Raw genomic sequence first — 56,984 nt, 5'->3', positions numbered from 1 at the left:
CAAGATAACCGTGTTCGGCCGTAGATCTGATCGTTCCGGACAGGTCGAGCTCGTCCTCTGCGCCCTCGCGCACCCAGCGCCGCAATCGCTTCAGTGCCACCTTGATGTTGCGCGTGCCGAGCTCCACACTGTCATCGAAATTCTTGAATTCACGCTTGTCCCAGACCTTGACGGCGCGGCGATGGCGGCTCTCGTCCTGACCGACGCGCACCCCTTCCGGATTGTAGCCATAGGCACCGAAGGGCGATGTGCCGGCCGTACCGATCCATTTCGATCCGCCCTGGTGACGCCCCTTTTGTTCTTCCAGACGCTGCCGCAGGGTTTCCATCAACTTGTCGAAGCCGCCAAGGGCTTCGATCAGCTTTTTCTCTTCCTCGGTGAGGTGTTTTTCGGCCAGCCGCCGCAGCCACTCCTCGGGAAGATTGGCGACATCGATGCCACCTTCGCCGTGCAGCGCTTCGACACCCTTGAAGACATGACCAAAAACCTGGTCGAAGCGGTCCATGTGCCGCTCATCCTTTACCAGCGCAGATCGGGCCAGATAGTAGAACCCTTCGACATCGTAGGTTACGAGCCCCGCATCCATAGCCTCGAGCAGCGTCAGATACTCCCGCAAGGAGACAGGAATCTTTGCCGCTTTGAGTTCGAGGAAAAAGGGGATGAACATCGCTTCTAGACCAATTTCACATATTTGATGAAAGGTGTGACCTTGGCGATGCGGTCGTACAGCTGGCGTGCCGTGGCGTTATTCTGGTTGGTCGTCCAGTACACCGAGTGTGCACCGGCCTTTTTGGCCTCCGCATAAACAGCCTCGATGAGGGCGCGGCCGATACCTTTGCCTCGTACCTCGGGATCTGCAAAGAGATCCTGCAGATAGCACACATTCTCGATGCTCCAGCAATGACGATGGAACAGGTAATGGGTGAGCCCGACAGGCCTGCCTTCAAACTCGGCGATAAAACCGCGATACTCATGGTCTGCGCCGGAGGTCAATCGGGCGAATGTGGTCTGATAGACTTCTTCCGGGACGGTCGTCTCGTAGAAGGTCAAATAGCCGGTCCACAGACGGCGCCATTCGGCCTCGTCCGACTTCCTTAACGGGCGGATTTCAACGCTCATTTATCCCTGTCTCCTTGCCATGAATGCCAGTCGTTCGAACAGGTGGACGTCCTGCTCGTTCTTCAGAAGCGCCCCATGCAGTTTGGGCAGGGCATTCTTCGGGTCGGCGCGCAGGTCCTCCGGCGCAATATCGTCGGCCACGAGCAGCCGGATCCAGTCCAGCGCCTCTGAGGTTGAGGGCTTCTTCTTCAAGCCAGCAACCTCGCGAATTTCGTAGAACTGGGTGAGGGCGGCGCGAACGAGGTTTTTCTTGATGCCGGGATAATGCACCTCGACGATCCTGGTCAGCGTGTCGACATCGGGGAACTTGATGTAGTGGAAGAAACAGCGGCGCAGGAACGCGTCGGGCAGCTCCTTCTCATTGTTCGAAGTGATGATAACGATCGGCCTGTGCCTGGCACGAATTGTCTCGCCGGTCTCGTAGACAAAGAACTCGTTGCGATCCAGTTCCTGCAGGAGATCATTGGGGAACTCGATGTCGGCCTTGTCGATTTCATCGATGAGGAGCACGACCTTCTGATCGGCGGTGAAGGCATCCCATAGTTTGCCCGGCTTGATGTAGTTCCTGATGTCGTTGAAACGCGTGTCGCCGAGCTGCGAATCCCGCAAGCGGCTGACGGCGTCATATTCATAAAGCCCCTGCTGGGCCTTGGTGGTGGATTTGACGTTCCATTCAATCAGGTCGAGGTCGAGCGCCGAGGCAATCTGGCGCGCAAGTTCGGTCTTGCCGGTCCCAGGTTCGCCCTTGACGAGGAGCGGGCGTTCCAGCGCAATCGCCGCGTTTACGGCCACCATCAAATCCTTGTCGGCCACGTAGGCCGCTGTTCCTTCAAACCGCATCATAGGTCCTTTCACGATGAGGCGAGATTAGGGTTCGAAGAGAATGAGGGCAAGAGTGTGAAATTAGCCGACAACGCCACTGGTGCAATACAAGCATCCGTCCTATATTTGGCTTGGCGCTCTGCGCTTCTCGACAGGAGAGACATATTCCCCGGGGCCTTAATGATCCCTTAGGGAGCTGTCCCTGAGGAGGCCCGTGGGCTTCCTCACACGGCACCCACCTACTTTGTAGGTTCCCGGGATCGACTTCTCCATCGGTTGTGTGGACGCCGCTTTTGTATTCTGTGCTCATCCCGAGCTGGCCTTGCTGTCGGCGCCTCATGAGATTCACTGTGAAGCTTCTCTCTCCCACCAAAGAACTGAAGAAAAACCTGCGGCTCGACGCCTTGGGCCGCCGCGACATGCTTGAGGTTGAATACCGCATTGAAGCATCAATGCGGATCGCCGAGATCGGCCTCGCGTCGTTTGCGCTTGATCGAGGCACAATTGTCTCGGGGTTTTGGCCGATCCGCTCCGAGGTGGATCTGCGGCCGCTGCTCTTCGGGCTGCGCGAGCGCGGTGCTCAGCTTTGCCTGCCGGTGATTATCGACAAGCAGACGATCCTGTTCCGCGAGCTGGTCCGCGGAGCGCCGATGATCGAAACCGGTTTCGGCACGGCGGGACCGCCGGTGGATGCTCCCGTCCTTGAACCCACCTTCATGCTGGTGCCCCTCGCGGCCTTTGATGCGCGCGGCCACCGCATCGGCTATGGTGCGGGCTATTATGACCGGGCAATCGCGCGCCTGCAGGAGATTGGCGTCAATCCGCGGCTCATCGGGGTGGCTTTCGACTGCCAGGAGGTCGAAATCGTACCGGACGAGCCACATGACATGCCGCTGGAGGCCATCCTGACTGAAAGCGGGTTGCGCAGCTTTGGCCGTACCGATAAAGCCAGTTAACAATTACGAGCCTCGCAGAAACGAGAGCTCACTATCAGGATAGGCGCGTGAGATTACTTTTTCTTGGTGACATGGTGGGCCGCTCGGGCCGGACAGCAGTCTATGAGCAATTGCCAGGTCTGATATCCGACCTGAAGCTCGACTTCACGATTGTCAATGGTGAGAATGCAGCAGGTGGTTTCGGTATCACTGAGGAAATCTTTCACGATACAATCAATGCCGGTGCAGATGTGGTCACCACAGGCAATCACGTTTGGGACCAGCGCGAGGCTCTGATCTTTGCCGCACGGGAACAGCGCTTTCTGCGCCCGGCGAATTTTCCGATCGGAACGGCAGGAAAGGGCTCGGGCGTATTCCTTGCCAAGAATGGTGCCCGGGTTCTCGTTTCCAACATCATGGGCCGGGTTTTCATGCACCCGGATTTGCACGACCCTTTCACCATTGCCGAGGAAATACTGGCGGCATGTCCGCTTGGTGAGCAGGCGGACGCTGTTGTCTTCGATTTCCATGCTGAAGCAACCAGTGAGAAGCAATGTTTCGGACATTTTGTCGACGGCCGGGCTAGTTTCGTCGTTGGCACCCATACGCATGTGCCGACGGCGGATGCACAGATCCTGAATGGCGGCACCGCCTACATGTCCGATGCGGGCATGTGCGGAGACTATGATTCCTCTCTCGGCATGGACAAGGAAGAACCGCTCAATCGCTTCCTGTCCAAGGTGCCGAAGGGCCGGTTCGAAGCGGCGAGCGGCAAAGCGACCATCTGCGGTGTCGGTGTCGAGATTTCCGACCGCACCGGGCTCGCCGAAAGGATCGCACCTTTGCGGCTTGGTCCGAGACTTGAAGAAACTATCCCGTACTTCTGGAAATGAATTGACCGAGGGCAGTCGGCACCCTTAAGTCGTGCCATCGGTTTGCACCATCCGGGCCACTAGCAAAGCAGGAACGACCCCCATGGAAGCACTTCTCTCCCATTTTGATTTCATCTTTCAGCCATCCGGCCTGATCGCCCTCGTCACGCTGGTCGTGATGGAAGTCGTGCTTGGCATCGACAACCTCATTTTCATCTCGATTCTCACCAACAAGCTGCCCAAGGAACAACAGGCACGCGCCCGCCGCCTCGGCATCAGCGCTGCGCTCGTCCTGCGGTTGACCCTCTTGTTCACTATTTCAATCATCGTGCAGCTGACCGAACCGTTGTTCGAAGCGTTCGGCCACGGCTTCTCCTGGCGTGACCTGATCCTGATCGCCGGCGGGCTGTTCCTGGTATGGAAGGCAACGAAGGAAATCCATCATACGGTCGATCACGAGGATGCCAAGGACGATGTTATCGGCAAGGCTGTCACACTGACGATGGGCGCGGCGATTACGCAAATTCTCGTGCTGGACCTGGTGTTTTCTGTCGACTCGATCATCACGGCCGTCGGAATGACCGATGAAATCGCCATCATGGTGATTGCGGTCATTACGGCTGTGCTGGTCATGCTGCTCGCGGCTGAACCGTTGTCCAAGTTCATTGCTGCCAATCCGACCATCGTCATGCTTGCTCTGGGCTTCCTCCTGATGATCGGCATGACGCTCATTGCCGATGGCTTCGGCTTCCACGTACCCAAAGGCTATATCTACGCGGCGATGGGTTTCTCGGCTCTTGTCGAAGCGCTCAACATGCTGGCCCGGCGCAGGAAGAAGAAAGCCCAAGCCGCGGAATAATCCAACATTCGTACAAGGACCTCAATTCAATGAACCAAATGACACTCTCCGACGCTTTCGTTCCGCTGAAACTGGCCAACCGATCCCTTGCCTATAAGGCGCTGGCCGTCCTCATCGGAACGGCATTTCTCGCTGTCAGTTCGTGGATAGCCGTGCCGATGGTTCCGGTGCCAGTGACCATGCAAACCTTTGCAGTTACCATGGTTGGAGCGCTCTATGGCTGGCGTCTCGGCGGCCTGACCGTAATCGCCTGGCTCCTCGAGTCTTTTGTGGGATTGCCCGTTCTTTCCAACGGCATGCCGGGCCAGATTGCATTTGCGGGCCCAACAGCTGGATATCTTGTTTCTTTCCCAGTCGTTGCTGCATTTGCTGGTTTTCTGGCTGAACGCGGGTTCACCCGCAACCCGATTTCTGCCTTTGGTGTCATGCTTCTCGGCAATGCACTCTGCCTCGTGCTCGGTGCATTCTGGCTGGCGAACATGATTGGGATCGATAAAGCCTGGGCCTTCGGTGTTGCGCCATTCATCGCTGGCGGCGTGCTCAAGTCGGCGCTGGCGGCGGCAACGATCGAACTGCTTCGCCGTTCGGGAATCATGGTCCGCCTCGCTTGACGGTAAGACTTCGCCCGCACCATCTGCTGTGCATGCTGACCTATGTCGGTAAGGGCTATAACCCGGCCTTTACCGACAACTACGACAAGGTCATTGCGCGGCTGGTGACAGGCGAAGATATTCTGATCCAGGAGGGGCCGGACGAAATCTGCCAGCCTCTCCTGGCAGCGAAGGAAGCGCATTGCTTTCGTGACAGTGTGCTGGAACGAGATGCCAAAGCCGCTCAAGATATCGGACAGTTGCTTGGCCGGCCGCTGCAAGCCGGCGATGTAATCGCACTGCAGGGCGTGATACTCGATCAGTTCCGCAAGGCCTTCCGGAGCGGCTTGACGCGCTCTGGCTGCACTGGGTGCGAATGGTTTGATCTCTGCTCGGCCGTCTCGCAAATGGGATACTCTGGGACCCGCTTGAAGCTTTCCTGAAAACATTGCGACAGCCAAGCACGCTTGTGCGCTGGACGGGCGGCCGGTTTTTACCTATAAGGGCGCCATTCCAGAAGCATGTTTCCGCCAGGAGCTGCCCGCAGCCAAATCTTGCTGGGCCCCGGACGTGAACATCAGCAACCGTAATAAGCACGCAGGGGTGCCATGGCAGGCCATTCACAGTTCAAGAACATCATGCACCGCAAAGGGCGCCAGGACGCCGTGCGGTCGAAAATCTTTTCCAAGCTGGGGCGCGAAATTACGGTCGCGGCCAAGCAGGGTCTGCCGGACCCGGCGATGAACCCGCGCTTGCGGCTGGCCGTGCAGAATGCCAGGGCGCAGTCAATGCCAAAGGACAATATCGAGCGCGCCATCAAGAAGGCCGCCGGTGGCGATGCCGACAATTACGAAGAAGTGCGCTACGAGGGTTATGGCCTAGGCGGCGTCGCCGTTATCGTCGAGGCTTTGACTGATAACCGTAATCGCACGGCTTCCAATGTGCGTGCTGCCTTTACCAAGGCCGGCGGTGCAATGGGCGAAACCGGGTCGGTTGGCTTCATGTTCAACCGCGTCGGTGAAATAGCCTACAAGCTGGACGCAGGCAGCGCCGACAAGGTCATGGAAGCTGCGATCGAGGCCGGTGCCGAAGACGTTGCGAGCGATGAAGATGGCCACGTGATTCTTTGCGCCTTTGAAGACATCGGCGAGGTGTCGAAAGCGCTGGAAGGCGCACTTGGCGAAGCAGAGTCGATCAAGGCAATCTGGAAGCCACAGACAACTGCGCCTGTCGATGAGGAAAAGGCGCAATCGGTGCTTCGACTGATCGCGACGCTAGACGACGATGACGACGTCCAGAATGTCTATGCGAATTTCGAAGTAAGCGACGAAGTTCTGGCCAAGCTCAGCGCGGCCTGATCCCTGCACCTCTTGTGAGTTCAAATCCCGCCGGTGGAAAGACCGGCGGGATTTTGTTTTGGATATTCAGTTAACGGGGCCGTCGCCACCCAGGGTTTCCATATCCGGTTCGGCAGGCATCACACCCGTGGCGCGATTAATCAGAATGGTGATCACCCAGAGTACGACGCCGATTCCAATCAAAATTCCGGCAATCCTGTATTGCACAGGATCGCGCCCGGTCCAGGGGCCGGCAAAGAAAGCGCAGGAGATTGCGCCCAAAACCGGCAGGAAAGTCGGTGTGCGAAAATGCGCGTGATCCACGTTTTCGCGCCTTAGCACCAGAACGGCAATATTGACGACGGTGAAGACGAACAGCAACAACAGCGCTGTCGTCCCGCCAAGCGCCGGAACTTCGCCAACGAACATGATCAGCGCAAATGCCAGGAGGGTGGTGAACGCGATCGCCAGATAAGGGGTGCGGCGCGTCGGATGTACCTTGCCGAATAAAGGTGGAAGCACGTGTTCCCGGCTCATGCCATAGACCAGACGGCTCGCCATCAACATGTTGATCAAAGCGCTGTTTGCGACGGCGAACATGGTGATGAAGCCGAAAATCCAAAGCGGGAAATTAGGTGCACCCGCCTGAACCACCTTGAGCAAAGGTGTTTCGCCTTGGCCAAGATCTGCCGGTGCAACGAGGGTGATCGCTGAGATGGACACCAGTACATAGATAGCGCCGGTGATGAAAAGGCCCGCCAGGAGAACCCTTGGAAAGATCCCCGAGGGATTTTTGCACTCTTCGGCCATGTTGACCGAATCTTCGAACCCGACCATTGCGAAGAATGCAAGGGTGGTCGCTGCCATGACCGACCAGAAAACGCTGGAATCAGGTGATGTAGCAAATTGCGTGACGCGTGATACATCGCCTTGGCCGCCTGCAATCGCCCAGAGCCCGATGAAGATAATGATCAGCAGACCGGTGAGCTCCACCATCGTGAGAACCACATTGGCTTTCACGCTCTCGCCGACGCCGCGGAAATTTACGGCAGCGACGACCGCCATGAACGCCAAGGCAACGAGCGAGATGCCGATTCCGGTTTCCAGATTGAGCTGGAAGGCGCCGGAAAGATTGGCTGCGAAAGCCCGGGACGCCGTCGATGCGGACGTGATGCCCGAACACATGACAGTGAATGCGACAATGAAGGTGATGAAATGGATGCCGAATGCCTTGTGCGTATAAAGCGCAGCGCCTGCCGCCTTCGGATATTTCGTTACCAGTTCGAGATAGCTGAAGGCGGTGACGACAGCGACGACGAACGCCACGAGAAAAGGCAACCAGACAACGCCGCCGACCTGTTTTGCCACCTGTCCGGTGAGTGCATAAATTCCTGTGCCGAGAATGTCACCGACAATGAAGAGAAGCAGAAGCCAGGGGCCCATGACCCTGTGAAGACTTGGCTCTATGGCTGTTCCCGAAGCCGCGTTGCTACCTGTAGTCATGTCGGTCATCGGGTTTTCCCTTCCCTTGAATGCAGATAAGCTTGGGGAAAAGCTATTGGCGAATCAGCAACTTGTCAAACAACTTGGCAAACAGCAGCCCAACGACTGCGCGTTGCAATCAAGTTGCGGCCTATTCTGACCTTGTTCGATCGGAACTACTTCATGGAGAAAGGATGCTGCCTGGTGAGTGCAGCTCAAACGAAGTGGTACCTGACCCAAAGATCAGGAACGCATCGACAGCAGCTCGACTGCCGCGGCCAGCCCAGCGGTTGGACTGCTGAGCGGCTTGGGCCCGTTTGCCACCAGGTCCGCTGCGCCGGCCATGGACGCCTGAGCGAGAGCAACGATGGTTGCGCCATCGTCATAGGCGGCTTCAGCGGCTTCTGCAATTGCAGCCAGATACCCGGCGCGGTCGCCGGTCTTGAACAGTTCCCATGCGCCCGGGACAAGGCGGATTTCGACCTGCGCGCCGGTTGACTGTGCAGCTTCCGTGAACAGCCGTGTTGTCGGCGCGCGCGTCGTTTCGACGGCGCAGATAGCGACAACGAGGCCGCCAGATTTTACCGCTTTTTTTGCCAGCGCGGCGTCTACCCTCAGGACCGGAACTTCGATTGCGTTTTCGACTTCTGCGATTGCGGGGCCCAGCGTTGAGCATGCCAGAACGACCGCATCGGCATTTCGGGCGAGCTCCAGCAGAGCAGCCCCGGTCTCCCTGGCGATTTCCTGTGTGAGGCCACCTGCTTTCTCGGCGGCAGCGAGGAGATCGGCACGGACCTCATGATGAAGTGCGCCTTGAGGCAGTCCAATTTCACTGGCCGCCTTCTGGAAAATGCTGATGTTGCTTTCGGCGGTGTGCAGCAGGGCTATTTTCATCATGCAATACCCATTTCAAAACTGCCTCGAAACAAAAAACGGCCCCGAATGAACGGAGCCGTTTTCAAATCCAGTTTGCCAGACGGTCTTATATACCGAGATTGGCGAAACGGCTCTTGAACTTCGATACGCGGCCGCCACGATCGGTAAGCTGCTGCGAACCGCCGGTCCATGCCGGATGCGTGGACGGATCGATATCGAGGTTCATCGTATCGCCTTCCTTGCCCCAGGTGGAGCGGGTCAGATATTCGGTGCCATCGGTCATGACGACCTTGATGGTGTGGTAATCGGGATGAATCTTGGCTTTCATCTGTATTGTCCTAAACTAGAGGGCACAAAACCAGAGCCACTGACGATGTGGGATGCCGGTCGGGAGCCGATTGGTAGAGATGAAGCCAAACGTCACAGGGGCGTGGGCTTCCAAAACTGTTGGCGAGCCTATACATCAGCCTTTAAGCAATAACAAGGCCGTCTGGCCGCAAAGTCGCAAAGCGATGTGAGGAAGACAGATAGAATGGCCGATATGGCTAGATCTCGCTCCGAAGAGATGGAAAGGAAGCGTCGCTCATTGAAGCCGCTACGGCGCATCTTCCCTTATATGTCCCGCTACAAGGGCATGATGGCCGGCGCCATCGTCTCGCTGATCCTCGCAGCTGGAACGACATTGACGCTTCCTTTGGCCGTTCGCCGTATGATCGATCACGGATTCACCGGCGCCAATGGGGCGTTCATCAACAACTACTTCGGCATGCTGGTCCTGCTTGCTGCCCTTCTCGCCATCGCTTCGGCAGGACGCTACTATTTCGTGATCACGCTGGGCGAGCGGATAGTTTCCGACCTGCGCCACGATGTGTTTGCACATCTGACGAAGCTTTCACCAGGGTTTTTTGACAGCACGCAATCCGGCGAGATCGTCTCGAGGCTGACCGCGGATACGACGCAGATCAAATCTGCAGTCGGCGCAACTGCCTCCGTTGCCCTGCGCAATCTCATTCTCGCCTTTGGCGCTATCGTGATGATGATCATCACCAGCCCCAAACTGTCCGGCCTGGTGATCGCCGCCATTCCATTGATCATCATCCCCTTGGTTGCTTTCGGCAGATCGGTGCGGCGCCGCTCGCGTGCGGCCCAGGACACGCTGGCGGACGCCACGGCCTATGCAAGCGAGTCGATCGTCTCCGTGCGAACGCTGCAGGCCTTTACCAACGAGAAACTGGCAACCCTGCGGTTTGGTGCCTCGGTGGAAGACGCCTTTCTTGCTGCGCGATCCTCCGTAAAGGCCAGGGCGATCCTTACTGCCTTTGCGATCTTCATGATTTTTTCCAGTGTCGTCGCCGTGCTTTGGTTCGGCTCGCGCGATGTTCTCTCCGGTGCAATCACGCCGGGAACGCTTGGACAGTTCCTGCTCTATTCCGTGTTTGCCGCAGGAGCGCTCGGTGCCCTGTCGGAGGTCTGGGGTGAGCTGAGCCAGGCCTCGGGTGCTGCGGAGCGACTGATGGAAATACTCGCCGAAGAGCCTGCGATCGCAGCGCCCCCCAATCCAGTCGCGATGCCTCAACCGCCGGTTGGCTCGGTCACTTTCGACGAGGTTCGGTTCAATTATCCGACGCGCCCCGATGCACCCGCCCTGAAGGGTCTAGATTTTACGATTCAACCGGGAGAGACCGTTGCAATCGTCGGTCCATCAGGCGCCGGCAAGAGCACCGTGTTTTCACTGCTGCTGCGCTATTACGATCCGGTTTCCGGCAGCATCCGCGTCGATGGTGTCGATTTGCGAGAGGCGGATCCCTCCGATCTGCGGTCACGCATCGCCATTGTCCCGCAGGATACGACGATTTTTGCCACCACGGCACGTGATAATATCGGCTTTGGCCGGCCGGGCGCCGGCCATGATGAGATCGAAGCTGCCGCCAAGGCCGCGCTCGCGCATGATTTTATCGTGGCGCTCGATCATGGCTATGACACGCAGGTCGGCGAGCGTGGTGTCACATTGTCTGGCGGCCAGCGCCAGCGTATCGCCATTGCCCGTGCCATCTTGCGCGACGCGCCTATTCTCCTGCTTGACGAAGCAACCTCTGCACTCGATGCAGAAAGTGAAATGCTGGTGCAGAAGGCGCTCGACCATCTGATGCAGGGCCGGACAACGCTGGTGATTGCGCACCGTCTTGCGACCGTGCTCAGGGCCGATCGCATTCTCGTCATGGAAGATGGCCGCATCGTCGAGGAAGGCACGCATCAGACACTGGTCAAAAAGGACGGAATCTATGCCAGCCTTGCCAAACTGCAGTTTGAGGCGGGCGCTGACGCGTTCAAGGGCGCTGCTGAGTAACTGTTGGTCACAAATCTGGCCATTGCCAATCCAGCACTCCAATGCTTTGGTTCGATCCATAGCAACGGGGAAGGCGGGATGTTTGCAAATCTTCTGACAGCGCTGGTGGCGCTTCTGCACGTCTATTTCATGTTTCTGGAAATGGTCGCGTGGGACAAGCCGCTAGGTTTGAAAACGTTCAGGCTGACGCAGGAGTTCGCGTCGGCCTCCAAGGCGCTTGCCATGAACCAGGGGCTCTATAATGGTTTTCTGGTTGCCGGGCTGGTCTGGGGCCTGTGGCTTGGCGATGCTGGCTTCGCAATCAAGACGTTTTTTCTGGGCTGCGTGATTGTCGCAGGCATCTTCGGTGCGCTGACTGTGAGCCGGAAAATTCTCTTCGTGCAAGCTGTGCCAGCGTTGCTGGCTCTCGGCGCTTTGTTGTACGGCTGATCCCTCAGCGTTCCGTCAATTTCAATTCGATACGGCGGTTGCGAGCACGAACTTCCGGTGTATCGCCGGGCTCAAGCGGCTGGAATTCGCCGAAACCTGCCGCTACGAGCCGGTTGGCCGGAACCCCGTTGGCGATCAGAAATTTGACCACGGAAATCGCACGTGCTGATGACAGCTCCCAATTGTCCTTGAACTGACCGGTTCCGGACAGTGCAATGTTGTCGGTATGCCCATCGACACGCAGAACCCAATTGATGTCTTCGGGAATTTCTTTTTGCAAATCGATCAAGGCGACTGCAAGCTTCTTCATTTCCTCAGAACCGGCCGGATTAAGGATCGCTGTGCCTGAGGGAAACAGCACTTCCGACTGGAAAACAAAGCGGTCGCCGACAATACGGATATTTTCGCGGTCGGATAGGATTTCGCGCAACCGGCCAAAAAAGTCGGAACGGTAGCGATTGAGCTCCTGAACGCGCTGCGCCAGCGCCACGTTCAACCGTTTTCCGAGATCGGCAATTTTGGCATTCGATTCCTTGTCACGCGATTCAGAAGCGTTGAGGGCGTCTTCGAGAGCGCCGATCTGCTTGCGCAGTGCCATGATCTGCTGGTTAAGAATTTCGACCTGCGACAGGGCCCGCGCGCTGATCTGCTTTTCGCTTTCAAGACCGCTGGAAAGTTCGTTGATCTTGCCCTCTGCCGCAGCACCCGCACCTGCTCCTTGCGAAAGCAGCGACTGGAGGCGTGATTGCTCGTTTTGGGCATTGGTGAGAGATGCCTGAAGATTGGCGATCGTGTCTTCCAGATCCTGCTTGTTACCTTGTTCCAAGGATAGGAGCTGGGTGAGTTCGTTGATCTGAGCGTTGAGGCGATTGAGAACGGCATCCTTGCCGGTGATTTCCTGGCTCAAAAGAAACTGGGCCAGAACGAATACCGACAGCAGGAACATGATCGACAGCAACAGGGTGGAAAGCGCGTCGACGAAACCGGGCCAGTAATCGACGTGGCGTAGAGCTTTGCGATTACGGATGAGAGCCATGCTAATCTACCTTGTTACGAGAAATGGCATCCCCGAGTTTGGCCAATGTCTGTCGTATGGATTTTTGTTCATCCGCCTGCTTTTCCACCCAATCGCGCATCATCTGCTGCTCGGATCGCATGTTTTTCACAAGCCCCTGAATGCCTTCGGCCAGGCTTGCCAGGGCGGCCGTGGTGCGCTGGCTTGAGCCGCCGGTTTCCTGAATGTTCTGCAGACGCTCCGACAGCGCGCGGAGCTCATCGGAGGTGCCGGTGCTTGCTGCATCGAACGCGTGCAGGTCGGAGCCGAGATCGGTGACACTGGAAAGCCAGTTTTCAAGTTCGGTGTAGAAACGGTTCTGCGCCCGGCCGGCCTGCAGATCAAGAAAGCCGAGAATGAGCGAGCCGGAGAGACCGAAGAGTGAGGACGAAAATGCGGTGCCCATGCCGCGAAGCGGTGATTGAAGACCGGCTTTCAGCGAGTCAAGAACGCTATTGGCATCGCCGGCCCGTGGATCGAGCGATTGGATCGTCTGGCCGATGGAGCCGATGGTTTCCAAAAGACCCCAGAATGTCCCGAGAAGACCGAGAAACACCAGAAGGCCGATCAAATAGCGGGAGATGTCGCGCGTTTCATCAAGGCGCGAGGCGATGGAGTCGAGCATCGACCGCATTGCACTGGTCGAGAGAGCCATTGATTGGCGGCGACCTATCAGGGCGCGCATTGGCGCAAGCATTACTGGCTTGGCATTCGGGTCATTGTTGCCTTGGCGGAAGGAATTGACCCAGCGTACCTCCGGGAACAACCGGATGACCTGGCCGAAGCCAAGTAATATACCGACAACGAGGACCCCGATGATCAGACTGTTGAGGCCGGGATTGGTGGCGAAGAAGACCGAGATCTGACGAAAGAGAATCGCAGCGAGGAAAGCGACGATTGCCAGAAAGATCGCCATGGATAAGAGGACGAATCGAGGGCTGGAGAGCCGGTAAGGATCATATTCGTCGCCGTCCATACCCTGGCGGGTCGAACTGAAATCAGCCATTGCATCGTCTCCGCATCGCCCAAATCGATTTGTGCGACCCTAACCGAATTTGCGGTGAAAATGGAAGGTACAATGACGCAACAGCTGAATTTGTTCTTTCTGAACAAGAATTGTGGTCAGACGAAACAGAATCCCTCCGGCAGAACGGCTCTATAGACAAACTTGCTCTAGATGGGCTTCTTGAGTGTCTTCAGAAGGGCACGCTGGATGGCTTCATTACCGGCGACGATGGATTTACTTTCGATGACATCCTGTCCGCCGTCGAAGTCGGTCACGAAGCCGCCAGCCTCACGGACCATGATGATACCGGCGCCGATATCCCAGGGGGAAAGACCATTCTCCCAGAAACCGTCCAGGCGGCCGGCCGCTACATAGGCAAGGTCCAGCGCAGCTGCACCCATGCGACGGACACCGGACACCTCACCCATGACATTGCGCAGTTCGACAAGGTAATTGCCATGGTGCCCGCGACCAAGATGGGGAACCCCGGTGCCAATTACCGCATCCACCAGTTTGGCACGGCCGGCAACGCGCAGCCGGCGATCGTTGAGAAACGCGCCGCCGCCCCGTTCAGCTGTATAGAGCTCGTCCATCGCCGGATTGAAGATCACGCCGGCTACGATCTGGCCCTGGCGCTCGAGTGCAATAGAGACGCCAAAAATCGGAATGCCATGCAGGAAATTGGTGGTTCCATCGAGCGGATCCACCAGCCAGCGATGCTGGGCGTCGCTGCCTTCAACCGCTCCGGATTCTTCCATCAGGAAACTATAGTCGGGGCGGGCACGGCGCAATTCCGTATAGATAATCTCTTCGGCCTTCTTGTCGGCCTGACTGACGTAATCACCCGGTCCTTTGAGTGAGACCTGCAGATTTTGCACTTCGCCAAAATCGCGCGCCAGGGACCGGCCCGCCTTCATGGCAGCCTGAACCATTACATTGAGTAGAGCTGAACGCGCCATTTCGAATTATTTCTCCATCAGATCAAAATCAACAGGCGCCGGGTCGACCGGCGCCAGACGCATACCCCCTAAAACCTGATTGGGCTTTGGAAAGGGCTTATGCGCCGAATAAGGTCTTACCGTGCCCTGAGGCACGGAACAGCCGGCTTAGTCAGCGCGGCGAACATAGGTCAGTTCGTTGGTATCGACGATAATGCGCTCACCGGACGAAATGAACGGCGGCACCAGAACGCGAATGCCGTTTTCGAGAACTGCCGGCTTGTAGGAAGATGCAGCCGTTTGACCCTTTACGACCGGATCGGCCTCGGTGATCTCCAGCGTCACATAATCCGGCAGTGAAATACCGATGGGACGCTCGTCATAAAGTTCAACCGTGACCATCATGCCGTCCTGAAGGAATGCGGCGCGGTCGCCGACAAAATCCTTCTGCAGCTCAAGCTGTTCGTAGCTGGCGGTATCCATGAAAATCAACGCATCGCCCTGCTCGTAGAGGAACGAAAAATCCTTTTGTTCAAGCCGAACCTTTTCAACGGTCTCAGCCGAGCGAAAGCGTTCATTCAGCTTGGTGCCATTGATGAGGTTTTTCAGCTCCACCTGATTGTAGGCACCGCCCTTGCCAGGCTTGACGTGATTTGTTCTGACAGCAACCCAAAGGCCGCCATCATGTTCGATCACATTGCCTGGACGGATTTCATTACCGTTGATTTTCATTTGTCTATCCGGATTGATGTTGGAAACTGGCGCCGATATTCGTAGCGGGGCCAATATTGGCGCTTCCAAGACCACAAATTTGCGCATTAGGCAAGAGAGCGCGCAGAATCAGGCGCCACGCACTCGTCATTGCAGGATGGCTGCGGCTCAGGCGGCCAGTGCGGTCTCCGCCAATGAAACCCAGTAGCTGATACCATAGGGAATGGCGTCATCATTGAAATCATAGGCTGAATTGTGCAGTCCCGGAGTATCGCCATTGCCAAGGAAAACAAAAGCGCCGGGGCGACTTTGCAGCATATAGGAAAAGTCTTCGGCGCCCATGACCGGCGGCATATTTGTATTGACCGCCGCTTCCCCCACGATTGTTTGCGCAATGCTGACCGCAAATTCCGTTTCGCGATCATGATTGAAAGTAACTGGATAGCCCTGATGGTAAGCGACTTTTGCCGTGCCGCCGAAGACGGCAGCAGTCGACTCGGCAATCTCCGTCACGCGCTTCTGCGCGAATTCGCGTATCTCCGGCACAAGAGTCCGCACCGTTCCGCTGAGCTTGATGACGTCAGGAATGACATTCGAAGCATCCCCGCCATTGAGCTGCGTCACCGACACGACAAGCGCTTTTAGCGGGTCGGTTTCGCGCGACACAATCGATTGCAGCGCAAGGATGATATGGGCCGAAATCACCACCGGGTCGATCGTGGTGTGTGGCTTGGCCGCATGTCCACTGCGCCCGGTCACAGTTATCTCGAATTCGTTGGTCGCAGCCATGATCGAACCCTTACGGGTAGCGAATTGGCCGACCGGGAGCCCCGGCGCATTATGCATGCCGTAGACTTCGCTGATCGCGAAGCGGTCCATCAAACCATCATCGATCATGGCGAGGGCGCCAGCGCCACCTTCTTCAGCCGGCTGAAAAATGACGGCGATCGTGCCTTTGAAATTACGCGTTTCGGCAAGGTATTGTGCCGCACCAAGCAGCATGGCGGTATGGCCGTCGTGACCGCATGCGTGCATTTTTCCGGCGACCTTCGAGGCCCAAGGCTTGCCACTGGCTTCGACTATCGGCAAGGCATCCATGTCGGCGCGAAAACCGATTACCGGCCCGTCGCCGTGACGGCCCCGAATGAGTCCGACGACTCCCGTTTGTCCAATACCGGTCTCGACCGTGTCACAGCCGAATTCCTGCAACTTCTCTGCGGCAAAGCGCGAGGTCTCATGCACGTCGTATAGAATTTCCGGATTTTCATGCAGATGATGGCGCCATCCGGCGACATGTTGTTGCATTTCATGAGCACGGTTGATCAGCGGCATTTCGAATTCCAATCGGTTCGATCATTTGAGTTGTATCGGCGAGAAGCTACGACCGGCACGAGCAATTCGTCAACGCAACAAATGACCAATCGCATTATTGCAGCTTGTTTGCTTCGGTGATCGCTGCCTGTTTCTGGTCATCGTCGAGACCGTCCATAAAGGAATCCAGATCCGGGTCGGTCAGGCCGGCGCGCTTGGCAACGATGTACCATGCTGCTGCCTTGATGGAATCGCCCTCTACGCCAATGCCGTCACGATAAAGCTTCGCAAGCCGCGCCTGGGCAGCAACATTGCCTCCAGTTGCTGCGCGCAACATCCATCCAAAGCCCGACTTGTACTCGTGTGGACCACCGAGCCCGGCGACAAGCCAGCTGCCAAGGTCAAGCTGCGCTGTGTCGTAACCCTTGGTGGCGGCCTTGATAAGATAAAGCCTTGCTTTGGCCATGTCGCGGGGAATGGCCGGAGTGCCATTGGCGAGCACCTGGCTGACCGCATATTCGCCATCTGGAAGACCCTGCGCCGCAGCCTTCTGAAACCAGGGGTAGGCATTTTCGATACCAGGAGCCCCCGGACGCTCCTGCATGAGGATTTGTCCGTAGTTGAACTGCGCTGCGGCGTTCCCGGCGTCGGCGGCGGCTTTCGTCAACTCCTTGGCGCGCTTGACATCTTTCGGGGCGTATCTGCCTTGAAGCAGGATCGCAGCATAGCGGAACTGTGCCTCCGGTACGCCCTGTTCGGCGGCCTTGCCGTACCATTTTGCAGACTCCGCCATATTGACCGGAATGCCAAGGCCCCGCGCCAGCATTTCGGCAAGTAGAACCTGTGCAGCGGGATCGCCACTTTCCGCCCGTGGCAAAGCCAGGTTGTACGCCGTCTTGTAGAGCCCACGCTGATAGGCGCCGAACGCTTCGTCAGCAGGAGCCTTACCGAACCGGGTCGGGTTGATCGTCTCAAGCGCGGGATCGTCAGGTGATCTGGGCTTGTCCTGTTTTGCCGTCGTGCCAGGCGCGCCGGAACTAACGGGAGCAGACGCGGCCGGCGCGGGCGGCGCGATGGCTGGCTTTGCCGGTTCGGACGTTATTGGTGCTTCAGCGGTCTGGGCAAAGGCTGCGAATGTCAGAACAGGGAAGGCCGTCAGCAATGCCGCAACATTGGATAGTAGTTTGCCGGGTCGCGCTGCCATAAGCCTCTATTCCTCAAATCCCGGCGCATGTTCGTCAAGAAGCCTGTTAGCTTCCTTGACGGCTGATGCCGGATCGCTTCCATCAAATATGGCAGCGCCAAGGGCGATGAACTCAGCACCGGTCAACACAGCGTCAGTGATGCTATCAAGCGTGTTACCGGCCTGGATGATGCAGGGGATCTCGATCATGGAGGCCCACCAATCGGCCAATTCAATATTTCGCGGATGGGCTTCCGGCTTGTTGTCCGCACCGATCTTGCCGAACAGCACGTAATCCGGTTGGGCTTCGCCGATTTCCAAAGCCGTGTGGCGGTTCTTGATGTTGCCGGTTCCAACGATCATCTTGGGTGAAAACCGTGCAACATTGGCGGCAATGTCAGCGACAGGGCCTTCAATATGCAGACCATCCGCTTTGACGCGTCCCGCGATCTGCGTGTTGCCGACGATGATGGCGGCAGCTCCCGCTTTCTGGACGACCGGCACAACTGCTTCAGCAATCGTCTGGAACAGGGTCTCGTCTGCGTCGTAGGCGGGCAACAATACCGAAGCGACATCGCCGCCTGACAGCGCATTGCCAAGTTGTTTAACAAGCTCGTCCGCACTCGCCGCCGGGGGTGCGATCAGAACGATACGGCAGCGTTGAGGTGTCGTTTCGGTGTTCATTAGCGGCGACCTTACATCGTTCTCGAATGGATTGGACGTGCCCTATAGAAAAGGCAATCATGATGGAATTCGGGCATAGAGGATGATGATTGTTTTGAATAGTCCTCTCAAACGGGGCAGTTATCCTCCTTGTCCAACAAATGTCTTATCAAATCGCGGCATATTGCCAAAAAGCATTTTCAATTGCGCCAAGCAAGGTTAAAGGAACCTGTCCCCTCCTGCCGGATTTCCCGCCATGCCCGATCTCCTGATGAACCCATGGTTCTACGCTGCCGCTGTTCCAGCCACAATTCTGATCGGGCTTTCCAAAGGCGGCCTTGGAGGTGCAATGGGGCAGGTAGGCGTCCCGTTGATGGCACTCGTCATGCCGCCGGTCCAGGCAGCAGCGATCATGTTGCCTATTCTGATCATCATGGATTTGGCCAGTTTGTGGTCATGGCGCGGGTACCGTGATGCGAAGACGCTGAAGCTGATGCTTCCCGGTGGCTTGCTGGGTGTGGGTATCGGCTGGCTGACTGCTTCGATCGTCACGGATGACATGGTGAAATTGATCGTCGGTATCATCGCGATCATATTTTTCGCGCGCTATGTTTTCGTAAGTGCGGCGAAGCGCGCAATCGCAAAACCGCATAATGCAGCCAACGCCACGTTCTGGTCGACGATTGCCGGGTTCACAAGTTTCGTGGCGCACGCGGGCGGCCCGCCCTATCAGGTTTACGCATTGCCACTGCGGCAGGATCCCAGGATCTACAACGGTACCAGCGTCATTTTCTTCGCGGTCATCAATGCCGTGAAGGTCCTTCCCTATTTCGCACTCGGCCAATTTGACAGGGCGAATCTGGCGGCATCGGCTGTCCTTGTCCCCCTTGCCCCATTGGCGACTTTTGCAGGTGCCTGGATTGTAAAACGCATGCGTGCCGAGGTTTTCTATCCCTTCATGTACGTCATGATCCTGCTCATGGGATTGAAGCTCACCTACGACGGAATCGTCAGTCTGTTATAATTTTCAACGAAAGTTGATCGGGCGCAACGCAACTTTTGCCCTATGTCAACATTACCAAATCACTACCACCCAAGCGAGTCGCTCTCCATCGAGGTTGGAAGCGAAATCTGATTTGCATGACAGGATACTGGTGAACGCTATGACACAGATTCAGGTTAAACAGCGGGATACCCGTATCGATGTCTTCAGGGCGTTGGCGCTGCTGACTATCTTCATCAACCATGTTCCAGGCACGGTCTACGAGAATTTGACGCACAAGAATTTCGGCTTTTCCGATTCCGCTGAAGCCTTTGTGCTGATTTCCGGCATCGCCGTGGGCCTTGCCTATGGCTCGAAGTTTGAGCCAGGCAATCGCTTCCTCATTACGCTCAAGGCGTGGCGGCGGGCAGCCACGCTTTACAGCACGCATATCCTGACAACCATCGCGACATTGGCGATTTTCTGCGCTGCCGGCATTTATCTCAAACGCCCTGACTTCATGTCGTTCATCAATATTGGCCCTCTGATGGACCAGCCGGCAAAGGCTCTCATTGGTCTTGCAACGATGGGCCATCAGCTTGGTTACAATAATATCCTGTCCATGTATGGCGTGCTGCTGCTGATGCTGCCGGTTATTCTCTTGATTGCAAACATCAGTATCGCGGCGATGCTGGTAGTTTCGGGCGCCCTGTGGCTGGTTTCCGGCGTGTACCAGATTGCGCCCCCTAACTATCCAACTGATGGTGTGTGGTTCCTCAATCCATTGTCGTGGCAGTTCCTGTTTGCAATCGGTATCGGGGGCGTGATGCATGTGCGCCGGGGTGGGACGATTGCCTTCAACAAATATCTGTTCGGCCTGTCGGTTACTTATATCCTGATTGCGCTGGTCTGGGTGCGATGGCCGCTTTGGGGTGTCGATACTTCTCTTGGCCTGCCAATGGTCGTGACCGGCTTCGACAAGACATTCCTGTCGCTTACCCGTCTCGCACATGTTCTGGCGCTGACCTATGTCATTGTTTCGGTCCCCGCGATCTCCAATATTGCGCGCACCTCGGTCGATCATCCGCTGGCCATTCTTGGCAAACATTCCCTGCCGGTCTTCGTTGCGGGTACGATCCTCGCTATGGTGGCGCAGGTCGTCAAGGTAATGAATCCCGGTGGTCTATTGGATGATACGCTACTCATCGCCAGTGGAATCATGGCGCAATTTGCCCTTGCCTATTATCTCGAATGGCTGCCACGCATCGGTTGGGGCGGGCGCCCCGTGCGGCAGGCTGCAAAACCCATCGCTACCGGCAGACCCGTGGGAGCTGGCAACTTGAAGCCTGCCACCCGAATCGCGATGTCCTGATCACGCCGCTTAGTTCGCTTGCAATGATCGCGGCGGGCTTGGCGCCTGCGCTTTGGAAAAAGCGGTAGCTTCGCTTCACCAGCTTGGTCTAAACTTCCACCGGCTATTGCGTTGGGAGGCGTACATGGGCGGAATTTTCGATCGCGATCTCGAGCGCAATGCGGCAAATCATCAGCCACTGACTCCGTTGTCCTATCTTGAGAGAGCAGCGCGCGTTTATCCCAGCCGGACGGCAATCATTCATGGGGTGCAGCGCGTTGATTACGGGACATTTTACCGGCGGACACGTCAGCTGGCCTCCGCGCTTTCCCTGCGGGGTATCGGCAAGGGCGACACGGTCAGCGTTATGCTTTCGAATACGCCTCCCATGCTGGAAGCGCATTTCGGAGTGCCAATGGCGCAGGCTGTTCTACATTCCCTGAATACACGGCTCGACGCTGCTGTTATCGCGTTTCAGCTCGACCATGCCGAAACCAAACTGGCGATCGTCGACACGGAATTTTCCGCCGTCTTTCGCGAGGCACTGAAGCTTGCCAAGGTCAAGCCCATAATCATTGATTTTGTTGACGATCAATATCCGGCCGATGCACCCTATCCAACGGGTGAGCCGTTTGGCGACGTGGACTACGAGGCGTTCGTTGCGTCCGGTGATCCCGGCTACGCATGGTCCATGCCCGACGATGAGTGGGATGCGATTACACTCAATTATACGTCTGGCACGACGGGCAATCCAAAAGGAGTTGTCTATCATCACCGGGGTGCCGCCCTTATGGGTTATGGCAACATCATCGCTTCGGGCATGGGGCGTTATCCAGTGTATTTGTGGACGCTGCCGATGTTCCACTGCAATGGATGGTGTTTCCCCTGGACGCTCGCACTGCAATTCGGCACCCATGTCTGCCTGCGCTGGGTGCGGGCGAAGCAGATCTATGATGCTATAGCGGACCATGGTGTCACCCATCTGTGCGGCGCACCCATCGTCATGTCGACGCTGATCAACGCGCCGGAACGCGATAAGCGACCCTTCCCTCAAACAGTAACGTTCAACACTGCCGCGGCGCCGCCGCCCGAATCGATACTGGCGGGCATGGCGGATGCCGGGTTTGCGGTTACTCATCTATATGGCCTTACCGAGACATACGGGCCGGCTGTCGTCAACGAGTGGCAGGATGAATGGGACGCGCTTGAGACGCCGTCACGGACGGCCAAGAAGGCCCGGCAAGGCGTGCGTTATGCCGCATTGGAGGATCTTGCGATTCTTGACCCTGAAACCATGGCGCCGGTACCGGCCGATGGCGAAACAATCGGCGAAGTAATGTTTCGGGGCAATATTGTCATGAAAGGGTATCTCAAGAACCGGCAAGCCAGCAATGAAGCTTTTGCCGGCGGGTGGTTTCATTCGGGCGATCTCGGCGTGATGCATCCCGACGGCTATATCCAGCTTAAGGACCGGTCGAAAGACATCATCATTTCAGGTGGCGAAAACATTTCGTCGATTGAGGTCGAGGATGCGCTCTACAAGTTTCCGGCCGTCAGTGCCTGTGCCGTCGTTGCGCGCCCAGACGACAAATGGGGTGAAACGCCGCTTGCGTTCGTCGAGCTGAAACCCGGCCATCATGCAAGCGAAGAAGAGCTTATCGCCCATTGCAGAACGCTGCTGGCGCGGTTCAAATGTCCCCGGCATGTGCTGTTCGAAACCATCCCGAAGACGTCGACGGGAAAGATCCAGAAATTCGAACTACGCAAACGTGCCAAACTGGTTTCCGGCGCATAGCGTGCACAGCATCACGCAGCGGCTATGATTTCCAGCTCGATGAGCCAGTCTGCAGAGAGGGTCTGAACAACAATTGCTGTTGTTGGAACGATATTTCCCTGCAGCGCGGTGACACGTGCATTCTGGTTCTCTGGCGCAAAGGCCGCATCACGCAAATAGCTCGTAACCCTGACGATATTGGCAACAGTCATTCCAGCCGAAGCGAGGATCACGCGTATATTCGACCAGACAAGGTCCAGTTGTTCGGAGAGATTTCTGCCTGCGGCCCCCGCCGTGTCGAGCCCCATCGTTCCGCTGAGATAGACAATCCGCTGCGGGTCGTGGATTTCCAAAGCGTGAACATAATCAGGTGTTGCCGGGTAAATACGTTCATCCGGATTATGTACGATACGTTGCATTGCGTTTCCTCGCTTTTCACAATATTTCTTTCTGAATTAGAATGATATTGCCGAACAGAATTCAGCATCAAGGAAAAAGAGCACCGTGAAAAAAGAAACGAATGGCGTTCGGGGCAAGCGGACAGCCCATGCGTCCCTCGATGATTTTGACCGAAGGATATTAGGAGCGTTGGTGGAGGACGCGGGCTCAAGCTATGCGAGAATCGGCGAGAAAGTCGGGCTTTCCGCGCCGGCCGTGTTCGAGCGGGTCAAGCGCCTGCGCCATGCGGGGGTAATCGGGTCGATTATTGCACGGCTCGACGGTGAGGCGACCGGCAAGCCGCTACTCGCTTTCGTTCACGTGGATACGACAGGCTGGGGGAAGAGCGAGCGGCTCATGCGCATGCGCGAATTTCCGGAAGTGGAAGAAATGCATTCGGTGGCCGGCGATACCGGGATGATATTGAAGGTGCGTACGCAGGGCCCGCAAGCATTGGAGCACCTGCTCTCCCAACTCTATGTAATCCCAGGCGTCACTGCCTCGCGCAGCTATGTGGTTCTCTCCACCTACCTCGATCGCCCGGTCCAGGCCGATGTCACGCTGGATTGGCCCGAGCATCCGCTGCCGGTCGAATGACGGTTGGCATGAGAGAGTGGCCTCAACTTGATTGTCTGCGTTAACCAATCGTTAAGCATTACAATCTATAAATTGATCATCCAGTTTTCTGGATTCTTACCAAGTGGTTTGGCCACTTTGTTTGACGCCTCCCTGTTAGACTCCTGAGAGCCGCCATGTTTTGCGGCTCTTTTTTTGTGTTCATATCTTTCCTGCGACCCTGCCGTTAACCCTTTATTAAGGATAAACTTGCGCTCATGTGAGGATGCAGGCAGGTTGCTGGGGAATACTGCCCGCCGACTGTTGTGGTGCCTTGCTTGCTGTTCCAGTAAGGGGGCACTGCTTTGGTAAAATTGCGGATTGTGGCAGCGCATTTGGGTAACAGGGCATATAATGGCTGAACAGGAATTCCACGTGGACAACACGATAAGGCTCGCGGAGCGCATGGTACGCTCAGAGAGCTTTAATCATCTTTATGATGAGGGCATGAGTCTTGTGGAAGAAGCCGCATCCTATCTCGACGGTGAAGGCCGCGAGGCGGCAAGGCGATTGTCCCGTATTGCCGCGACGCTCTACGCGGCGGAATCGATGCGGCTGACAACCAGGTTGATGCAAGTGGCCTCCTGGCTGCTTCTGCAGCGGGCGTCGCGCAGCGGCGAAATGACACTCGAACAGGTACTTTCGGAAAAGGCAAAGGTCCGCCTCGATACGGATTCGGCTCCTGAATCGGTAACCGGCTGGGATGAGATCCCGCTTTCCTACTGCGATATCGTGCATCGATCCTTGCGTCTTCAGGCCCGCGTCCGCCAGATGGACAATGAGATCTACCATGAAGGGGCGGGGGGCGCCGACCAGAGGCGGATTCTTTCCGTCAATCCGGTTTCCGATCAGATTACCTTGCTTGCTACGGCGTTCAGCCACAACTGAGAGGCGGGGCGGAATGCTCGATGGCCCCGTGGCGTCTCTTGATAGTCTTCCCTACAAACTCATAGATTTGTTTCTCTTTTGTTCACCTTTCTGCTGTCAACATGCAGGACACACGGATAAGGTCTCGACATGAAAGAAGCGATTCGAATCATCGGCATTGATCCCGGACTCAGGCGGACCGGATGGGGAATCATCGAAACGCTCGGGAATTCTCTGCGATTCATTGCGGCCGGCACGATCCTTTCGGACGCCAAGCTTGATCTCGCCTCGCGGCTCTGCCAATTGCATGATGGCCTTGCGGGGGTCATCCATGAACAGATGCCGCAAGAATCTGCGGTCGAACACACCTTCGTCAACAAGGACGCAACAGCAACGCTGAAGCTCGGCCAGGCGCGGGGTATTGCCTTGCTGGTGCCTGCGCTGGCAGGGTTGCATGTGGCGGAGTACGCACCAAATGCAGTGAAGAAGGCGGTGATCGGTGTCGGTCATGGCGAGAAGCAACAGATCCACATGATGGTCAAGGTGCTGATGCCGAAGGCGACATTCGATACGGATGACGCGGCCGATGCACTGGCAGTTGCCATATGCCATGCACACCACCGGCAAAGCGCGATCGGGCGCATCGCTATCGAACAGAAATTGGCGGCACTGGGATGATCGGAAAACTCAAGGGTACAGTGGACGAAATCGGCGAGGATCACGTGATCGTCGATGTGCATGGTGTCGGCTATGTCGTTTACTGTTCGGCGCGAACGCTTTCCAATCTCCCGGGGGCGGGCGAAGCCGTAGTGCTGCTGATCGAAACCTACGTACGCGAGGATCTGATCCGGTTGTTCGGTTTCGGTACCGCGCTGGAGCGCGAATGGTTCCGCTTGCTGCAAAGCGTGCAGGGTATTGGCGCCAAGGTGGCATTGAGCGTGTTGGGGGTGCTCACGCCGTCGGACTTGGCGAATGCCATCGCGTTGCGTGACATTGCCATGGTCAGCCGGGCGCCGGGTGTCGGCAAACGGGTCGCCGAGCGCATTGTCACGGAGCTCAAGAACAAGGCGCCGGCCTTTGCCGGTGAGGCGATGGGGACGATCGGTCTGAAGCAAGAACTCGGTGAAGGTGTTGCCTCTGGCCCCATTACCGATGCCGTGTCGGCTTTGACCAACCTCGGTTATTCGCGCGATCAGGCCGCCAATGCTGTGGCTGCGGCGCTGAAGGATGCAGGTGAGGGTGCCGACGCCACCAAGCTCATAAGGCTGGGCCTGAAGGAGTTGGCACGCTAATGCGGTTGTTTGACGATGCGCATTGTGCGAGGACAGGCGCATGAGTGATGCAGACCGCCTGATTACACCAGACAAGCGCGGAGAGGATCTTGATACCACGCTCCGCCCGCAAACGCTTGCCGATTTTGTCGGCCAGGCTTCGGCACGCGCCAACCTAAAAGTCTTTATCGAAGCGGCCAAGTCGCGGGGCGAGGCGCTTGATCATGTCTTGTTTGTCGGACCGCCCGGTCTCGGCAAAACAACGCTGGCGCAGATTATGGCCAAGGAGCTCGGCGTCAATTTCCGCTCGACCTCGGGACCCGTCATTGCCAAGGCCGGTGATCTTGCGGCGCTCCTGACCAACCTCGAAGAGAACGACGTTCTTTTCATCGATGAGATCCATCGCCTGAATCCGGCAGTGGAGGAAATTCTCTATCCCGCGATGGAGGACTATCAGCTCGACCTTATTATTGGCGAGGGTCCGGCGGCGCGCTCGGTGAAGATTGATCTCGCCAGATTTACTCTCGTTGCCGCCACGACCCGGCTCGGCCTTTTGACGACGCCGCTGCGTGACCGCTTCGGCATCCCTATCCGCCTCAATTTCTATACGGTCGAAGAACTGGAACATATCGTACGGCGCGGGGCCCGGATCATGGGCATTGGCATGACCGATGACGGTGCACTGGAAGTTGCCCGCCGAGCCCGGGGCACGCCGCGAATTGCCGGACGCCTTCTGCGCCGCGTGCGGGATTTCGCTATTGTCGATGGCAAGGACAGGATCGATCGCGAGACTGCCGATGCTGCGCTCTTGCGGCTCGAAGTCGATTCGCTTGGTCTTGACCAACTCGACCGGCGTTATCTCGCGATGATCGCACATAATTTCGGTGGCGGGCCCGTCGGCATCGAGACGATTGCTGCGGGCCTTTCGGAACCGCGCGACGCGATCGAGGATATTATCGAACCCTTTCTTATCCAGCAGGGATTCATCCAGCGAACACCACGCGGACGTGTACTGACGGCAAATGCCTGGAAACATCTGGGCCTGAGTGCCCCGGCTGATATCATCCAGCAGCAGATCAACCTTTTCCAGGAAGAGAATTGAACCTCACTGAGGTTTCAGCCCGAGGCCCTTGAGAATAACCGGGTCCAGTATGCGCTTGTCGTCGTCGAGGGTAATGCCAAACGCCCCACCCCACGACCAGACCGACCAGGGGAAGCCGCGCTGTTGTGCGGCATCCGTCATATCCTTCAGATAGGTGGCGCGCCAGGGAGAAGGCATGCGGAATTCCTTCCGGTACTCTTGCCGGATCATGCCGAACTCGCCAAGAAATATGCGTTCCGGCGGAATGTTGTGCTTTTTTCCCCATGCTTCCGCATTGTCGAAGGGTTCATTCAGCATTGTTAGAACCTGCTTGTAGCTCATGACCCCGCCGGCCATCTCGTTGAACCCGGTCAACAGCTCCTCGCGCCGTTCCTCCGGGGCGTTCGTTTCGATTGTCTTGCGGACAGCTGCGAGACGCTCATCGAAGGCCTCTTCACCCATTAAATCCGGCGGGTAGGGGAGACCTTCCACATAACTCATTGAGTCCCCCGTCCAATCTGCGCCTTGGTGCGTGAGGATGTAAGGTTCATAGGAGTGGAAGGTCCAGATGACATTTTCGTCGGCAATGAGGGCGGGATCGATCTTTGCCAGCCCATAAGCACTGGACCAGCAACTGCCGGACAGAACCAATGTGTGATTTGGTGCCGCCTTGCGTGCTGCCGCGTGCAAACGCTTCAGCAGGGAAGGCCATTTCGGAAAGAGTGTCGGGTCGCAATCGATGACCGGCTCGTTGAAGGGCTCAAACGCGGTGGTTGCGGGATCTGTAGTGGACAGCGCCGTACCCACCCGTGCGACGGCATCGAGATAGCGGGCAAACAGGTCGTTGTCCGCCAGGACCTGGTTCGTGCCAACCTTGCGCACATCGCTCGGGATCGAATGGAAATCGACGATCACCTTAAGCCCGGCCTCATGGATCATATCAACGGTCTCGATCGTCGCAGCAATGAGCCTGGTGACCCGCTTGCCGGATGCGTCTTCAAGAAATATGGCCGGATCAATCGGCATGCGGACGAAGTCAAATCCGGCCGCGCGGATATCCTTCAGATTGTCGATGCTGGTGTCCTGCCGCCATTCGGGAAACTTGGCGAGCACGGCATCCTCGTCCCAGCGTTCGGGTCCCGGCCATGTGGTCCAGAGATCAAGATTCAGCCCCTGTTTCATCGTAAATGCCGTCGCCGCGTCAGCGACGGAGCAGGCCAACAATTGGCCGAAGCATAGAAGGGCGCGTAGCAGTGGCAGGATCAATTCTTTTCGCGTCCTTGCTGTCTTGGGTCTGGACAAAATGCCCGCCAAGCCTGCAAAAGGAAAGGACCATGAGCGAAAACAATTCTCCATCAACAATTGCAACCGGACTGGCCGGCGAACTGACCGAAGCCGGGCACCGCCTACTGGCACGTGTCTATTATGCCGATACGGATTTTTCCGGCATTGTTTACCATGCCCGTTATCTCGAATTCCTGGAGCGGGGGCGTACGGATTACCTGCGTTTGCTTGGCGTCCACCATTCGGAGCTTGCAGATGGCAAACTCGGTGAAAGCAACGTCTGGGTGGTGCGGCGCATGGAGATCGACTTCAAGTCGGCGGCGCGCATTGACGACATATTGACCGTCGAGACCCGCACGGCCGAAATATCCGGTGCACGGGTTAAAATGGCGCAGGCCATCAAACGCGACGATGATCTTCTGATCTCCGCTGTCGTAGAAGCGGCCATGATCAATAGCGCCGGGCGCCCACGAAGGTTTCCTGCTGAATGGATCAAGCTCTTTAAGCCGCAATCGCAGGTTCAGACAATTTAAAATGGGTCGCCTGTCTGAATCATAACTGATCCTTAACCATAACAAATCATGAATAAGGCGTTCAAACGAGGTGTTTTGCGTTAACGCCTTCGTTTTACCAAAATTAACCGTGAGAAGCCGCAGGTGGTTACTGGAAAAAATCCGGTTTCAAAACGTGGCTCATCTGGAGTGAGAGACGATTGCGCCCCGGTAGACATGCCGGGTTTTCGGATTCGAGGGTAGTGGATATGGAAAATTTAGCGGTTGCCGTCCAGACATCGGACATGTCCCTGTGGGGATTGTTCTGGCAAGCCGGCTTTGTCGTGAAACTGGTGATGGTGGGATTGCTCGGTGCATCAATCTGGACCTGGGCAATCATCATTGACAAGATTCTCGGATTCGGCCGAGCCAAGCGAGCTTTTGACCGGTTCGAACAAATCTTCTGGTCGGGGCAATCGCTCGAGGAGCTTTATCGCAATCTTGGCGACAAGCGCACCACCGGCATGGGCTCCATTTTCATCGCCGCCATGCGGGAATGGAAGAAGTCGTTCGAGAAAGGCGCCCGTTCACCGATCGCACTGCAGATGCGTATAGACAAGGCGATGGATGTGGCGCTGGCACGCGAAAGCGATTACCTTGCGGCACGCTTGACCTTCCTCGCGACCATTGGCTCCGCTGGCCCATTCATTGGTCTGTTCGGGACGGTCATTGGTATCATGACCTCGTTCATGGGTATTGCGGGTTCGAAATCCACGAGTCTGGCTGTCGTTGCACCGGGTATCGCCGAAGCGCTCCTGGCGACCGCTATCGGCCTTGTCGCCGCTATTCCCGCGGTCATTGCCTATAACAAGCTCTCCAGTGACGCAGGCAAGCTGACTGCGCGCATGGAAGGCTTCGCCGATGAATTCTCCGCCATACTCTCGCGGCAAATCGATGAGAAGCTGCCGCGCACCTGAGCGACCGTGTGAGTAACCGATACAGTATTTGCGAGATATAATGCCATGGGCATGTCGATAGGAAATAATGGTTCTTCGGGTGGACGCCGTCGGCGCGGTCGTTCCAGCAAAGGCGTGATGAGCGAAATCAATGTCACGCCGCTGGTCGACGTTATGCTCGTCCTGCTGATCATCTTCATGGTGACTGCACCGATGATGACTGTCGGCGTGCCGATCGACATGCCGGAGACATCGGCGCAGACGCTGAACAGCGAAGCCGATCCGATTTATGTCACGATCAACCAGCAGGGTCAGGTCTATTTGCAGGAGACCGAAATTCCGGTCGAAGAAATCGTGCCCAAGCTGCAGGCGATTGCCAAGACCGGTTACAATGAACGGATTTTTGTCAAAGGCGACAAGGCGGCCGATTACGGAACGATCATGAAGGTCATGGCCCAGATATCGGGGTCTGGCTTCAAGAATATTGGTCTCGTCAGCCTACCGGAGGGAAACTGATCGGTCATGCGGGCTAGCGTCACATCCTCTGCAATAATCCATGCCGTCGTGCTCGGATGGGGGCTGTTGTCCTTTTCCGCTCCGACACCTATGGATCTGGCGAATTCGGAATCAATGCCGATCGATATCGTTTCCGATATCAGCCAGTTGCAGAAGGGTGACAAGAAAGCACCAAAAGCGGAAAAGCCAGCGCCCAAGCCTACCGAAAAACCGCAAACCCAGCCGGACGCCCAGAATATCGGTGACAGCGAGGTTGATGTAGAAACCAAGCCGACGACAGAGACAAAACCGAAGCCCGTGGAAGCCGCCGAGGCACCCAAGCCGTCGGAAATGCCTGTGGCAAAGCCCGAACCTCAGCCCGAGCCGAAACCTGAGGTCAAGCCGGAGCCGAAGCCGACGCCTGTGCCAGCAACGGAAGTGAAGCCGGAGCCAGCTCCCAAGCAGGAAGTAAAGCCCGATCCGGTGGCAGAGGCCATCAATGAAATGAAGAGCGAGCCGGCTCCAGCGGAAACACCGAAGGTCGAACCGGCCCCGGTGGCCGAAAAGCCGGTTGAAGAGGCATTCAAGCTACCGGAGAACGTTGCCAAGCCCGAAGCAAAGCCGACGCCTCCAGCACAGACGGCGAAGACACCCGATCGCAAGGAAACGCCTGAAAAGCCAAAGTCTACGCAAACCGCTTCGACGCCATCGAAGGAAAAGGACGGAATTGCCGATCAGGTTGCTGATCTGCTTAACAAGCAGAAGGCATCCGCTGCTGGAGCCAAGCGTTCGACGGATCAATCGTCCCTTGGGGCCGATAAGGCCACAGGCGGGTCAAAGCTCAGCCAGAGTGAGATGGATGCATTGCGCGGGATCATCGAGGGAAACTGGAACAAACCAGTTGGCGCCGAGGAAACTCCGGAGATGACAATCGTCGTCAAGTTCAAGCTGACACAGAATGGCGAAATTGACGGCCGCCCCGAAGTGAGTGGCAGTGGCGGAGATTCCGCCTTGTTGAACGCAGTCAAGAGCAGCGCCCTGCGAGCAGTCATGCGTTCGGCACCATTTAACTTGCCTCAAGATAAATACGACACCTGGTCGAGCGTCGAGCTGACGTTTCATCCGGGTGCAACCTGATCGACAATAGGCCAGCCAAAAGAGGGCCCTGAACTAATGCCAAATATAATCCGGACTTTGTGTGCAGCTTTTGCAATGGTCATCGTAACACTGATCGTTGCGACGCTACCAGCGAAAGCCCAGCTCAAACTCGATATCACCAAGGGTGTTGTCGAGCCCATGCCCATTGCAATCACCGATTTCTTATCCGGCGATCAGCTGGGAACCAATATTTCCAGCGTGATTGCTGCAGATCTTGAGCGATCAGGACTGTTCGCCCCGGTCGACAAGGGCGCATTCATCGAAAAAATCTCCAATCCTGATGCGGCTCCGCGCTTTGAAGACTGGAAGGTCATCAACGCCCAGGCACTCGTTACCGGGCGCGTGACCAAGCAGGGTGACGGCCGCCTGAAAGCAGAGTTCAGGCTTTGGGACACATTTGCCGGCCAGCAACTGGACGGTCAGCAGTTCTTCACCTCGCCCGAGAGCTGGCGCCGCGTGGCGCACATCATTGCCGACGCAATTTATGAGAAGTTGACCGGTGAAAAAGGCTATTTCGACACGCGTGTCGTCTATGTCGATGAATCCGGCACCAAGGAAAAACGGATCAAGCGCCTTGCGATCATGGATCAGGACGGTGCCAACGTGCGTTACCTGACGAATGGCAAGGACCTCGTTCTGACGCCACGGTTCTCGCCGAGCAAGCAGGAAATCACCTACATGTCCTATGAGGGCGGCAAGCCGCAGATCTATCTGCTCCAGCTTGAGACCGGACAGCGCGAACTTGTCGGTAATTTTCCTGGCATGACGATCGCTCCCCGCTTTTCGCCCGATGGCCAGAAGGTCGTGATGAGCCTGCTGCAGGAAGATGGCAGCGCCAATGTCTACGCGATGGATTTGCGCAGCCGTACGACAACGCGTTTGACGAGCACATCCGCGATCGACACCGGCGCTTCCTATGCACCCGATGGCAGCCAGGTCGTGTTCGAGTCTGACCGTGGTGGCCGTCCGCAAATCTACAAAATGGGCGCTGATGGATCGAATCCGCAGCGCATCTCGTTTGGTGACGGGTCTTACTCCACCCCGGTATGGTCACCACGCGGCGATTTGATCGCCTTCACCAAGCAATCGGGCGGGCAATTCTCCATCGGTGTGATGAAAACAGATGGGTCCGGTGAACGTATCCTGTCGAGCGGCTATCATGACGAAGGCCCCACCTGGGCACCGAATGGCCGTGTGCTGATGTTCTTCCGCCAGCCGCCCGGTTCCAACAGCCCGCACCTTGTGACGGTCGATCTGACAGGACGCAATCTTCGCCAGATTCAAACCCCGAATTTGGCTTCAGACCCGGCCTGGTCGCCGTTGCTGGATTGATCTGGCAGATTGGACCGAGCAACCATGTATATTCGCGGCGGTGTACCCGGCATCGCCGCGAATGTCGTTTTTCCGCCGTATTTAATGCCTTAAGGGTGCAGGATACGTTCGTAGTTTCGCCGTTAATCCTGGTGTTAAGAGGGGATTAACCCTGTTTCTTGAACCGGCCTTAACCTCAATATGGTTACTGCTTGTTCACCGAAACAATTCAATTCTTAAGGAGTCCAGGCTATGCGCCGCTTCGAAATGATCGCCCGCAGTCCAGTTTTCGTTGCCTTATTCATGTCTCTCGCCATTGCGGGTTGTGCTTCGAAGAAAAACATGCCCAACAGCGCTGGTGACCTTGGCCTGGCTGGCAGTGCAACCCCGGGCTCTACCCAGGATTTCACGGTCAATGTTGGCGATCGTATTTTCTTCGATGTCGACTCTTCGGTCATTCGCGCTGACGCACAGCAGACATTGGCCAAGCAGGCACAGTGGCTCAAGCGTTATCCGAACTACGCGATCACCGTTGAAGGCCACGCCGACGAACGCGGAACGCGCGAGTACAATCTCGCTCTCGGCCAGCGCCGTGCAGCTGCTACGCGCAACTACCTCGCATCGCAGGGCTTGCCCGCAGCGCGGATCAAGACGATCTCCTACGGCAATGAACGTCCAGTTGCCGTTTGCGACAGCGAATCATGCTGGTCGCAGAATCGTCGCGCCATCACTGTTCTCGGCAGTGCCGGCAGCTAAGGCGAGAATTGATTCCATCAAGGAAAAGCGGCTTTCGGGCCGCTTTTTTGTTTTGACAGCACGAAAAACAAAATTTGGCCGAAGTCACACTGCTCGTGTTAGATAGGCTGCCGCAAATCACAGCGGTGTTTCAATTCCCATATCAGGGGCGGTAAAAGGAATGAACAAACGACTGAAGAGATTGGTACTGGCAATGACGGTGCTGCCATTTTTGGCAACCGGGGTTAGCCATGCCGCAGGCCTTGATGGTGGGGTTTTCCCACCGGCGCCAAAGGTGGACATTGCGTCAAGCAATGCTCCCGTCTTGATGGCGCAGGCGGGCGATCCGCGTGTCAGCCAGCTGGAAGAGCAGATCAGACAGCTCACCGGCAAGATCGAGGAATTGAACTTCCAGCTTCTGCAAATGCAGGAGCAGATGCGGAAAGTGCAGGAAGACAATGAATTCCGGTTCCAGGAACTGGAAAAAGGCAAACGGTCGGACGCGGGCGGCAAAGGCGATCGCACTGTTGCTTCCGTTCCATCCTCGCGGACAACAGTGGAGGCATCGAGCGATGCCTCCACTGATTCAACCTCGTCAGGACGACGCACTGATTCCGCTGCTATTGATCCACAATCCGATCCATCCGGTTCTCAACAGCTCGGCGAACCGCCGCGCGAACTTGGAAAAATCGAGTTTGATGCCAATGGCAACGTAATCGGTGGCTCGAAGAACGACGATCCGGCGCAGCCAGTAGAAAATACGATCGTCGCGGCATTGCCGCAAACCGACGATCCGAAAGTCCTCTACAGTCAGGCCTACCAGCTGTTCCTGTCGGGGGACTACAAGAGCGCAGAAGTTGCGTTTCGCAGCCATGTCGAACGGTTCCCGAAAGATCCGGCTGACCCGGATGCGCGCTACTGGCTGGGTGAATCCCTCTATGGCCAAGGGCGCTATCAGGAAGCAGCTTCGGTATTTCTCGACAACCACAAGCAGTTTCCTGATTCCAAGAAGAGCCCCGAAAATCTGCTGAAACTCGGCATGACTCTCGCCAAGATGCGGGACCATGACGTCGCCTGTGCGACGTTTGCATCGGTCAACTCGCGCTATCCGAATATTTCTGCGGCCATCAAAGAGCGCGTGAAGAATGAACGTGCCGTCAATAAATGCTGAGCCACAGCTCGATCCGAACAGCATTTTCGGCCCGGTTGATTTCGAAGGGTTGAAGTCCATCATTGTCGCCGTGTCCGGCGGCAGTGATTCCCTTGCCCTGCTATATCTCCTGATTGCTTTCGGCGCGGGGCGTCCAGGCTTCCCCCCGATCGCCGCTGTGACGATCGATCACAGGCTACGCCCTGAATCGGCTGGAGAAGCGCGCTATGTCGCAGAGCTATGCAAGGACGCAGGTATTCCCCATCGTATTCTGGATTGGAGCGGAGCTAAACCATCCACCGGCGTGTCGGCGAAGGCGCGGGACGCGCGTTACAGCCTCCTGTGTGAAGCTGCGCGCGATGCGGGCACGCATGTGATTTTTACCGGGCACACGCTCGATGACCAGATCGAAACCTTTGTCATGCGATCTGCACGTACCGGCAAGGGAGGCAGTGAACGCGGCCTGGCAAGCATGGCGGCAACAACATTGCTTGACCGCGAAATCTGGCTCGTGCGGCCGTTACTCGAGTTATCACGCGAAACTTTGCGCGATTACTTGCGTGCGAGGGCCATTGGCTGGTGTGATGATCCTTCCAACGATGACCCACATTACGAACGTGTTCGCATTCGCAAAGCGCTAAAGGATGATGAGCGTGCGAATATTCGGCGAGACATTGCCCAGAAGGTTGCGCAAAGACGTTCCTTGAACGCCAAGGTGGCGCTGCTGTTGCCGCGTTGTGTGACGATCAGTGATGGACTTCACGCGGAAATCACCTGTGAGTGCTGGGCCAGGCAGGATGCGAATGTCAAACGGCTGGCCATTGGTGTGCTGATTGCGGTTATGGGCGGACTGTCCTTCCTGCCGTCTGCTGAATCTTGCAACAAAGCCTTGCAACATCTGGCTTCGGGCCGGCTGTCGGGGCGCGTCACGATCGGCCGCTGCGTTTTGGAGCTGAAGCGGGAAAAGGCGTTGATCTACCGTGAAATGAGATCAATGCCGGAAATCGCAGTCGAGCCCGGTTACACTGCGATTTGGGATGGCCGGTACCGGATTGAGAACCGTTCGGATCAGCAATTCAGGACCGTTGCTTGCGGGACTGACGGGGTGATTTTTTTGGAAGAGAACGGATATCCGGGTCTTTACCGCCCTTCGGTCCGCACGTGCCCCGTCGTGCTTTCCGATGGGAAGATCATTGGAGCATATGCAGGTGCCGATCACGCGAAGTTGCCCCAGGGTGTCACCGTAACGAGGCACCTTGCCCTGTTCGACCATATCCTTTCAGGTTATGATGAAATTCTGGCTCAATCCGTTGCAGATATCTTCCAAATACAGGCCTATCCTGTAAACCAGATTAACAAGAATTGACCTCAGTTTGAATGCCAGCCTTGGCAAGGCCATGCTTCGAACCTATGTTACGTGTAAATTCCGCGTCCTTGCGGTTGTGATTGATGGGACCCGATATGAATCCTAACTACAGGAACTTCGCATTGTGGGCGATTATCGCCTTGCTTCTGATTGCGTTGTTCAATCTTTTTCAAAGCCCGACCTCGCGTTCGGCATCAAGCGATGTTCCTTATTCGCAGTTCATTAGTGACGTGAATAGCGGCCGTGTGAAATCGGTAACGATTGCTGGTAACCGCATCACGGGTACCTATTCCGACAACGGTTCGAACTTCCAGACCTATTCGCCCGGTGACGCTGGTCTCGTTGGGCGCCTGGAAAGCAAAAATGTGCAAATCGCGGCGCGGCCTGAATCCGATGGCTCGACATCGCTCGTTGGTATGCTGATTTCCTGGCTGCCCATGATCCTTATCCTGGGTGTATGGATATTCTTCATGCGCCAGATGCAGGGCGGCTCGCGTGGCGCTATGGGCTTTGGCAAATCCAAGGCCAAACTTTTGACCGAAGCGCATGGCCGTGTGACGTTCCAGGATGTCGCAGGCGTTGACGAAGCCAAGGAAGATCTCGAGGAAATCGTCGAGTTCCTGCGTGACGCGCAGAAATTTCAACGGCTAGGCGGGCGAATTCCGCGTGGTGTGCTGCTCGTAGGGCCGCCCGGTACGGGCAAGACCCTGCTCGCTCGTGCTATCGCCGGGGAAGCGAATGTACCCTTCTTCACCATTTCCGGTTCTGATTTCGTTGAAATGTTTGTCGGTGTCGGTGCGTCCCGCGTACGCGACATGTTCGAACAGGCGAAGAAAAATGCGCCTTGCATCATCTTCATCGATGAAATCGATGCGGTTGGCCGTCATCGTGGCGCCGGCCTCGGCGGAGGCAATGACGAGCGTGAGCAGACACTGAACCAGCTGCTCGTCGAGATGGACGGTTTTGAGGCCAATGAGGGCGTCATCCTCATCGCTGCAACCAACCGCCCGGATGTGCTTGATCCAGCATTGTTGCGTCCAGGCCGTTTCGACCGCCAGGTGGTCGTGCCAAATCCGGACGTGACCGGTCGTGAGAAGATCCTGAAAGTTCATGCTCGTAACGTTCCGCTGGCACCGAACGTGGACCTGAAGATTCTGGCTCGCGGAACCCCCGGGTTCTCTGGCGCAGATCTCATGAACCTCGTCAACGAGGCTGCCTTGATGGCTGCCCGGCGCAACAAGCGTCTCGTCACCATGCTCGAATTCGAGGATGCCAAGGACAAGATCATGATGGGTGCCGAGCGGCGCTCGACAGCCATGACCCAGGCGGAAAAGGAATTGACCGCTTATCATGAGGCTGGTCATGCCATTGTAGCGCTGAATGTCGAGGTAGCGGATCCGCTGCACAAAGCGACGATTATTCCTCGCGGCCGTGCGCTCGGCATGGTTATGCAGTTGCCAGAGGCTGATCGCTATTCGATGAGCTACAAATGGATGATTTCGCGCCTTGCCATCATGATGGGTGGCCGTATCGCCGAGGAACTAAAGTTCGGCAAGGAAAACATTACATCCGGTGCTTCGTCCGATATCGAACAGGCAACCAAGCTGGCGCGTGCCATGGTGACGCGTTGGGGCTTCTCCGACAAGCTCGGTCAGGTAGCCTATGGCGAGAATCAGGAAGAGGTGTTCCTGGGCCACTCCGTAGCGCGTACGCAGAACGTTTCCGAGGAGACAGCACAGCTGATTGATGCGGAGGTTCGCAAGCTGATTGACGATGCCTACAATCATGCCCGCGCCATTCTGACCAAGAAAAAGAAGGAATGGATCGCGATCGCCGAGGGCCTGCTCGAGTATGAGACGCTGACCGGTGAGGAAATCAAGGCCCTGATGGCTGGCGGCAAGCCTGCGCGCGATCTAGGCGATGATACACCGCCATCGCGTGGTTCGGCAGTACCAAAAGCAGGTTCGGCAAAGAAGCCACGCAAGGGCGACGAGCCTGATAAAGGTCTTGAACCGCAACCACAGTCCTGAATGTGGTATATATCTTGTACGAACGGCCGGTGAAAACCGGCCGTTCGTACGAGTTGTTCATGTATTGGAAGTAAGTATAATCGCTACACAATTTGTGAGATGCGAAGTTGAGGGGCTTTTGCGATAAGCGAAGGCCAAGCTCCAGACACAACGGGCTGCTATCCGATCGGACCCGGAAATCAGGCAGCCCAAAAATTTGGATGACCAGTATGGCGCGCAAATATTTTGGCACTGATGGTATTCGTGGCCAGGCAAATGCCTATCCAATGACACCGGATATCGCGATGAAGGTCGGCATGGCTGTCGGCCTCGCATTCAAACGCGGAGAACACCGAAACCGCGTCGTAATCGGCAAGGACACGCGGCTTTCCGGCTATATGATCGAAAACGCCCTTGTTGCGGGATTCACCTCGACGGGTATGGATGTATTTCTTCTCGGCCCAATTCCAACGCCCGCTGTTGCGATGCTTTGCCGGTCGCTGCGTGCCGATATTGGCGTCATGATATCAGCCTCGCACAATCCATATCACGACAACGGTATCAAGCTTTTTGGACCAGATGGGTTCAAGCTGTCTGATGAAATCGAACTCGAAATAGAACGATTGATGGATGAGAATCTCGTTGATCGTCTGTCGAGCTTTGAGGCTCTTGGCCGGGCCAAGCGGGTTGAGGGTGATATTTATCGCTATATTGAATTCGCCAAGCGGACGATGCCAAAGAATATCTCGCTGTCCGGGCTTCGGATCGTTGTCGATTGCGCCAATGGTGCGGCCTACAAGGTGGCGCCTGCAGCACTCTGGGAACTCGGCGCTGAGGTTGTTACCATCAATGACAAACCGAATGGTACCAACATCAACGAGGATTGCGGTTCTACCCACCCACTGGGGCTGATCAAGAAAGTACACGAAGTGCGAGCCGACATCGGTATCGCACTGGATGGCGATGCCGACCGCGTGCTGATAGTCGATGAAAATGGCGCCATTGTTGATGGCGACCAGCTCATGGCAGTCATTGCCCAGTCCTGGCAGGAGTCCGATCGCCTCTCGGGTGGCGGTGTCGTGGCGACGATTATGTCCAATCTCGGCTTTGAACGCTTTCTCGTCGATCGCGGCCTTACGCTGGCCCGTACGAAGGTTGGCGATCGCTATGTGGTCGAGCACATGCGCAATCATGGATTCAATATTGGCGGCGAACAGTCGGGCCATATTGTGCTTTCGGATTACTCCACGACGGGTGATGGACTGGTTTCTGCCCTGCAAATTCTTGCGGTGGTTCAGGAGCAGGGAAGACCCGTCAGTGAGGTTTGCCGTAAATTTGATCCGGTACCGCAGCTCTTGAAGAATGTTCGCACTTCAGGCGGCAAGCCGCTTGAGGACAAGAAGGTGAAAAACGCGATTGACGAGGCACGCGAACGCCTGGGCAATTCGGGACGATTGGTCATTCGCCCGTCCGGAACCGAGCCTTTGATCCGGGTCATGGCCGAAGGCGACGACCGGAAGCTGGTCGAATCCGTTGTCAATGACATCATTTCTGTGATCTCTTCGGCTGCATAACCTTCTTTATTTTGGTTGCTAAATAAAATGGGTCCGAATTCGGGCCCATTTTGCTTTCCGCTTTGTCGTTATTACTGTTCAGGATCGATTAACGTTAATGAATATGGTGAATAAACACGGTTAAGCGGGATTTAACTTTTTCCCCTCATATTGGCTTACACAACCTTTAGTAGCAGTCGCTGCGCTTTGATCACCGGCCTTGTGAGGGAAATAGAAATGAGCACTTTCAACAAACATGCTGTATTGAGCGCAGCGCTCCTATGCCTGGCGGCTGCACCGGCCTACTCGGCAGATATCCAGGAAGACCCGATTGTCGAAGTTCAGCCATTCAGCGGATGGTATCTGCGTGGTGACATCGGCATGAGCAATCAGAGGTTCGACGAACTGGACTATGTCGGCTTTTCCGACCCCGTTGTTCATTCCTGGCTCAATGACGGCGAGTTCGACGCCGGAGTGATCGGACAGATCGGTATCGGCTATCAGTTCAATGATTGGTTCCGAGCTGACGTCACGGCACAATATCGCGGTAAAACCGAGTTTAGTGCGCTCGATTTCTACGATACAGATGGCATTCCAGACAATGGTGATGAAGCGACCAACGAATATCACGCCAAGAAATCCGAATGGCTGTTCCTGGCCAATGCTTACGCCGATCTCGGGACGTTCAGCGGTATAACGCCTTATGTGGGCGCGGGCATCGGCGCATCGCGGAACACGATATCCGGGTTCACTGACGACAACATCATAACGGGCGGCGGCGGCTACGCGGGCAGCGCCTCGCAGTGGGAGCTCGCTTGGGCGCTCCATGCGGGTGTTGGTATCAAGGCGACGGATCGCATGACCATCGATATCGGCTACAGCTACGTTGATCTTGGTGATGGCAAAACCGGCGATGCCTTCAATTACATCAACTCCCAGACTCGAGCTAATCCAGAACCATTCAAGTTCAAGGACATTGCGTCGCATGACTTCAAAGTGGGCGTGCGTTACGCTTTCTAATTGATAGAACTTGTTAATTCCGAAACGGCAGGAAGCACTTTCCTGCCGTTTTGATTTGTATATGGGCTCCGCGACCGCATGGCGGCGACAGTAATCCATGTCGCGCTCAAACAAATATCTTGACTGCCAGCGACATTTCTCCTAGTTCCCGGAGTGGGCCACCTCTCCCCAACGAGAGGCGTGCTATCTGTGAGGATAGGAGAAAACATGACCACGCTATCAAAGCCGGCGCTGCGCCCGGCCAACCCCAATTTTTCATCAGGTCCCTGCGCAAAACGTCCCGGATGGTCGCTCAATGCGCTTTCCGACGCACCACTCGGCCGTTCGCATCGTGCCAAGGTGGGCAAGGCGAAGCTAAAGCAGGCAATCGATCTTACCCGCGAAATTCTGCAGGTTCCGGCCGATTATCGTATCGGCATTGTTCCTGCTTCCGACACCGGCGCTGTCGAAATGGCCCTCTGGTCACTCCTTGGCGAGCGCGGTGTGGATATGGTCGCCTGGGAAAGCTTTGGTGCCGGCTGGGTGACGGATGTCATCAAGCAATTGAAGCTCGCCGATGCCCGCACCATTGAAGCCGGATACGGTGAATTGCCGGATCTTTCCACGGTTGATTTCGACCGCGATGTGGTTTTCACCTGGAACGGGACCACATCAGGCGTCCGCGTGCCGAATGGTGATTTCATTCCCGCGGCCCGCAAAGGCTTGACCATTTGCGATGCAACCTCGGCTGCCTTTGCCCAGCGGCTGGACTTCGATAAGCTCGATGTTGTTACGTTCTCTTGGCAGAAGGTCCTTGGCGGCGAGGGCGCGCACGGCATGCTAGTTCTCAGCCCCCGCGCTGTCGAGCGTCTGCTGAGTTACAAACCGGCGTGGCCGCTTCCGAAGATTTTCCGCCTGACTTCCGGCGGCAAGCTGATCGAAGGTATCTTTGCCGGTGAGACGATCAATACGCCATCAATGCTCTGCGTCGAGGATTATCTCGACGCTTTGAACTGGGCAAAGTCGATCGGCGGCCTCGATGGTCTGGTTGAACGCGCGGACAAGAACTTTGCGGTACTCGATGCTTTCGTCGAGCGCACGCCCTGGATTGCCAATCTCGCGACGGTTCCTGCAACACGGTCCAACACCTCGGTATGCCTTACCATCGTTGATCCCGAAATCACGGCTCTTGCCAACGACGTTCAGGCAGATTTCGCGAAAAACCTTGTGGCGGTTCTGGAAAAGGAAGGCGTCGCCTATGACATTGGCGCCTATCGCGATGCACCTTCAGGCTTGCGCATATGGGCGGGCGCTACGATCGAATCTGCCGACCTCGAAGCGCTCACGCTTTGGCTCGATTGGGCCTTTCAGACGCAGAAGGCCGCATTGAAACAGGCCGCCTGACTTGGGCGAACGTGGCCGCAATGCGGCCACCTCAATCACATTCATTCAGATTCAACGATGGAGGCCATGATGGCACCGCGCGTACTCGTATCCGATAAACTTTCTCCGACCGCCGTGCAAATATTCAAAGATCACGGTGTCGAGGTCGACTACTTGCCGGAGCTTGGCAAGGACAAAGACAAACTGCTCGAAGTGATCGGGCAGTACGATGGTCTTGCCATCCGCTCAGCAACTAAAGTTACCGAAAAACTGATTGCTGCCGCCAAGAACCTCAAGGTCATTGGCCGCGCTGGTATCGGCGTCGACAATGTCGATATCCCCGCTGCGTCCCGCCGCGGTATCATTGTGATGAACACGCCTTTTGGCAATTCGATCACCACAGCCGAGCACGCGGTTGCCCTGATGTTTGCCATTGCCCGCGAATTGCCGGAGGCAGATGCCTCCACCCGCGCCGGCAAGTGGGAGAAAAATCGCTTCATGGGCGTCGAAATCACAGGCAAGACGCTTGGCGTTATTGGTTGTGGCAATATCGGCTCGATCGTTGCCACGCGCGGTGTCGGCCTGAAAATGCATGTGGTGGCATTTGATCCGTTCCTCTCTGAGGGCAGGGCAGAAGAGCTGGGCGTTGAAAAGGTCGAGCTTGATGAGCTTCTGGCACGGGCGGATTTCATCAGCCTGCACACGCCGATGACTGACAAAACACGCGGGATCATCAATGCAGAAACGATCGCGAAGATGAAAGACGGCGTCCGAATCATCAATTGCGCTCGCGGCGGTTTGATTGTCGAAAAAGATCTTATCGTTGCACTCAAGTCAGGCAAGGTTGCTGGAGCGGGCATCGATGTATTCGAGGTAGAGCCGGCCACCGAGAACGAATTGTTCCATCTCCCGAATGTTGTCTGCACGCCGCATCTGGGCGCTTCGACAAGCGAGGCACAGGAAAATGTCGCCTTGCAGGTCGCCGAACAGATGTCAGACTATCTGATCAGGGGCGCCGTTTCGAACGCAATCAACATGCCGTCCATCACGGCCGAAGAGGCGCCGCGTCTGAAGCCCTTTGTCAAGCTGGCAGAAGTGCTTGGTGCTTTTGTCGGTCAGGTTACCGAAGAGCCTATCCAGGAAGTGGAAGTATTGTTCGATGGCTCCACTGCGGCAATGAACACACGTGCGCTGGTCAGCGCGGCGTTGGCCGGTTTGATCCGCCCCCAGGTTGCCGATGTGAACATGGTATCTGCGCCAATCATGGTGAAAGAGCGCGGCATCATCCTCTCGGAGGTCAGGCGTGACAAATCCGGGGTGTTCGATGGGTACATCAAGCTGACAGTAAAGACGGATTCATTGACGCGGTCGATCGCGGGTACCTGTTTCTCCGACGGCAAGGCGCGTTTCATTCAAATCAAGGGCATCAATCTCGATGCCGAGGTTGGTCAGCATATGCTCTATACGACCAACAATGACACGCCCGGCATGATCGGCTTGCTCGGAACCATTTGCGGCAATAACAACGTCAATATTGCGAATTTCTCCCTCGGCCGCGACGCTCCGGGAGGCAACGCCATCGCTATGCTTTATCTTGACGAGCGCATTCCGGACCACGTTCTGGAAGAATTGCGGATCAACAAGGCGATTGTTTCGGCAAAGCCGCTGGAGTTTGACGTCGCTTGATCTCACTGGGAGCTGATTGTAGGGGTGTCACATGATGACCTCCCTGGAGAATCCGCTGCACTGGCGGCTGATGGAAGCGGGCGATCTCGCTTCTGTCAGCGCCGTTGCAAAGGAAGTTCATCCGGAATTTCCGGAGGATGATGCGGTTTTTCTCAATCGGCTCGTACTGTATGAAAATGGAAGCTATGTTCTGGAAAACGGAAGCACAATCATCGGATATGCGGTTACGCATCCCTGGAAAAGTTTTAACATTCCAGCTCTGAACACCGTTCTTTCGGCTTTGCCGGAACACTCTGACACCTATTACATCCATGACATAGCCTTGCTTGGGGCGGCGCGCGGCAGCGGTGCGGCGGGCAAGATCATTTCCATTGTGGCAAGCCATGCCCTCGTATCAGGCTTTAAAACCATGTCACTTGTTGCAGTGAATGGGTCGTCCGGTTTTTGGGAGAAGCAGGGATTTGAAGTCGCCAACCGGCCGGACCTTGAGCCCAAGCTGAAAACCTATTCGGATGATGCCTGTTTCATGCTCCGCCAGCTTCACTTGCCGCATGCTTGCGTCCGCTGAGCTCCGCAATCCAGATTCCGCCAAGAACCAGGACCAGTGCGACCGCATGATAAGGGCGAAAATCTTCACCGAGGAGTGCAACCGCAAGCAGCGTACCGAAGATCGGCACTGCATTGATGAACAAGCCAGCCCGATTCGCACCGATATACTCAACGCCCTTGATGAAAAGAACCTGCGCCGCAAGTGAGGGCAGGATTGCTGTATAAAGCACCACCAAGGTTCCAGTCATATCTGGAAATCTCATCGCTCCGGATTTCATCTCCCAGATCGTGAAGGGTATGGCTGTCAAGAAGGCAAAGAAAGTCATGGCCGTCATGAGACTTTGCCAGTTGATGGCTGGCCGAAAACGCAGCGCGACGGTGTAACCGCTGTAGAGAAGCACGGCAAGAAGCATCAAGGTATCGCCGAAATTGACTTGCAGACTGGCGAGCTGTGAGAAGCTCCCATGGCCGGCAGTCAGCGCAACACCAATCAAGGAAAGGCTGAAGCCGAAGATCTGCCCCGTTTGCACGGGCGTGCCAAAGAGCAGGAGGTTGGTGATGAAGATGACCATCGGTATGCCTGCCTGCTCAATTGTGACATTGATTGCGGACGTGTAGTTGAGAGCGCTGTAAAGTGCCATATTGAAAAATGTAAAGCCAAAGGCACCCAAAGCGGCCAGTAGCCAGAGATGTTTGCGCAATACCTTCCAATCGCGCCGGACGTGCCTAGTGCTGATCGCGGCAACCAATAGAAAAGCCACGAGCCAGCGCAACAATGTCAACAGCATCGGAGAGATGTGCCCAACAGCAAATTTCCCGGCGACGGCGTTGCCGCCCCAAAACAGCGCAGTTACCAGGAGAAAGACATAGGCGGTGCGGTTCATGATCTTTCAGTCTTTTCCGGCTGGCAGGCAGATAACTTTTGCAGTTAGGCGGACAATAGGTTTATTCAGCAAATAAAGGCAAATTGGTCCGGTGATCGTGGAAAGAATTGTCGCGCTTTTATAAACCAGCCTGTATAGAAGCACCGCATTTGAGGAAAAAGTGCGCGACGAGGTTATGACTCGAGGAGTTTTGAATGGCAAATGTTGTTGTGATCGGTTCCCAATGGGGTGATGAGGGCAAGGGAAAGATTGTCGATTGGCTTTCCGAACGGGCAGATATCATCGTTCGCTTTCAGGGCGGTCACAATGCGGGTCATACGCTGGTCGTCGATGGCGTCACCTACAAGTTGTCGCTTCTGCCCTCAGGTGTAGTTCGTCAGGGCAAGCTCTCCATCATCGGTAACGGCGTCGTGTTTGATCCCCACGCTTTCATAGCCGAAAAGAAGAAGCTCGAGGCGCAGGGTGTGGTCATTACCCCGGACACGCTGAAAATAGCGGAAAACACGACGCTTATCCTTTCGATTCATGGCGAGCTTGACAGGCTGCGTGAGGAAAAAGCCGCGGCGGGTACCAAAATTGGCACAACCGGCCGTGGTATTGGACCGGCCTATGAAGACAAGGTCGGCCGCCGTGCAATTCATGTACTTGATCTGGCCGATCCGAACACGCTACCAGCTAAAATTGAACGGTTGCTTGCTCACCACAACCCACTCCGCCGCGGACTGGGTTTCGCCGAAGTGGACGGCGCGGCGCTACTCGCCGAGCTCAACGAAGCCGCACCGCACATTTTGCCGTTCATGGACCGAGTCTGGTACGTGCTCGATCAGAAGAAACGTGCCGGCGAACGCATTCTTTTCGAAGGTGCGCAAGGCACACTGCTCGATATCGACCACGGAACATATCCGTTTGTGACTTCGTCGAACACGGTCGCCGGACAGGCCTCGGCAGGTTCAGGCATTGGTCCTGGCTCCCTCCACTATGTTCTTGGCATCACCAAGGCCTATACGACGCGTGTCGGTGAAGGCCCGTTCCCGACAGAGCAGCAGAATGAAGTCGGGCAATTTCTCGGCGAGCGCGGGCACGAATTCGGAACGGTAACCGGACGCAAGCGCCGGTGCGGCTGGTTTGACGCGGTACTCGTGCGCCAGGCCGTAGCCAACAACGGCATCAGTGGTATTGCGCTGACCAAACTCGACGTGCTCGATGGTCTTGAGGAAATCAAGGTCTGTACGGGTTATGAATTGGACGGCGAGGTAATCGATTACCTACCTGCAGGTCAGGGGCAGCAAGCCCGCGTAAAGCCTGTCTATGAAACGCTGGAAGGCTGGGAAGGAACCACAGCTGGCGCGCGCAGCTGGAGCGAACTCCCTGCGCAGGCAGTCAAATATGTGCGTTATATCGAAGAACTGATCGGCGCGCCGATTGCACTGCTGTCCACCAGCCCTGAACGCGATGACACGATACTTGTTACTGACCCATTTCATGATTAGAGTCGAGTTGAGTGTCAAAGGCGCGTCTCAGGGTTAATCTCACAACAAAACCATAGGTTTGGGTGAATGGCAGACTTCGTTGCAGTATTGAGGAAGACAATTGACGGGCTCGCGGATCCAACGCCCGAGCTTCGTCAACGTGTGTATGCGAAAGCCCGCGCAACGATTGAGCAAAAGCTTGCCGCGCTGAATGCGACGGAGACCGTGGCGAAGCGCCAAATCAAGGCGCTGGAAGATGCAATCGCTGAGGTCGAGACTGAATTCACGCCTGCTGTCGAGGATAGCCTTCCCGTTCCAGAGCCTGTTCCTGCGGCGCCCTCGGTTCCTGCTCAGGCGCCTGTCGTCGCCTCGACGCCTCCTCCTACGGAGGAGAAGCCCATCCCGGTTACCGCTCCTGCCTTTACAAAAGTAGGCTCACAGCCCGATGCCCTTGAAGATTTCCTGACCAGTCAAGGTTCCAGCGGTGAAGGGCGGACATTAACCAAGCCCGACAGTTTTCGCGCAGACCCTCAAATATCCAAACCGGCTCCCGGTTTTATGGACCAGCAGACGGGGCAAGGCCCTGAGGAAGAAACTGACGACGACCTGAGGGGTGCAACAGAAGACCGCCGGACTGGCGACTATGGCGTCTATACGCGGGGTCCCCTTAAGCAGCCAATGCAGAAGCGTTCTCTGGTGCCTTTGCTTGGCATTCTTGCTTTGCTTTTGGTCGTCGCCGGCGCTGGCTATGCGGGATGGACCTACAAGGACAGGATTTCGGCACAGGCCGGGGCCGTCAAGACATGGTTGGCCAATCTTACCAGCAGCCAACCGGAACCGGCAAAACCTGCGGAAACAGCGGACACGCCGGCGCAACCGCCACAGCCAGCAACACCGACTCCGGCAGCGGCCCCGGAAACGAACGAGCCGAAGCCGGAGCCAAAATTGACGCAACGGCTGCTGCCTGATGGTCAGGAAATAAATCCCGGCCCAGCGAATGACACACCCTCTATCGGAGAGGGTACGTCGGTTGCGGCCTCGACGCCCGATCAAACCGCCAAACCGCCTGCGGCACAGGGCCAGCAGCAGGCTGCCGGTCAGGCGCAACCGTCTGCCGCGCTGCCGATCGGGCAGAAGGCTTTCTTCTACGAGGAACGCTCCGGGCAGGATGCCGGTACTGCGGATGCGGGCGGTGTCGTCTGGTCGGTCGTACAGGAATCACCCGGTAATGATCTTCCCCCGGAACCAGCTATCCGGGCCGAGGTTACCATCCCTGACCGTGGCATCAATCTGCGCATGATTATCCGGCGCAATGGTGATAAGACCCTGCCCGCAAGTCACCTGGTCGAAATGATCTTTACCGTACCCGAGGGATTTGCGGGCGGTTCAATCGACAACGTGTCACGCATGACGTTCAAGGATACGGAACAGGCGCCGGGCAGCCCACTCGTCGCCATTCCGGCGAAGATTGCCGACAACTTCTTCATCATTGCAATGAATGATGCGAAGACGGCAATCGATACCAACATGTCGTTGATGCGGCGCCAGTCCTGGGTCGATATACCAATCGCCTACAAGACGGGCCGGCGGGCCTTGATCACCCTTGAAAAGGGTCTACCTGGCGAGAAGGCGTTCGATGAGGTGCTGAAATCCTGGGCCGCGAAGGCAGGTGGGTAAGCCATGAACAAAGGCCGCTACAGGCGGCCTTTATCCTATTCGTTGACGTCCGTACTCAGCGAGCATCCGAGCCAGTCGAGACAAGTGCCTTTTGCTGCTTGATCGCAGCGGCTTTCACGGCGTCCTGCACTTTCTCGAATGCGCGGACTTCTATCTGGCGAACGCGTTCGCGGCTGATGCCGAACTCCGTCGAAAGATCTTCCAGCGTTACCGGATCATCAGCAAGGCGTCGTGCCTGGAAGATGCGGCGTTCGCGATCGTTCAGAGACGACATTGCGCTCGTGAGCATTTCGCGGCGATTTTCCAGTTCGTCCTGCTCGATCAGCATCTCTTCAGCGCTGTCGTGGTCGTCCACCAGCCAATCCTGCCAATCACCCCCCGCCTCGCCGTCAGACGAACGAATGGGTGCGTTTAGCGAAGCATCGCCCGAGAGGCGGCGGTTCATGGAAATCACTTCGTCTTCGGAAACACTGAGACGCGTTGCAATTTCCTTGACCTGTTCCGGATTGAGGTCACCATCATCCAGCGCCTGAATTTTGCTTTTCACCTTACGCAGGTTGAAGAACAGACGTTTCTGGTTGGCGGTCGTGCCCATCTTGACCAGGCTCCACGAGCGCAGGACATATTCCTGGATCGAGGCCTTGATCCACCACATGGCATAGGTAGCTAGACGAAAACCACGTTCTGGTTCGAATCTTTTGACAGCCTGCATCAGGCCGACATTACCTTCGGAAATAACTTCACCAATCGGCAAGCCATAGCCGCGATAACCCATTGCGATCTTGGCGACGAGCCGCAGATGGCTGGTTACAAGTTTATGAGCCGCTTTGGGGTCCGCATGCTCAAGATACCGCTTTGCAAGCATGTACTCTTCTTGCGGTTCGAGCATGGGAAAGCGTCGGATTTCTTCGAGATAGCGGGTCAGTCCACCGTCACCGCCTAGAATACTTGGAAGATTTTGGGCCACAGAGCACCCCTCCTCATTTTGGAATTGACCCCCATTATCGGCGGGTCCGCAACAGCTGCCCGCCCAAGAGCTTGGCGCGAACAGATTGGTGCCATCAATATATAGGTATCATTTTGTCAAAAACACGATGCATAAAGCAACGAAACATTGTGTCACATAAACGTGAACAATCGAGTCAGGATTTGAGCGTCTGTTCTTATGAATACGTTGGAGGCGAAATTGTTCCGTCCCTTTGAAAAATAATCCGATCAGAAGCTACCGGTGCGAAATGCCTCAAGCAGCTGGCCCATGTCGACCGGTAAAGGTGCTTCAAAATGCAATATTTCTCCGGTGGAAGGGTGTTCGAACGCAAGAAGCCTGGCATGGAGCGCTTGCCGGTTGAATCCCTTGACGATGCTTTGCAGTGGTTCCGCGAGTTTGTTCGCCTTCGTTTTGTAGGCGCTGCCATATTCCAGATCACCTACAAGCGGATGACCAATATGAGCCATATGAACACGGATCTGATGTGTTCTGCCAGTTTCCAACCGGCATTCGATGAGAGAGGCAAGGGCGGTAGCATCTTCTTTTGCACCGAACCTCTCCTGAACCTCGAAATGAGTAACGGCATGGCGTGCGTCGTCGCGCTCTTCATGCACTACGGCCTGCTTGGTGCGATCGCGATGGGAGCGTCCAAGCGGGGCATCGATCGTTCCGGTTTTACGGTCGGGCGTTCCCCAGACGATGGCAAGATATGCCCTCTCCAGATCACCCGTGCGCCCGTGATCAGCAAATTGGGCGCTCAGATGGCGGTGGGCAAGGTCGTTTTTGGCCACGACCATAACGCCGCTGGTTTCTTTGTCCAGGCGATGCACAATGCCCGGCCGCTTAACGCCGCCAATGCCCGACAGAGTGTCGCCGCAGTGATGGATCAACGCATTGACGAGCGTGCCGGTCCAATTGCCGTTGCCCGGGTGCACCACCAGCCCGGCAGGTTTGTTGATAACGACGAGATCAGCGTCTTCGTACAGAATGTCGAGCGCTATTTCTTCGCCCTTGGGTGTCGCATCCTCAGGCTCCGGGATCGCGATTGTGATGCTGGCACCCTCGCGAAGCTTGTGCTTGGCCTCACGGATGGTTTTGCCGTCAACGCTTACCTGTCCCTCACTGATAAGCGATTGAATGCGATTTCGCGACAGATCTGGTGCCAGCTGAGCAGAAAGCCACGCGTCCAGCCTTTTGCCGGTTGCCTCGAAATTGGTAATTAGTTCTTTCAAAGACCTCGTCCCTTCGTTACAGAGGCTTGGTTTCGAACCTCGGAGATGCCGTATATGGCCAATATCAACCAAGACCTTGATGGGGAAGAAGAACCGCTCGATCCCGCAATGGAGCGGGTTCGCCGCAAAATGATTCGGCTTCTGGCTGTTTCCATCGGCATTATGGTGATTGGTCTTATGGCTGTGCTCGCCGCCATTGTCTACAAGATTAACCAGCCGGTGCAGGAGGTGGCGACGGTCACACGGTCGCAGACCGCGGGACAGGCGCTTGGAGCTGCGCTTGAGGGCGAGGCGATCACGCTCGATCCGGGCACACGCATCCTGTCTCATAATCTTTCGGAGAATACGCTCTCCCTTGAGACAAGGCTCGGCGACGGCAGCCGGCAGATTCTTCTTTATGATGTCACGACCAAGCGTGTCATCGCGCGAATATCGGAGGCAGTGGGCAATTAGCTGAAACGGGGCGCGTTAACGTCAAAGGACGCGCAAAACAATATTGCACTTTCCCGGCAGCTTGATTATACCCGCGTGATCAACCTGCTATGCGCCCATCGTCTAGCGGTCAGGACGGCGCCCTCTCACGGCGCAAACAGGGGTTCGATTCCCCTTGGGCGTACCAGCGGCTCATGCTTCCTGTTGCGGCGCAAGCGTGCGTTTCGGAATTGTCCGCGTTGACACAGTTTTTGCCAAAAGGCGCTATTTTGCCATAGAGCATAGGCATTACCGCACAAACCAGTGCTAAGATCAAAACTCCTGCCAGCTACTTCAGCCAACCAAGAATCAATTGATGACAACTGACCAGCGTAAGACAATCTTTATTGTCGGTAATGGCCCGATCAAAAATGACCTTTCTGATATGGTCGATCAATCAGATCTGGTTGTGCGTTTCAATGAACCGAAATTGTCAAAGGAGTTTTCCGGGACCAGAACGGATTTGCTGTTCGTTTGCAATTCCGGCAAGCCGATGCAGCGCCGCCTTTCCGATCCTGCTTATTTCAATTCACCAATCGTTCAGGGCGCTTCGCAGGTCGTCTTCGCCTATCATCCGCAGATCATCGCAGAGTACTTCAGGCAACCTCACCTTCTCTCACGGCTGAAGGGAAGGAGAGGCGATTGGACGCTACAGGCGATTGACGCGTTTGGCGCCGCCGGCAAGGCTATCCTCTTGCTTCCACCCCACTTTTATAGGGATGGTTGCGATGTACTCGGGATACCCGAAGCCAAGCGCAGAGAAATTTTCCCGAGCACTGGCTACTTCGGTCTGACGTATATTCTCCAGAATTTCGATCCAGCTGAATGGAAGATCGTTCTTTGCGGGTTTACCTGGGAAGGATGGAAGCGCCACGCATGGGGGGATGAGCGCCAGTGGGTTATGGACAAGGTCGAGCAGGGTATTCTCAACATCATTGTATAAAAAGCACTGGCAGAACAATGCCGATGAGTGGTGGCCCGCTAGGAATGCAATTGATTCCGAGTGATGAAGACCATCTGATTCACCCAACATAAACCCCGGAAATTCCGGGGTTCTTGTTGATCTGCAGCTATCAGCCGCGCTTCTTCTTGACCTCGGCCATGCGCGGTTTGGTCTCAAGACCGCTCTTGTAGAGATTGTTGCGATCGAGATTTTTCACGTCCCGTTCCCCGCATAAGGCCATGGTGATATCGAGTTCCTTGCGGATAATTTCCAACGCTTCGGTGACACCCTGCTTGCCGCCTGCGCCGAGGCCGTAGAGAAATGCCCGGCCGATAAAGGTACCTTTGGCGCCGATCGCGAGGGCTTTCAATACATCCTGTCCGGACCGAATGCCGCCATCGAAAAGTACTTCGATCTTGTCACCTACGGCATCAACAATATCGGCGAGAACAGAAATCGATGATGGCGCGCCGTCAAGCTGGCGGCCCCCGTGATTGGATACGATAATGGCATCAGCGCCGGTTGAGACCGCCATTTTTGCATCCTCCACATCGAGGATTCCCTTGATGATGAGTTTGCCGCCCCAGCGTTCCTTGATCCATGCGACATCATTCCACGACAGGCGCGGATCAAACTGTTCCGCAGTCCAGGTCGACAGCGATGATAGGTCTCCAACACCCTTGGCATGACCGACGATGTTGCGGAATGTGCGGCGCTGCGTCTTGAGCATACCGATGCACCAATGCGGGCGGGTGGCCATTTGCCAGATATGTTTCGGCGTGAATTTCGGCGGGGCGGAAAGACCGTTGCGAATATCCTTGTGACGCTGGCCGAGAATTTGCAGGTCGAGCGTCAGAACCAGGGCGGAACACTTGGCCGCTTTGGCGCGATCGATCAGATTGTAGATGAAGTCACGGTCGCGCATCACGTAGAGCTGGAACCAGAACGGCTTGGTCGTTGCCGACGCAACGTCCTCAATCGAACAAATACTCATGGTTGAGAGCGTGAAGGGAACACCAAACTCTTCGGCCGCCTGAGCTGCCAGCATCTCGCCATCCGCATGTTGCATGCCGGTAAGTCCGGTGGGCGCGAGAGCGACTGGCATCGAGACCTTCTGGCCAATCATGGTGCTTTCAAGTGTCCGGTCGGTCATGTCGACAGCGACACGCTGGCGCAGCTGAATCTTGCGGAAATCTTCTTCATTGGCGCGGTAAGTGCTTTCGGTCCACGCACCCGAGTCGGCATAGTCGAAAAACATTTTTGGTACGCGGCGCTGCGCGATTTTTTTCAGATCGGCGATTTCAACTGTCTTTGGCATTTTTCCGTCCCGAAGCCCTTTGATCCGTTGTTCTCATACTAATGGATGCTCCAATGCAAGTGCCAGAACGAAATTCCTGCCGTCGGTCTGATACATCATATACGAGTACATACTTCATAGATAAATACGATGACAAGGGTTTGTCTTCACTCCAAAAATTTCGCTATGGTCTGCAATAACGCTGAATGGTGCACCAAAGGATATGATTCGATGCCAAAACAACCGGTTCTCGTGCTCGGTCCGCTTATGCCTTATTTACTCGAGGAGCTGGAAAAGCGTTATGCTGTCGAGAGACTCTATGAGGAAAAAGACGCTCTACACTTTCTGCAGCAAAATGCAGGGCGCTTCCAGGCGGCTGTCACAAGCACCTTTACGGGTCTGAAGGCAGACATGATAGACCTGTTACCTGCAGTTGAAATCGTTTCTTCCTTTGGCGTCGGCACCGATTCCCTGGATGTGGCCTATGCAAACAAGAAGGGGATCAAGGTTGCCAATACACCAGACGTGCTTAATGAGGACACCGCGAACATGGCGATCTCGTTGTTGCTCGCCACGACCCGGGACATTGCCGCCAATGATCGTTTCGTGCGGGATGGGCGTTGGGCCAAAGGCGAAACGCCGCCGCTAGCGCAGGGAATTGAAGGCAAAAGGGTCGGGCTCGTCGGGCTCGGGCGTATCGGTAGCGTTATTGCGGAAAAACTCCTGGCCTTCGGCTGTGAGGTGACCTACCACACTCGCAACAAAAAGCCGGACGTTTCCTACGCTTACTACCCTGATCTGGTTGCTATGGCCCGTGATTGCGCCGCCTTGATCGCGATCCTGCCGGGCGGCGACGCAACCCAGGGCATTGTTTCCCGCGAAGTGCTAAAGGCTCTTGGACCGCAGGGCACATTTATCAATATCGCACGCGGAACCGTGGTTGATGAGGTGGCGCTGGTGGAACTGCTGCAATCGGGCGAGCTCGGCCGTGCCGGACTCGACGTATTTGTAGACGAGCCGAATGTTCCCGAAGCCTTGTTTGCACTGAGTAACGTTGTTCTGCAACCGCATATGGGCAGCGCGACGGTCGAAACCCGGAAGGCCATGGCCGACCGGGTTGTCTCCAATCTCGAAAAATATTTCGCAGGTCAATAGGACTGCAATGCCGTGATGTTTATCCGAACACCACGGTCTTGTGGCCGTTGAGCATGACGCGGGATTCGAGGTGCTTCTTCACCGCCCGTGCCAGCACCCGGCTTTCGATATCGCGGCCGGTGGCCACAAAATCCTCGGCGCTCATCGCGTGGCTGACCCGTTCGGTCTCCTGCTCGATGATCGGACCTTCGTCGAGGTCCGGGGTGACATAATGCGCGGTGGCACCGATCAGCTTGACACCGCGCTCATGCGCCTGGTGATAGGGCTTGGCGCCCTTGAAGCTGGGCAGGAACGAATGGTGGATGTTGATCACCTTGCCGAACAGCCGCTTCGACAGATTGTCGGACAGCACCTGCATGTAGCGGGCGAGGATGACGAGGTCGGCACCGGTGTCCTTGACGATCTGCAGCAGCGCCTCTTCCTGTTCCTTCTTGTTGTCCCTGGATACCGGCAGCACGTGATAGGGGATGCCCTCATGCTCGGCAAAGCGGCGGCTGTCCTCGTGGTTGGAGACGATGGCGGCGACATCGGCATCGAGCCAGCCAACCTTGATCTGGTAGAACAGATGCAACAGGGCATGGTCGAACTTCGACACCATGATGATGATCTTCGGCTTCTTCGCCTGATCGACCAAAGTGGTCTTCATGTCGAAGCGGTCGATGGCGGGCTTGAGGGCACGTTCCACATCGTCTTTGGTCGTGCCTTCAGCTGCAGTGAAGGCGATGCGCATGAAGAAGCGATTGGTCTGCCGGTCCCAGAACTGGTTGCTCTCCGCAATATTGGCATCCATCCCGGCAAGTTCTGTCGTCACCGAGGCAACGATGCCAGGCTTGTCTTCGCAGGAGAGGGTGAGGACGTAATTCTTGTCTGGCATGGGAACTCCGGATGCAGGCGATCTGAACTCGCTGGATCATAAAGAGCAGCGTTGAAACGCGTCGACACAAAAACGAAGCGCTCAGTCCTTTTTCCGGCATCCGTCCGCCCGGTCAAATGATCTTCCTTCAACCGGTCGTGAGTTTTTGACCTCAGACCTCAGGCTTGGTCCCATACCAGCGCGGCGTATAGACCCATTTGCCACCGTCGATACGGTCAAAACTGCGGGTGAGGGAGGAACCAACGATGATCACGGTTCGCATGTCGACCTGTTGCGGGGTCAGCTCTGCGAGTGGAATGACCCGCAAGGATGCCCCGGGCCGGCCGATATCCCGTCCGAGTACGATCGGCGTTTCCGGGCTGCGATACTGGCGCAGGATTTCGATGGCACGTGGCAGTTGCCACGGACGCGGCTTGGAGATCGGGTTGTAGAAGGCCATGGCGAAGTCTGCTTCGGCAGCCAGTGCTATGCGCTTTTCGATAATGTCCCATGGCTTAAGGTTGTCGGATAGCGACAGGATGCAGAAATCATGACCAAGCGGTGCGCCACTATGACTGGCCGCGGCGAGCGCAGCAGAAACACCTGGCAGGATCTCGAGGTGCACATTGTGCCAGGTGGGATCGTCGGAGTCGTGCAGAGCCTCAATCACAGCCGCCGCCATGGCAAAAACGCCCGGATCGCCGGAAGAAATCATCACGACCGAGCGGCCGGTTGCCGCAAGTTCGAAGGCATGACGTGCGCGCTGCATCTCCTCGCGATTATCGGTCATGTGCACAGTCTGGTCGGGGCGGAAAGGCCCCGCCATACGGACATAGGTCTCGTAGCCAAGGATAATTTCGGCGCGGGCAATCTCCTGTTTGACAACGGGAATCATGAAATCGGGATCGCCGGGACCAAGTCCCACAACTGCGAGTCTGCCCCGTTTGGGTGCGCCAGCGCCGATATCCTCTGAGGTGGCGGCATTGATGACCGGGTCTTTCCTCGGCTGAAAGATCAGCTCGCCTTCTTGTGGTGCAGCATCGGAAGTGGTCACGCGAATGAGAAGTTCGCCACTATCATCCAACGGTAGCCGCGCTTCCTTGAGCCACGGTGCATCTCCTTCAATTCGGACAGTTTTACCCGCAAGCAGATCAGAGATGAAAGTCTTGGCATCCTCTGGATTTTTCAAGATGAATTCCGGAGGCGGATTAAGCAGGCATGTGCCGAAGCGAAGCTCTCCCGACGTCGTGATAGCCGGCGCAACATCGAGAATCTGAGCAATCTGGCGCGCAAGAACGTTAACTCCCGCTGTGCCGCCCAGAAGCGGAACCACGGCGCTCCCATCATCGGCTACGGCAAGAACGGGCGGTTCTGCGCCCTTGTTGTCGAGAATCAAAGCCAGTGAGCGAATGGTGATGCCGGCAGCACAAAGCGCAATGATTGTCTGTCCGCTTTGGTAGTGCTCGCGGATCGTTTCACCAAAATTGCTGAAGCTCACATCGGCGCCCTCGACACGACCCTCAAACCCGTAGATGGCCGCACCGGGTAGGCCTGCCTTGATGCGGAGCGCGGTTTCCATGCCGAGCGCCGAAAGAACCAGAATTACGGGCATTCGCTACCGCCTTGCCATTTTTCACCTGGTACGAGAATGAGCGAAAAATAGGGAGAAGTGTCCGGATCCACCTCGGCAAGCGGAACTATGCGCTGCGCATCCATTGTTGCGCGTTCGACATAGAGCGCCCGGTCCATCAGACCGAGTTCCTCGATCACACCGCGTACCTTTGCAAGATTCTTGCCGAGCTTCATGATAGCGGCCGCTTCCGTGGCCCCTAGCCGTACCTTCAAGTCTTCCGAAGGCAGGACTCCCGACAGGACGGTCAGCGTCTGATTGCGATAGACAAGGGGCGCGCCGAGCACGGCGGCGCCGCCCAGAATGGAGCACACGCCCGGCACGACTTCGGTTTGATAATCTTCTGC

At 56.3% G+C, this 56,984-nt stretch carries 56 protein-coding genes, 1 tRNA gene, 1 other RNA gene and 1 pseudogene (2 of these 59 cut by a window edge); 37 read left to right on the top strand and 22 right to left on the bottom strand.

Annotated features, from left to right (window positions below; genetic code table 11):
• The 3 genes in view from CU103_RS26570 to CU103_RS26560 are tightly spaced (at most 5 nt apart) and all read right to left on the bottom strand, a layout consistent with a single transcriptional unit that may run on beyond the window.
• Window positions 1-667, bottom strand: the 5' portion of a protein-coding gene (locus CU103_RS26570) for a vWA domain-containing protein (RefSeq protein WP_106667035.1). It extends 524 nt beyond the left edge of the window; the window shows 667 of its 1,191 coding nt (coding positions 1-667); its start codon is at window positions 665-667; the stop codon falls past the left edge of the window.
• A gap of 5 nt (window positions 668-672) precedes the next feature.
• Complete coding sequence (locus CU103_RS26565; RefSeq protein ID WP_106667034.1) at window positions 673-1,119, bottom strand: GNAT family N-acetyltransferase; 447 nt, start codon at window positions 1,117-1,119, stop codon at window positions 673-675.
• Window positions 1,120-1,959, bottom strand: coding sequence for an AAA family ATPase (locus tag CU103_RS26560; RefSeq protein WP_106667055.1), 840 nt, complete (start codon window positions 1,957-1,959; stop codon window positions 1,120-1,122).
• A 115-nt stretch (window positions 1,960-2,074) separates the two neighbouring features.
• Here CU103_RS26560 and ssrS point away from each other — a divergent pair.
• From ssrS to CU103_RS26525, 7 genes are all read left to right on the top strand, one after another.
• Window positions 2,075-2,231: non-coding RNA, 6S RNA (gene ssrS / locus CU103_RS26555), on the top strand.
• Window positions 2,232-2,291: 60 nt separating this feature from the next.
• Window positions 2,292-2,897, top strand: coding sequence for a 5-formyltetrahydrofolate cyclo-ligase (locus CU103_RS26550; RefSeq protein WP_245449008.1), 606 nt, complete (start codon window positions 2,292-2,294; stop codon window positions 2,895-2,897).
• Window positions 2,898-2,944: 47 nt separating this feature from the next.
• The gene (locus tag CU103_RS26545; RefSeq protein WP_106667032.1) at window positions 2,945-3,769 is read left to right on the top strand and encodes a TIGR00282 family metallophosphoesterase; all 825 of its coding nucleotides are present in this window, start codon (window positions 2,945-2,947) and stop codon (window positions 3,767-3,769) included.
• Window positions 3,770-3,851: 82 nt separating this feature from the next.
• A complete protein-coding gene (locus CU103_RS26540; protein ID WP_106667031.1) occupies window positions 3,852-4,607 on the top strand; it encodes a TerC family protein in 756 nt (251 codons plus the stop codon).
• 29 nt (window positions 4,608-4,636) lie between these two features.
• Window positions 4,637-5,218: a biotin transporter BioY gene (locus tag CU103_RS26535; RefSeq protein WP_106667030.1), complete on the top strand. Its 582-nt coding sequence runs from the start codon at window positions 4,637-4,639 to the stop codon at window positions 5,216-5,218.
• Window positions 5,215-5,640: a DUF1284 domain-containing protein gene (locus CU103_RS26530; RefSeq protein ID WP_106667029.1), complete on the top strand. Its 426-nt coding sequence runs from the start codon at window positions 5,215-5,217 to the stop codon at window positions 5,638-5,640. The genes CU103_RS26535 and CU103_RS26530 overlap by 4 nt, the downstream gene beginning before the upstream one ends.
• A gap of 165 nt (window positions 5,641-5,805) precedes the next feature.
• A complete protein-coding gene (locus tag CU103_RS26525) occupies window positions 5,806-6,555 on the top strand; it encodes a YebC/PmpR family DNA-binding transcriptional regulator (RefSeq protein WP_106667028.1) in 750 nt (249 codons plus the stop codon).
• A gap of 66 nt (window positions 6,556-6,621) precedes the next feature.
• Here CU103_RS26525 and CU103_RS26520 read toward each other — a convergent pair whose 3' ends face one another.
• From CU103_RS26520 to rpmE, 3 genes are all read right to left on the bottom strand, one after another.
• Window positions 6,622-8,046, bottom strand: a complete 1,425-nt coding sequence (locus CU103_RS26520) for an APC family permease (RefSeq protein WP_106667027.1) — start codon at window positions 8,044-8,046, stop codon at window positions 6,622-6,624.
• 213 nt (window positions 8,047-8,259) lie between these two features.
• Window positions 8,260-8,913 carry an aspartate/glutamate racemase family protein gene (locus CU103_RS26515; protein WP_245449007.1) on the bottom strand — a complete coding sequence of 218 codons (654 nt, stop codon included), beginning with the start codon at window positions 8,911-8,913 and terminating at the stop codon, window positions 8,260-8,262.
• A gap of 85 nt (window positions 8,914-8,998) precedes the next feature.
• Window positions 8,999-9,220 carry a 50S ribosomal protein L31 gene (rpmE, locus tag CU103_RS26510; protein ID WP_106667026.1) on the bottom strand — a complete coding sequence of 74 codons (222 nt, stop codon included), beginning with the start codon at window positions 9,218-9,220 and terminating at the stop codon, window positions 8,999-9,001.
• 204 nt (window positions 9,221-9,424) lie between these two features.
• Here rpmE and CU103_RS26505 point away from each other — a divergent pair, with 204 nt between their 5' ends.
• Window positions 9,425-11,239 carry an ABC transporter transmembrane domain-containing protein gene (locus CU103_RS26505; protein ID WP_106667025.1) on the top strand — a complete coding sequence of 605 codons (1,815 nt, stop codon included), beginning with the start codon at window positions 9,425-9,427 and terminating at the stop codon, window positions 11,237-11,239.
• 78 nt (window positions 11,240-11,317) lie between these two features.
• Window positions 11,318-11,668 (top strand): DUF1304 domain-containing protein, encoded by a 351-nt coding sequence (locus tag CU103_RS26500; protein ID WP_106667053.1) that lies wholly within the window; start codon window positions 11,318-11,320, stop codon window positions 11,666-11,668.
• Window positions 11,669-11,672: 4 nt separating this feature from the next.
• On the opposite strand, the gene CU103_RS26495 is transcribed toward CU103_RS26500, so the two are convergent.
• The 7 genes from CU103_RS26495 to CU103_RS26465 form a co-directional block, all read right to left on the bottom strand.
• On the bottom strand, window positions 11,673-12,704 hold the full coding sequence (locus tag CU103_RS26495; RefSeq protein ID WP_106667024.1) for a peptidoglycan -binding protein: 1,032 nt from the start codon (window positions 12,702-12,704) through the stop codon (window positions 11,673-11,675).
• A 1-nt stretch (window position 12,705) separates the two neighbouring features.
• Window positions 12,706-13,728 carry a MotA/TolQ/ExbB proton channel family protein gene (locus CU103_RS26490; RefSeq protein ID WP_106667023.1) on the bottom strand — a complete coding sequence of 341 codons (1,023 nt, stop codon included), beginning with the start codon at window positions 13,726-13,728 and terminating at the stop codon, window positions 12,706-12,708.
• Window positions 13,729-13,895: 167 nt separating this feature from the next.
• Window positions 13,896-14,687: an inositol monophosphatase family protein gene (locus CU103_RS26485; RefSeq protein WP_106667022.1), complete on the bottom strand. Its 792-nt coding sequence runs from the start codon at window positions 14,685-14,687 to the stop codon at window positions 13,896-13,898.
• 147 nt (window positions 14,688-14,834) lie between these two features.
• A complete protein-coding gene (gene efp, locus CU103_RS26480) occupies window positions 14,835-15,398 on the bottom strand; it encodes an elongation factor P (RefSeq protein WP_106667021.1) in 564 nt (187 codons plus the stop codon).
• Window positions 15,399-15,545: 147 nt separating this feature from the next.
• Window positions 15,546-16,709 (bottom strand): M20 aminoacylase family protein, encoded by a 1,164-nt coding sequence (locus tag CU103_RS26475; RefSeq protein ID WP_106667020.1) that lies wholly within the window; start codon window positions 16,707-16,709, stop codon window positions 15,546-15,548.
• 94 nt (window positions 16,710-16,803) lie between these two features.
• Window positions 16,804-17,892, bottom strand: a complete 1,089-nt coding sequence (locus CU103_RS26470) for a tetratricopeptide repeat protein (protein ID WP_106667019.1) — start codon at window positions 17,890-17,892, stop codon at window positions 16,804-16,806.
• A 6-nt stretch (window positions 17,893-17,898) separates the two neighbouring features.
• Window positions 17,899-18,555, bottom strand: coding sequence for a thiamine phosphate synthase (locus CU103_RS26465; protein WP_106667018.1), 657 nt, complete (start codon window positions 18,553-18,555; stop codon window positions 17,899-17,901).
• 235 nt (window positions 18,556-18,790) lie between these two features.
• Between CU103_RS26465 and CU103_RS26460 the strand changes: the two genes are divergently transcribed.
• From CU103_RS26460 to CU103_RS26450, 3 genes are all read left to right on the top strand, one after another.
• Window positions 18,791-19,558, top strand: coding sequence for a sulfite exporter TauE/SafE family protein (locus tag CU103_RS26460; protein ID WP_106667017.1), 768 nt, complete (start codon window positions 18,791-18,793; stop codon window positions 19,556-19,558).
• Between the two features lie 139 nt (window positions 19,559-19,697).
• Window positions 19,698-20,888: an OpgC family protein gene (locus CU103_RS26455; protein ID WP_106667016.1), complete on the top strand. Its 1,191-nt coding sequence runs from the start codon at window positions 19,698-19,700 to the stop codon at window positions 20,886-20,888.
• Between the two features lie 124 nt (window positions 20,889-21,012).
• The gene (locus CU103_RS26450) at window positions 21,013-22,662 is read left to right on the top strand and encodes an acyl-CoA synthetase (protein WP_106667015.1); all 1,650 of its coding nucleotides are present in this window, start codon (window positions 21,013-21,015) and stop codon (window positions 22,660-22,662) included.
• Between the two features lie 11 nt (window positions 22,663-22,673).
• Here the strand turns inward: CU103_RS26450 and CU103_RS26445 are convergent, their stop codons facing one another.
• Window positions 22,674-23,060 carry a RidA family protein gene (locus CU103_RS26445; RefSeq protein ID WP_106667014.1) on the bottom strand — a complete coding sequence of 129 codons (387 nt, stop codon included), beginning with the start codon at window positions 23,058-23,060 and terminating at the stop codon, window positions 22,674-22,676.
• Window positions 23,061-23,145: 85 nt separating this feature from the next.
• Here CU103_RS26445 and CU103_RS26440 point away from each other — a divergent pair, with 85 nt between their 5' ends.
• The 5 genes from CU103_RS26440 to ruvB all read left to right on the top strand — a co-directional run bounded on the left by CU103_RS26440 (window position 23,146) and on the right by ruvB (window position 26,934).
• Window positions 23,146-23,676 (top strand): Lrp/AsnC family transcriptional regulator, encoded by a 531-nt coding sequence (locus CU103_RS26440; RefSeq protein ID WP_106667013.1) that lies wholly within the window; start codon window positions 23,146-23,148, stop codon window positions 23,674-23,676.
• Window positions 23,677-24,048: 372 nt separating this feature from the next.
• Entirely contained in the window at window positions 24,049-24,582 is a 534-nt protein-coding gene (rcdA, locus tag CU103_RS26435) for a protease adaptor protein RcdA (protein WP_106667012.1), read from the top strand.
• Between the two features lie 129 nt (window positions 24,583-24,711).
• Entirely contained in the window at window positions 24,712-25,239 is a 528-nt protein-coding gene (gene ruvC / locus CU103_RS26430; RefSeq protein ID WP_106667011.1) for a crossover junction endodeoxyribonuclease RuvC, read from the top strand.
• Window positions 25,236-25,853 carry a Holliday junction branch migration protein RuvA gene (gene ruvA / locus CU103_RS26425; protein WP_106667010.1) on the top strand — a complete coding sequence of 206 codons (618 nt, stop codon included), beginning with the start codon at window positions 25,236-25,238 and terminating at the stop codon, window positions 25,851-25,853. The genes ruvC and ruvA overlap by 4 nt, the downstream gene beginning before the upstream one ends.
• Window positions 25,854-25,893: 40 nt before the next feature.
• Window positions 25,894-26,934, top strand: a complete 1,041-nt coding sequence (gene ruvB / locus CU103_RS26420) for a Holliday junction branch migration DNA helicase RuvB (RefSeq protein ID WP_106667009.1) — start codon at window positions 25,894-25,896, stop codon at window positions 26,932-26,934.
• A 3-nt stretch (window positions 26,935-26,937) separates the two neighbouring features.
• Here the strand turns inward: ruvB and CU103_RS26415 are convergent, their stop codons facing one another.
• Window positions 26,938-28,095 (bottom strand): glycoside hydrolase family 5 protein, encoded by a 1,158-nt coding sequence (locus CU103_RS26415; protein ID WP_162707132.1) that lies wholly within the window; start codon window positions 28,093-28,095, stop codon window positions 26,938-26,940.
• Between the two features lie 152 nt (window positions 28,096-28,247).
• Here CU103_RS26415 and ybgC point away from each other — a divergent pair, with 152 nt between their 5' ends.
• From ybgC to CU103_RS26345, 14 genes are all read left to right on the top strand, one after another.
• Entirely contained in the window at window positions 28,248-28,730 is a 483-nt protein-coding gene (ybgC, locus tag CU103_RS26410; protein WP_106667007.1) for a tol-pal system-associated acyl-CoA thioesterase, read from the top strand.
• 227 nt (window positions 28,731-28,957) lie between these two features.
• Window positions 28,958-29,665, top strand: coding sequence for a protein TolQ (gene tolQ, locus CU103_RS26405; protein WP_106667006.1), 708 nt, complete (start codon window positions 28,958-28,960; stop codon window positions 29,663-29,665).
• Window positions 29,666-29,710: 45 nt separating this feature from the next.
• A complete protein-coding gene (tolR, locus tag CU103_RS26400) occupies window positions 29,711-30,160 on the top strand; it encodes a protein TolR (RefSeq protein WP_106667005.1) in 450 nt (149 codons plus the stop codon).
• A 6-nt stretch (window positions 30,161-30,166) separates the two neighbouring features.
• Window positions 30,167-31,276 carry a hypothetical protein gene (locus CU103_RS26395; RefSeq protein WP_106667004.1) on the top strand — a complete coding sequence of 370 codons (1,110 nt, stop codon included), beginning with the start codon at window positions 30,167-30,169 and terminating at the stop codon, window positions 31,274-31,276.
• A 36-nt stretch (window positions 31,277-31,312) separates the two neighbouring features.
• Window positions 31,313-32,629 (top strand): Tol-Pal system beta propeller repeat protein TolB, encoded by a 1,317-nt coding sequence (tolB, locus tag CU103_RS26390; RefSeq protein ID WP_106667003.1) that lies wholly within the window; start codon window positions 31,313-31,315, stop codon window positions 32,627-32,629.
• Window positions 32,630-32,860: 231 nt separating this feature from the next.
• Window positions 32,861-33,364 carry a peptidoglycan-associated lipoprotein Pal gene (pal, locus tag CU103_RS26385; RefSeq protein WP_106667002.1) on the top strand — a complete coding sequence of 168 codons (504 nt, stop codon included), beginning with the start codon at window positions 32,861-32,863 and terminating at the stop codon, window positions 33,362-33,364.
• A gap of 160 nt (window positions 33,365-33,524) precedes the next feature.
• On the top strand, window positions 33,525-34,514 hold the full coding sequence (gene ybgF / locus CU103_RS26380; protein ID WP_106667001.1) for a tol-pal system protein YbgF: 990 nt from the start codon (window positions 33,525-33,527) through the stop codon (window positions 34,512-34,514).
• Entirely contained in the window at window positions 34,489-35,859 is a 1,371-nt protein-coding gene (gene tilS, locus CU103_RS26375; protein WP_106667000.1) for a tRNA lysidine(34) synthetase TilS, read from the top strand. Before ybgF ends, tilS begins: the two co-directional genes overlap by 26 nt.
• Window positions 35,860-35,954: 95 nt before the next feature.
• Entirely contained in the window at window positions 35,955-37,889 is a 1,935-nt protein-coding gene (gene ftsH / locus CU103_RS26370; protein WP_106666999.1) for an ATP-dependent zinc metalloprotease FtsH, read from the top strand.
• Between the two features lie 209 nt (window positions 37,890-38,098).
• Complete coding sequence (gene glmM / locus CU103_RS26365) at window positions 38,099-39,442, top strand: phosphoglucosamine mutase (protein WP_106666998.1); 1,344 nt, start codon at window positions 38,099-38,101, stop codon at window positions 39,440-39,442.
• A 216-nt stretch (window positions 39,443-39,658) separates the two neighbouring features.
• On the top strand, window positions 39,659-40,441 hold the full coding sequence (locus CU103_RS26360) for an outer membrane protein (RefSeq protein ID WP_106666997.1): 783 nt from the start codon (window positions 39,659-39,661) through the stop codon (window positions 40,439-40,441).
• Between the two features lie 207 nt (window positions 40,442-40,648).
• Window positions 40,649-41,824, top strand: coding sequence for a phosphoserine transaminase (locus tag CU103_RS26355; RefSeq protein ID WP_106666996.1), 1,176 nt, complete (start codon window positions 40,649-40,651; stop codon window positions 41,822-41,824).
• 69 nt (window positions 41,825-41,893) lie between these two features.
• Window positions 41,894-43,489 (top strand): phosphoglycerate dehydrogenase, encoded by a 1,596-nt coding sequence (gene serA / locus CU103_RS26350; protein WP_106667052.1) that lies wholly within the window; start codon window positions 41,894-41,896, stop codon window positions 43,487-43,489.
• 31 nt (window positions 43,490-43,520) lie between these two features.
• A complete protein-coding gene (locus tag CU103_RS26345; protein WP_106666995.1) occupies window positions 43,521-44,057 on the top strand; it encodes a GNAT family N-acetyltransferase in 537 nt (178 codons plus the stop codon).
• Here CU103_RS26345 and CU103_RS26340 read toward each other — a convergent pair.
• Window positions 44,014-44,922: a DMT family transporter gene (locus tag CU103_RS26340; protein WP_106666994.1), complete on the bottom strand. Its 909-nt coding sequence runs from the start codon at window positions 44,920-44,922 to the stop codon at window positions 44,014-44,016. The genes CU103_RS26345 and CU103_RS26340 overlap by 44 nt on opposite strands.
• A 194-nt stretch (window positions 44,923-45,116) precedes the next feature.
• On the opposite strand from CU103_RS26340, the gene CU103_RS26335 reads away from it, so the two are divergent.
• Window positions 45,117-46,412: an adenylosuccinate synthase gene (locus CU103_RS26335; RefSeq protein WP_106666993.1), complete on the top strand. Its 1,296-nt coding sequence runs from the start codon at window positions 45,117-45,119 to the stop codon at window positions 46,410-46,412.
• A gap of 66 nt (window positions 46,413-46,478) precedes the next feature.
• Window positions 46,479-46,682, top strand: a pseudogene (locus tag CU103_RS32925) (transcriptional regulator); the annotation flags it as partial.
• A 1,441-nt stretch (window positions 46,683-48,123) separates the two neighbouring features.
• On the opposite strand, the gene rpoH reads toward CU103_RS32925, so the two are convergent.
• Both rpoH and CU103_RS26320 read right to left on the bottom strand, forming a co-directional pair.
• The gene (gene rpoH, locus CU103_RS26325; RefSeq protein ID WP_106666991.1) at window positions 48,124-49,035 is read right to left on the bottom strand and encodes an RNA polymerase sigma factor RpoH; all 912 of its coding nucleotides are present in this window, start codon (window positions 49,033-49,035) and stop codon (window positions 48,124-48,126) included.
• 248 nt (window positions 49,036-49,283) lie between these two features.
• Window positions 49,284-50,288 (bottom strand): RluA family pseudouridine synthase, encoded by a 1,005-nt coding sequence (locus CU103_RS26320; protein ID WP_106666990.1) that lies wholly within the window; start codon window positions 50,286-50,288, stop codon window positions 49,284-49,286.
• A gap of 54 nt (window positions 50,289-50,342) precedes the next feature.
• On the opposite strand from CU103_RS26320, the gene CU103_RS26315 reads away from it, so the two are divergent.
• The 3 genes from CU103_RS26315 (at window position 50,343) to CU103_RS26305 (ending at window position 51,702) form a co-directional block, all read left to right on the top strand.
• Window positions 50,343-50,741, top strand: a complete 399-nt coding sequence (locus CU103_RS26315; protein ID WP_106666989.1) for a fimbrial protein — start codon at window positions 50,343-50,345, stop codon at window positions 50,739-50,741.
• 91 nt (window positions 50,742-50,832) lie between these two features.
• Window positions 50,833-50,907, top strand: a tRNA-Glu gene (locus tag CU103_RS26310).
• Window positions 50,908-51,075: 168 nt separating this feature from the next.
• Complete coding sequence (locus CU103_RS26305) at window positions 51,076-51,702, top strand: glycosyltransferase family 29 protein (protein WP_106666988.1); 627 nt, start codon at window positions 51,076-51,078, stop codon at window positions 51,700-51,702.
• Between the two features lie 130 nt (window positions 51,703-51,832).
• Here the strand turns inward: CU103_RS26305 and CU103_RS26300 are convergent, their stop codons facing one another.
• Window positions 51,833-53,020 (bottom strand): alpha-hydroxy acid oxidase, encoded by a 1,188-nt coding sequence (locus tag CU103_RS26300; protein ID WP_106666987.1) that lies wholly within the window; start codon window positions 53,018-53,020, stop codon window positions 51,833-51,835.
• A gap of 210 nt (window positions 53,021-53,230) precedes the next feature.
• Here CU103_RS26300 and CU103_RS26295 point away from each other — a divergent pair, with 210 nt between their 5' ends.
• A complete protein-coding gene (locus CU103_RS26295; RefSeq protein WP_106666986.1) occupies window positions 53,231-54,154 on the top strand; it encodes a 2-hydroxyacid dehydrogenase in 924 nt (307 codons plus the stop codon).
• Window positions 54,155-54,173: 19 nt separating this feature from the next.
• On the opposite strand, the gene purU is transcribed toward CU103_RS26295, so the two are convergent.
• From purU to CU103_RS26280, 3 genes are all read right to left on the bottom strand, one after another.
• The gene (purU, locus tag CU103_RS26290; RefSeq protein WP_106666985.1) at window positions 54,174-55,028 is read right to left on the bottom strand and encodes a formyltetrahydrofolate deformylase; all 855 of its coding nucleotides are present in this window, start codon (window positions 55,026-55,028) and stop codon (window positions 54,174-54,176) included.
• A 151-nt stretch (window positions 55,029-55,179) separates the two neighbouring features.
• Window positions 55,180-56,619, bottom strand: coding sequence for a precorrin-3B C(17)-methyltransferase (gene cobJ, locus CU103_RS26285; RefSeq protein ID WP_106666984.1), 1,440 nt, complete (start codon window positions 56,617-56,619; stop codon window positions 55,180-55,182).
• Window positions 56,610-56,984, bottom strand: the 3' portion of a protein-coding gene (locus CU103_RS26280) for a precorrin-2 C(20)-methyltransferase (RefSeq protein WP_106667051.1). It continues 372 nt past the right edge of the window; the window shows 375 of its 747 coding nt (coding positions 373-747); its start codon lies off the right edge, out of view — the gene reads right to left on this strand; it ends in the stop codon at window positions 56,610-56,612. Before CU103_RS26280 ends, cobJ begins: the two co-directional genes overlap by 10 nt.

Origin of the sequence: Phyllobacterium sophorae (assembly GCF_003010965.1) — a bacterium.
Lineage (GTDB): Bacteria > Pseudomonadota > Alphaproteobacteria > Rhizobiales > Rhizobiaceae > Phyllobacterium > Phyllobacterium sophorae.
This window is presented reverse-complemented; position numbering and strand designations above follow the sequence as displayed.

Bases quoted from the DNA above. Each gene is read 5' to 3' on its own strand.
- CU103_RS26475 (WP_106667020.1), bottom strand. From the start codon at position 16,709: ATGCCGCTGATCAACCGTGCTCATGAAATGCAACAACATGTCGCCGGA.
- CU103_RS26485 (WP_106667022.1), bottom strand. From the start codon at position 14,687: ATGGCGCGTTCAGCTCTACTCAATGTAATGGTTCAGGCTGCCATGAAG.
- CU103_RS26300 (WP_106666987.1), bottom strand. From the start codon at position 53,020: ATGCCAAAGACAGTTGAAATCGCCGATCTGAAAAAAATCGCGCAGCGC.
- CU103_RS26505 (WP_106667025.1), top strand. From the start codon at position 9,425: ATGGCCGATATGGCTAGATCTCGCTCCGAAGAGATGGAAAGGAAGCGT.
- CU103_RS26535 (WP_106667030.1), top strand. From the start codon at position 4,637: ATGAACCAAATGACACTCTCCGACGCTTTCGTTCCGCTGAAACTGGCC.
- CU103_RS26335 (WP_106666993.1), top strand. From the start codon at position 45,117: ATGGCAAATGTTGTTGTGATCGGTTCCCAATGGGGTGATGAGGGCAAG.
- CU103_RS26295 (WP_106666986.1), top strand. From the start codon at position 53,231: ATGCCAAAACAACCGGTTCTCGTGCTCGGTCCGCTTATGCCTTATTTA.
- ruvB (WP_106667009.1), top strand. From the start codon at position 25,894: ATGAGTGATGCAGACCGCCTGATTACACCAGACAAGCGCGGAGAGGAT.
- purU (WP_106666985.1), bottom strand. From the start codon at position 55,028: ATGCCAGACAAGAATTACGTCCTCACCCTCTCCTGCGAAGACAAGCCT.
- CU103_RS26560 (WP_106667055.1), bottom strand. From the start codon at position 1,959: ATGCGGTTTGAAGGAACAGCGGCCTACGTGGCCGACAAGGATTTGATG.
- CU103_RS26500 (WP_106667053.1), top strand. From the start codon at position 11,318: ATGTTTGCAAATCTTCTGACAGCGCTGGTGGCGCTTCTGCACGTCTAT.
- rpmE (WP_106667026.1), bottom strand. From the start codon at position 9,220: ATGAAAGCCAAGATTCATCCCGATTACCACACCATCAAGGTCGTCATG.
- CU103_RS26415 (WP_162707132.1), bottom strand. From the start codon at position 28,095: ATGAAACAGGGGCTGAATCTTGATCTCTGGACCACATGGCCGGGACCC.
- tolB (WP_106667003.1), top strand. From the start codon at position 31,313: ATGCCAAATATAATCCGGACTTTGTGTGCAGCTTTTGCAATGGTCATC.
- ruvC (WP_106667011.1), top strand. From the start codon at position 24,712: ATGAAAGAAGCGATTCGAATCATCGGCATTGATCCCGGACTCAGGCGG.
- CU103_RS26490 (WP_106667023.1), bottom strand. From the start codon at position 13,728: ATGGCTGATTTCAGTTCGACCCGCCAGGGTATGGACGGCGACGAATAT.
- CU103_RS26470 (WP_106667019.1), bottom strand. From the start codon at position 17,892: ATGGCAGCGCGACCCGGCAAACTACTATCCAATGTTGCGGCATTGCTG.
- tolQ (WP_106667006.1), top strand. From the start codon at position 28,958: ATGGAAAATTTAGCGGTTGCCGTCCAGACATCGGACATGTCCCTGTGG.
- ftsH (WP_106666999.1), top strand. From the start codon at position 35,955: ATGAATCCTAACTACAGGAACTTCGCATTGTGGGCGATTATCGCCTTG.
- CU103_RS26565 (WP_106667034.1), bottom strand. From the start codon at position 1,119: ATGAGCGTTGAAATCCGCCCGTTAAGGAAGTCGGACGAGGCCGAATGG.
- CU103_RS26455 (WP_106667016.1), top strand. From the start codon at position 19,698: ATGACACAGATTCAGGTTAAACAGCGGGATACCCGTATCGATGTCTTC.
- CU103_RS26465 (WP_106667018.1), bottom strand. From the start codon at position 18,555: ATGAACACCGAAACGACACCTCAACGCTGCCGTATCGTTCTGATCGCA.
- tilS (WP_106667000.1), top strand. From the start codon at position 34,489: ATGAACGTGCCGTCAATAAATGCTGAGCCACAGCTCGATCCGAACAGC.
- serA (WP_106667052.1), top strand. From the start codon at position 41,894: ATGGCACCGCGCGTACTCGTATCCGATAAACTTTCTCCGACCGCCGTG.
- CU103_RS26305 (WP_106666988.1), top strand. From the start codon at position 51,076: ATGACAACTGACCAGCGTAAGACAATCTTTATTGTCGGTAATGGCCCG.
- CU103_RS26355 (WP_106666996.1), top strand. From the start codon at position 40,649: ATGACCACGCTATCAAAGCCGGCGCTGCGCCCGGCCAACCCCAATTTT.
- CU103_RS26360 (WP_106666997.1), top strand. From the start codon at position 39,659: ATGAGCACTTTCAACAAACATGCTGTATTGAGCGCAGCGCTCCTATGC.
- tolR (WP_106667005.1), top strand. From the start codon at position 29,711: ATGGGCATGTCGATAGGAAATAATGGTTCTTCGGGTGGACGCCGTCGG.
- pal (WP_106667002.1), top strand. From the start codon at position 32,861: ATGCGCCGCTTCGAAATGATCGCCCGCAGTCCAGTTTTCGTTGCCTTA.
- CU103_RS26460 (WP_106667017.1), top strand. From the start codon at position 18,791: ATGCCCGATCTCCTGATGAACCCATGGTTCTACGCTGCCGCTGTTCCA.
- CU103_RS26515 (WP_245449007.1), bottom strand. From the start codon at position 8,913: ATGATGAAAATAGCCCTGCTGCACACCGCCGAAAGCAACATCAGCATT.
- ybgC (WP_106667007.1), top strand. From the start codon at position 28,248: ATGAGCGAAAACAATTCTCCATCAACAATTGCAACCGGACTGGCCGGC.
- CU103_RS26495 (WP_106667024.1), bottom strand. From the start codon at position 12,704: ATGGCTCTCATCCGTAATCGCAAAGCTCTACGCCACGTCGATTACTGG.
- CU103_RS26395 (WP_106667004.1), top strand. From the start codon at position 30,167: ATGCGGGCTAGCGTCACATCCTCTGCAATAATCCATGCCGTCGTGCTC.
- CU103_RS26520 (WP_106667027.1), bottom strand. From the start codon at position 8,046: ATGACCGACATGACTACAGGTAGCAACGCGGCTTCGGGAACAGCCATA.
- ruvA (WP_106667010.1), top strand. From the start codon at position 25,236: ATGATCGGAAAACTCAAGGGTACAGTGGACGAAATCGGCGAGGATCAC.
- glmM (WP_106666998.1), top strand. From the start codon at position 38,099: ATGGCGCGCAAATATTTTGGCACTGATGGTATTCGTGGCCAGGCAAAT.
- ybgF (WP_106667001.1), top strand. From the start codon at position 33,525: ATGAACAAACGACTGAAGAGATTGGTACTGGCAATGACGGTGCTGCCA.
- CU103_RS26450 (WP_106667015.1), top strand. From the start codon at position 21,013: ATGGGCGGAATTTTCGATCGCGATCTCGAGCGCAATGCGGCAAATCAT.
- cobJ (WP_106666984.1), bottom strand. From the start codon at position 56,619: ATGCCCGTAATTCTGGTTCTTTCGGCGCTCGGCATGGAAACCGCGCTC.
- CU103_RS26315 (WP_106666989.1), top strand. From the start codon at position 50,343: ATGGCCAATATCAACCAAGACCTTGATGGGGAAGAAGAACCGCTCGAT.
- efp (WP_106667021.1), bottom strand. From the start codon at position 15,398: ATGAAAATCAACGGTAATGAAATCCGTCCAGGCAATGTGATCGAACAT.
- rcdA (WP_106667012.1), top strand. From the start codon at position 24,049: ATGGCTGAACAGGAATTCCACGTGGACAACACGATAAGGCTCGCGGAG.
- CU103_RS26345 (WP_106666995.1), top strand. From the start codon at position 43,521: ATGATGACCTCCCTGGAGAATCCGCTGCACTGGCGGCTGATGGAAGCG.
- CU103_RS26445 (WP_106667014.1), bottom strand. From the start codon at position 23,060: ATGCAACGTATCGTACATAATCCGGATGAACGTATTTACCCGGCAACA.
- CU103_RS26525 (WP_106667028.1), top strand. From the start codon at position 5,806: ATGGCAGGCCATTCACAGTTCAAGAACATCATGCACCGCAAAGGGCGC.
- CU103_RS26540 (WP_106667031.1), top strand. From the start codon at position 3,852: ATGGAAGCACTTCTCTCCCATTTTGATTTCATCTTTCAGCCATCCGGC.
- CU103_RS26340 (WP_106666994.1), bottom strand. From the start codon at position 44,922: ATGAACCGCACCGCCTATGTCTTTCTCCTGGTAACTGCGCTGTTTTGG.